Below are 54,279 nucleotides of genomic sequence, written 5' to 3'. Positions count from 1 at the left end.
ATCACGCGGCCGTCGAGGACGTCCGGGTTGGGGTCGTCCCAGGTGGCCAGTACGCCGGCGGACTGGCACCAGGACTCCACGAGCAGCGTCGCCGGGTAGGCGAAGTCCTCCTCGGGGGTGTCCGCGTCGAGCCGCTCGTACCAGGGTTCGTTGCAGGTGACGGCTTTGAGGGCGATGAGCCGCTCACCGGGGACGATGTCCACGACCCGGTCCACCAGCAGCATGGGGAAGCGGTGGGGCAGCCGGGCCCGGATGTCGCGCTGGCCGATCACGCTGCCGCCTCCTCTCCGGTGGTCGCGGGCGCGGCGTAGCGCAGGCGTACGCCGGCCGCGGGGCCCCGTCCGGTGGTGAGCTTGGCCCGCACCTGCCAGTCGCCGGCGGGGGTCAGCTTCCAGGCGAGGGCGATGTCGATCCGGTCGCCGGGGAAGACCGGCCCGGTGAACCGGGTGGACTCCACGGCCGCGAGGCGGGCGCCCTTGGCGCCGTCGGGCAGGGTGGCCTCGGCGCCCTGGCGGGCGCATTCGACCAGGCAGACCCCGGGGAAGATGGGAAAGCCCGGGTAGTGGCCGGGGAGCACGGTTTCGGTGTCCGCCACGGTGAACCGGGCCGCGGTGCTCAGCTCGCCCTCGGCGGGCAGCACCTCGACCGCGGCGAGGAGTGGGCCGGCGGCAGGCATCAGGCCGCCCGTGCCGTGTCGATGCGGGCGCGCAACACTTCGTACGCGCTCTGCAGGGTGACGATGTGCTTCAGATCGGACTCCGGCAGTTTGACGCCGTACTTCTTCTCCAGCACCACGACGACTTCCAGGGCCATCAGCGAGTCGACCTCCAGGTCGTCGACGAACGTGACGTCGTCGCCCACCTCGGTCACGTCGACGTCCAGTACCTGGGCGACGAGTTCGCGCAGTTCTTCCTTGTCCAGCACGGTGTTCTTGTCCTTTCGGGAGGGCGGGCGCGGCGCGCCTCAGCGCAGGCCGAGCAGGGCGCAGCCGACGGTGCCGGTGCGGTCCACGGAGGTGATCACGCCGATCCGGCCGGCCGCCTCGGCGGGCCGGTCCTCGGCGTACGACAGCAGGGCGGCGGCCTGGAAGGCGGCCGCGGCGGCGCCGGTGTCGCCGATCAGGCCGGTCGGCGTGAGGTCGGCGTGGTCGACGGCGCCGAACACCTCGCGCACCGCGTCGGCCTCGCCGAGGCCCTCGCGGCCGGGCGCGCCGGAGCGGGCGACGGCGGCCACCTGCGACGGCTCGACGCCGGCCCGGCGCAGGGCCGCGCGCAGGCAGGCGACGAGGGCGGGGCGGGGGTCGCCGTCGAGGACGACGCCCAGTTCCACGGCGAGGAGTTCGGCGAGGACGGGCTGGTCGGTGTCCTCGGGCGTGTGCGGTTCGACGAGCAGCATGGCGCAGCCCTCGCCGAGGGCGGGGGCTGCCGGCGCGGCGTCCGCGCCGGCCGGCTCGGCGCTGTGGTGCTCCAGCCAGGAGCGGGCCTGGCTGAACTCCTCGGCGGCGCCGCACAGCACGGTGCGGGCGCGTCCCGATCCCAGTAGCCGGCGCGAGTAGTTCAGGGCGTGCAGGCCCGCGGTGCGACCGCCGGCGATGGTGGCGTTGGGGCCCTTGAGGTGGAACCAGATGGCGCTCTGTCCGGCGGCGCAGTTCATGACCGTGTTGGGGAAGCGGGCCGGGTCGACGAAGAAGGGCTGGTCCCCGGTGAGGGAGTCCCGGGTGAAGTCCATCATCGACTGGGCGCTGCCGGTGGTGGTGCCCAGGGCGAAGGCGGCGCCCTCCCCGGTGCCGACGGCGCGGTTGCGCGCCGAGTCGTCCAGCAGGGCGCCGGCGGCGGTGACGGCGAGGCCGGTGACCCGGTCCATCGAGCGGGTGCCCTTCTTGCCGAGCACCTCGCGGACCGCGAAGCCGGGCACGACGTGGCCCACGCCGTCGGGGGTCGTGCCGTGCTCGGGCCCGAGCTCGGTGACGGTCGTGCGCCGCTCCCGCAGGCCCTCGGTGAAGGCGGCCCTGCCGATGCCGTACGGCGACACGGCCGACCAGGCGGTGATCACCGGGCGTCCGGTGCCGGTGGTGGGAGTGGTCATGACCGTCACGTGTTCCTTCCGTTCGGGGTGGTGCCGGTGGTGGTGCCGTTCATGCCGTGGTGGTGCCGTCCGTGCCGGCGGTGGTGCCGTTCGTGGCCGGTGGTCCCGGGCGGGCCGGTCTTGCCGGTGGTCCCGGGCGGGCCGTTCGTGTGTCCCGGGTGGGCCGGTCACAGGAAGACGACCATCCGGTACTCGTTCCAGCGGGCGGCGGTCTCGTCGGCGGCGACGAGCCGGACACCTTCGATCAGCGGCCGGGCGGCGGCGAGGGCCGCGATGTCGGGCTCCTCCACGAGGACGCCGACGCCCTGCTCCAGCAGGGTGCGGACGCCGGCGCGGGGGTCGGTGAGGGTGTCCACCGTCCGGCTTCCGATGCGCAGCGCCGGTACGGGGCCGGTGTCCAGGGCGTAGCTCGCGGCGGAACCGCGCAGCAGGATGTCGAGGCCGCCCAGTTGCCGGTGCAGTTCGGTGGCGAGGTAGAGCTCGTCGAAGAACTGTTTCTCCAGCGCGCCGCGGTAGCCGTGTTCGACGATGGCCAACACACGGGCGTCCATCAGATCCCCCCCAGGTGCAGGACCTTGTCGGCGGCAGCCGCGTTGGCGGCGTATCCGCCGGGCGGGCGGATCACCACCTGGGGCAGGTGGTGATCGGCTCCCCGGTCGTCGCTGCAGAAGCGGCAGCCGTACCAGTACAGCCGCCCCTCCCAGGTCGTGAGGAGGTCCTCCACCAGTGCCGCGGTGGAGGGGTACTCCCTGTTCCAGTCGGCGAGGTTGCGCGGCTTGTCGTCGCCGAGGGCGCGTTGGGTGAGCATGGTCGCGTACCCGCAGGTCCACACCTGTACGGTGGCGCCGCGCTCCAGGAGGGACTGGGTGAGCCGCAGGGCGGTGGTGACCTGGTCCGAGGTGTGAGGGGGACCCATGAGGGTGATGAGCACGTCGGTGTGCGGAATCTTCCTGGCCACTTCAGTGCCACACCACCCGGACGGCCGGATCGAGGATCCAGCCCGCCACCACGTCCATGCCCACGACGCGCAGTTCGGGGCGGAGCGACGCCTCCTCCAGGCCGCGCTGGGCCAGCGAGAAGCTGTCCGCGGCGAGCACTCCGCCCTCCTTCTGGAACCGGTCCAGGTCGCTGTCGCTGCCGGGGACGGCGAGCACGACCCCGTCCTGGACCAGGAAGAGGAGCGCCGTCTGCCCGGTGATCACCTGCGTGACCGCGTCGCGCCGGAAGCCGGCGTCCTGCGCGAAGCGACCCTGGCTCTCGACGAGCAGCAGCCGGGGGGCGCCGCTCTCCCAGTCCTCGCTCACGCCGCCGGCGTCCCGTTGACGGCGTCGAGGACGCGCTGGTCGAAGTTGACGAGGCTCCAGTCGCGACGGTTCTCGATGACGGCGTAGCCGTGGACGATGCGGCCGGTGGCGGTCTTCACGAGCTCGCCGTCGCGCAGGACGTAGAAGTCCATGCGCGAGGTGTAGGTGAAGTCCTTGAACACCTCCTCGACGGTGTACACCGTGTAGAGGTCCTCCTCCATCAGCGCCTCGTCGAGGATGCGGATGTCGGAGCGGGGCACGACCGGGATCCAGCGGCGGTCGTCGAGCAGCGTCTTGATGGAGATGCCGCGGTCCGCGACGAAGCGGTCCTTGCCCTCCTCCATGAGGCGCAGGTAGCCGGACATCTGGATGCGCTCGGTGAAGTGGCAGTACGGGTACGGGATGTTCCACTTCCAGGCGTACGCGTTGCGGCCGGCGGTGAGGGAGGCGAGGATCTCCTCCTCGGCCGGGGCGGCGACGGGCGCCTCGCGCTCCAGGTCGTCGCCGAGCGTGGCGACGGCGAAGCGGGCGAGCTGCTCGGGGACCTCGCCGGCCGCCTCGAGGTAGGTGTCGATCCGCAGGGAGACGCGGACCTTCGAAGTGACGGCCTTGTGGATCTCGCCGCCCCGCTCGAACTGGATGGTGACCTTGAAGCCGATGGTCCCGTCGTCGTCCTTGGTCCACGGCACGACCTGCGCCTCGGCGGTGTCGTCCATGTGGAAGGCGTGCAGGATGCGGCTGTCGATGGTGACCAGGTCCAGGCCCAGCCCGTGCTCCTCGTACAGCGCGCGGGCGGGCAGCCCGGACTGGCGGAAGTGGTCCAGTACGGCTTCCTCGACGAGGTAGTTGACGTGCTTGAAGCCGATCCAGGTGCAGATGTTGGACCCCTCGTAGCGGGGTCGCACCGTGGTGGTGGTGGCGGTGGTCAGCAGCGTCTTGACGGCGGTGTCCGTGACGAGGGTCATGCGCGGTGCTCCAGGGCGGTGAGGAGGGCGGGCCCGCTCGGCGGGGTCAGGCCCATGGTCGAGTTGACGAAGCTGCTGACGGCGGCGGCGAACTCGCCCGCCGCGTCGAGCATCGGGAAGTGCCCGCTGCCGGGCAGGACGCGGGAGACGGCGTCGGGCAGGGCCGCGGCCAGCGCCACGCCCTCCTGGGGCCGGGCCGCGAAGTCGTGCTCGCCGGCCAGTACCAGGGCGGGCGCGGTGATCCGCCCGGTCTGCAGGGCGGGGGTGCGCAGGTACAGCTCGAAGAAGCGCAGCCAGCCGTAGGGGCCGACGCGGTCGCGGACCCGTTCCCCCATCGCCCGGCGGACGTCGTCCGGGAGCCGGCCGCCGGAGTGGGCGCGGATGCCCTCCTCCATGATCAGGTGGAAGTCGTTGAGGTAGTAACTGATGGCGTTCCAGTCGAACTCCTCGGCCCGGGACCGGTAGAACGGCGACACGAGGACCAGGGCCCGGATGCCGTACTGGCGCAGCGAGTCGACGCCGCCCCGGTTCTTCTGGTCGAGCAGGTCGAGCAGGACGTTGGCGGCCATCGAGTGGGCGACGACCACTTCGGCGCCGCCCGGCACCGCCTCCAGGGCCTTGCCGAGCCAGCCCCGCAGGTTGGGCTGCTCGCCCCAGCCGGCGATGGTCTCGGTGCGCCACGGCAGCCGGGCCGTCCACACCTGGTACGACGGCGGCAGCTCGGGCAGGACCCGCTCCCAGACGCTGTCGTTGGCCGCGAGTCCGTGCAGCAGCAGGACGCGGGGCCCGCTGCCCGCGGTGCGCCGTTCGACGGTCACCGGGCGCAGGTCCACATGGGTGTTCATCACAACCTCCTCCTCGACCTTTCAGGCAGCTTCGGGAGCGAGCAGCAGCAGGTCCGCGCGCGCGTCGTCGACGGCGCTGCCGGTCACGGCCTGTACGGGGCCGCGCTCGCCGGCGTCGAACCAGCCGACGGCGGCGGCGACCTGGAGCAGCCCGGAGGCCCCGGAGGCCTTGCCCAGGTGGGCGGGGGCCTCCCAGCGGCGACCGCGCGCGTCCACCTCGCCGGCACCTCGGCTGTACGGGCCGATCACGGCGCGGACCCTCGCGGAGCGTGCGGCGGCGGCGGCCCGGGACTCCACGACCAGGGCGGCGCCGCCGTCAACGGCGTGTCCGCCGCCCAGCAGTCGGCGCACGACCTCGTTGTCGGGCTCGACGCCGAGGACGAGCACCCGATCGGCGCGTCCGGCGGTGATGATCGTGACGGCCCAGTGCACGGCGTCCAGGCCGGAGGTCTCGCCGTTGCAGACCATGAGGTTGGGGCCGCGCAGCCCGTAGCGGATGGCCGCCGAGGAGGCGATGACGTTGCTGGAGGCGTTGGGCAGGTCCATCGGCGAGGTGGCCGTGACGGTCTCCTCGCGGATGGTGTCCAGCGCCCGGGCGACGGTGTCGAGGTTGCCGAAGTTGGAGCTGGCCACCACGCCGACGCCGGCCGCGGCGACGAGCAGCCCGTCCTTCTCGTCGGCGCCGAGCAGACCGGCGTCGCGCAGCGCCGCGGCGGTCAGGGCGTAGCCGAGTTGGGTGGCCCGGTCCTTGTAGCGCAGGCCCTTCTTGCCGACGTGCGCTGCGGGTTCGACGGGGGCGCCGCCGCAGGCGGGTCCGTCGGCCAGGGCCCGTACGGTGTCGGCGCCGGGCACCAGGACGGCGGCGCCGGTGACCACCACGGCGGTGCCGGTAACGGCGGTGGCGGACTGTGCGGTCATCGGGGACCCTCCACAATGGCGACGGCGTTGATGCCGCCGAATCCGAAGGCGTTGAGCTGCGCGACCTTCAGGGGCAGGCCCTCGGCGGACTGCCCGGTGACGAAGCGGAACGGCGCGGCTTCCTCGACCGGCTCGTCCAGGCCCACGGTCGGCGGCACCCGCCCCTCGTTCAGGGCCGTGACGCCCACGATCAGGTTGATGAGTCCGGAGGCGCCGGAGGTGTGGCCGGTCATGGACTTCACGGCGGTCATCAGCGGCACCGAGGCGTCGGTGCCCAGGACGTCGGCGAGGGCGGTGGCCTCGGCCTCGTCGTTGAGCAGGGTGCCGGTGCCGTGGAGCATCACCAGGTCCACGTCGGACGGTTTGACGCCGGCGAGCCGGTGCGCGGCGCGCATGGCCTCGGCGATGCCCTCCGGGGAGGGCGCGGTGACGTGGTATGCGTCGCAGTTGACGGCGACGCCGCGCAGGTGGCCGTGGACCCGGCGGGCGCCCTCCTCGGTGCGGCGCAGCACGATGGCGGCGGCCCCGTCGCCCATGAGGACGCCGGTGCGGTCGCGGTCGAAGGGCCGCACCCGGTCCGGCGGCGTCGGGTGGACGCGTTCCAGGAGCCCGTACATCGACTCGGTCAGGACGTCGACGCCGGCGACGATGACGGTGTCGGGGGCGTCCTCGCCCTCCTGGGCGAGGAGGTCGCTGCCGAGGGCCAGGGCGTACAGGGAGGCGGAGCAGGCGTTGGAGAACGTGTGGGTGACGTCGGCGTTGAAACGTTCCTTCAGGCCGGTGCCGAAGTGCAGCCCGGAGTCGGCGAAGGCGGAGCCGTCACGCCACCACAGCTCCAGCGAGCGCAGTTCGCGCAGGCCGGTGCCGACCAGGATCGGGATCCCGGAGAGGTCCTCCCCCAGGCCCGCGTCGGCGGCGGCCTGGGCTATCGCCTCGTGCAGCAGCCGGCTCGCGCGGCCGGGTACGTCCTCGCCGACGGCTGGTCGGTCGTCGACCTCGTAGGCGTGTTGCGCCCGGAACCTGGTGCGGTCGAAGCCGCGCAGTTCGGCACGTCCGCTGATGCCCGCGCACAGGTTCTCGAAGAGTTCACCGACACCGGAACCGGTGGCGGCGACGGCGCCCATCCCGATGATGGGGCGGGTCGTCATGACGCCTCCTTGATCGCGTCGTACCGGCCGAGCAGGACCGCCGCGTTGTTGCCGCCGAAGGCCAGTCCGTTGTTCTGGACGATCCGCAGATCCGCCTCGACGGCGTGGTTCGGTACGCAGTCGACGTCGCACTCGGGGTCGGTGGTGACATGGTTGATGGTGGGTGGGATGAAGCGGTTCTGGATGGCCAGGGCGCAGCCGATCGCACCGAGGGCGCTGGCGGCGCCCATGCTGTGGCCGAGCATCGACTTCATGGAGACGGTCCGCGGCGGGGTGTCCCCGAAGACCTGGCGGATGGCTCCCGCCTCGGTGATGTCGTTGGCCCGGGTGCCGGTGCCGTGCGCCGAGATGAGGTCCACCTCGTGCGGTTCGACGCCGGCGTTCTCCAGGGCCAGCCGCATCAGTTCGGCGACGCTGTCCCGGTCGGGGGCGACCTGGTGGTGGGCATCGCAGTTGAGCCCGTAGCCGAGTACCTCGGCGTAGATGGTCGCCCCGCGTGCCAGGGCGGAGTCCAGGCGCTCCAGGACCAGGACGCCCGCGCCCTCGCCGGTGAGGATGCCCTTGCGGTCGACGTCGAAGGGCTGGCAGCGGTCGGGGGCGATGGTGCCGAGCCGGTAGAAACCGGTGAAGGTCTTGCGGCACATCGCGTCCGCCCCGCCGCAGAAGGCGAACTCCGCCTCACCGGAGCTGACGGCGTCGAAGCCGTAGCCGATGGCGTAGTTGCCCGCCGAGCAGGCGGTCGGGATGGTGAGGGCCTCGACGTCGCTGAGGCCGAGCTCCTGGGCGATCGCCACCGAGAGCCGGCCGGCCGGTACGCGCCGGGCCGCCGCGGGCTCGAAGTCGCCCGGCTTCGTGCCGAGTTCACGCTCGACGAGCTGGTCGAGGTCGTAGCTCTCGCCGTCGGTGGTGCCGATGGAGATCAGGCCCCGCCTGCCGCGCAGCTCCGTCAGGTCGAGACCCGAATCCTCCAGGGCCATTCGAGCGGCCGCGGTCGAGAACTGCGCGGCCCGGCCCAGCTGTTCCACGTCCAACGTGGTGATCCATTCGCGCGGGTCGAAATCCGTGATTTCGCACCCGTTGGCGTGGGCGAATCCTTCCGTGTCGAACACGGAAATGGGCCGGGCACCGCTACGGCCTTCGCGGAGCCCCTGGAGGAACTCCTTCGCGCCGAGTCCGATGCTGGACACCACTCCCAGTCCGGTGAGAACGACCCGGTGCCGCTCCGGCCGGATACGGCCGGCGCCGTGCTCTGCCGCTGTCATGGCAATCTCCCCATCCTTCCCGACGCCGCTTTCCCTACCAGCCGGCCGGCTCCGCGACGACCTCGTAGACGCCCTTGAGGTTCACCATGCGGGGCAGCTCACTCTGGTTGATCACGATGCCGAACTGCTTCTCCAGGGCGGCGAGGATCTCGATGGCGCGGAGCGAGTCGGCGTTGTGGTCCTCCTTGAAAAGGCTGACCTCGGTGACCTCGTCCTCCTCGATTTCGAGAATGTCGCAGACGGTTTCCTTGATGAGTTCGAGACGATCGTCGCGCGTTGCAGTCGTCACGCTTTTTCCCCTTGTCCGATTTACCGCCGCAAGCGCGGCGCGTTTACTCGCACTGGAATGGTGCGGGCGCGAGTTCTTTTCTCACAACGACGGCTGCAACAACCTGCCACCGTCGCCGCTGAATTCAGCCGGCGGAGCGGCCGGCCGCGGAATTCGCCCGGGTACCGCGCAGCAAGACGTCACTCAAGGAGACGGCCGCGTCCATCGCGGCACGTCGCAGTTCCCGGTCGGGGACCTCGGGCATCCGGCTCGACACACCCGTCAGGACCAGGGCCGCGGCCACGACGCCGGCCCCGGAACGCACCGGTACGGCGTAGGAGATCAGGCCGGCCGCGAGCGGGTCGGGGCCGTAGGCCCAGCCCCGACGCCGTACGGTCGCCAGTTGCGGGGCGGTGAAGCGGGCCCGCCGCAGCCCCTCGTACAGCACGTCGGGTTCCTCCCAGGCGTACAGCACCTGGGCCGCGGGGCCGGCGGTGGCCGGGCGGGCGGTGCCGATCGCGGCCAGGTCCACGCCCGCCACCCGGTCCACGGAGGAGCCGACGCAGATGTGCAACCCCTCGCGCCGGCGGTGGAGCCGGGCGTCGAGGCCGGTCTCCCCGCTCAGGCGTTCCAGGATCGGCCCGGCGGCCTGGGCGAGTCGGTCGTGGCGTGCTTCGACGGCGAGCAGGCCGAGGCGGGGTCCGAGGGCGAAGCGCCCGCGGGCGTCCCGGGTGAGCAGCCCGAGCCGTTCCATGGCGGTGGCGATCCGGTGCGTGGTGGGGCGGGACAGGCCGCTGTGCGCGACCAGGTCGACCAGGCTCGTCGGGCCGCTCTCCACGATCTCCAGCAGCAGGGACGCCTTGTCCAGCACCCCCACCCCGCAGTCCGGCAGGGGCCGCAGGTCGGTGCTCACCGCTGCGGGGCCAGCCGTGCGCGGATGTCACCGACGAGTTGCTCCCGGCCGTCCACCAGGTAGAAGTGGCCGCCGGGCAGGACCCTCAGGTCGAACCCGTGCGGTGCGATGTCGGACCAGGCGGCGACCTCGTGGGCTCCGACACCGCGGTCGCCGTCGCCGACGTACCCGACGACCGGGCAGGGCAGCGGGACGCCGGGCCGGGCGGCGTAACCGGCGACGGCGGTGAAGTCGGCCCTGATGGCGGGGAGTACCAGCTCGCGCAGGTCCTCGTCGTCGAGCAGCGCGGAGTCGGTGCCGCCGAGCTCCTTGACCTGTTCGATCAGCTCGGCGTCGGTGTCGAAGGCCGCCGTGCCCGGGGTGAGCAGGTGCGGTGCCTTGCGGCAGGACACCATCAACAGTTCGGGGGCGACGGAGAACCGTTCGCGCAGCCGCAGGGTGATCTCGTAGGCGAGGGTGGCGCCCATGCTGTGGCCGAAGAGGGCCAGCGGGGTGTCCAGGTACGGCTCCAGCTCGCCGGTGATGGCGCCGGCGAGGTCCTCCAGCGAGGTCCAGGGTTCCTCGCCGACGCGCTCCTGGCGGCCCGGGTAGCGGACGGCGAGCACTTCGACGTCGTCGCCGAAGGCGTGCCCCCAGTCGTGGAAGAAGCTTGCCGAGCCGCCGGCGTGCGGCAGGCAGACCAGGCGCAGGCGCGGTGGCTCGGCGGTCGTGAACCTGCGCAGCCAGGTGCTGTGGGTGCCCAGTGGCATGTGGGTGGTCTCCTCGTGCGTGTGGCGCGGTGGACGTGGGGTGGGCGCGGCTGCCGGCCGGGTACGGGGCCCGGCCTCAGTCCAGGGCCGCGGGGCTGTCCAGGGACACGGTCGCGGTGTCCGGGGCGATCCTGCGGATCAGGCCGGCGAGCGTCCGCCCGGGGCCGATCTCGATCAGGCGGCGACAGCCGAGCGGTCCGACGAGGGTGTGTACGGACGGCTCCCACAGCACCGGGGAGGTGAGCTGGCGGGTGGCCCGCTCGACCCAGTCGCCGCCGGTGTGGGCCCGGGCGTCGACGTTGGCGACCACCGGCAGGTGTGCCGGGGCGAAGGCGGTGTGTTGCAGGGCGGCCCGCAGGCGTTGCGCGGCGGGCTCCATGAGCGGGCTGTGGAAGGCGCCGCCGACGACGGGACGGATCATCTTGGCGCCGATCGAGGGCGCTTCGGCCCCGATCCTGTCGATGCCCTCGACGGAGCCGGCGACGACCGTCTGGCCGGGTGCGTTGACGTTGGCGACCCATACCTCGTGGCCGGCCGTACGCATCTGCTCGGCGAGGCCGGTGACGGCCTCCAGCGGGGCCGCGACCAGGACTCCCATGGTGCCGGGGCGTTGCTCGGCGGCCTCCCGCATGGCCCGGCCGCGGGCGGCGACCAGGGCGGCGGCCGCGCCCGGCGACAGCGCTCCGGCGGCGGTCAGGGCGGCGTACTCGCCGAGGCTGTGCCCGGCGCAGGCCACCACGTCCCGGCCGTCGAAGGCGCCGCGGCGCACGGCCTCCGCGTGGGCGACGAGGGTGAGCGTGAAGACGGTCAGCTGGGCCAGGTCGGTGCGCCGGAGTTGCTCGTCCGGGGTGTCGAGGAGCAGTCGGGGCAGGTCCTCTCCCGTGACGTCGGAGATCTCCTCGGTGATCTTCCAGGAAGGGGTGTCCCGCCAGACGGCGCCCATGGCCTCCTTCTGGGTTCCCTGTCCCGGGAACACGAGCCCTGTCGGCATCCGGTCCATTGATCCGCCTTCCACGCCGTACGCCGCGTCGTCCACCGGGGGCCGCGGGGATCCGTCGTCGTCGCTCTCGCGATCGACGGATCCCCGCGCGCCTGATGGCATGCAGGACGGGGGCTCTCCATACCACCGGGAAGGGGCCGAGGATCTACCAGGAGCCCGGTTCCCTGTCCCGGCGCCATACAACTGGCGGCCCGGGGCGGGCGGCAACGAAGGTTTCAGGAAGCTGCCGGCGAGCGGCCCGGATGCCCGCCGGGGACGGTGCCGATGGCAGCAGGGGGCCGCGTGCTGTCAGGCCCGCCCGGCGCCGGGAGCGTCCGGCGCGGTGGGCAGCAGGCCCAGTGCCGCGGCCCGGACGCCGGCTTGGAAGCGGGACTGGGCACCGAGCAGCGCCATGATCTCGGCGACGTGCCGGCGGTAGGTGCGCACCGAGACGGTGAGTTCGCGGGCGGCCACCTCGTCGGTGACCCCGGCGCGCAGCGCGCCGAGGATCTGCCGGGCCAGTACGGCCCGGTCGCGGTCTCCGAAGACGATCCGCTCGCCGGCGGGCACGGCGTTGCGCCAGATGCTCTCGAAGAGCGTGTCGAGGGTGTGCAGGACCTCCGGCGCACGGATCATCGAGGCCCGCACGCCGGCCGCCGACTCCGCCATCACCAACGCGCTGGTGCCGTCCACCAGCAGGGCCTGGAGCGGCGGTACCCGGGCCACCCGGATCGCCACCGGTCTTTCCAGCGCGAGCTGTTCGCGGACGAAGTCCTCGTCCACCATCGCCGGACTGGTCAGCACCCGGACGGCGACCCCCTCGGCGGTCGAGTAGATGAGGTTGCGCTCGGCCCGATCCTGACGGGCCTGTTCCTCCTGCGTGCCGGGCAGCCGGGCGTCGACGATGTCGATCGTCCGCACGGCTCCCCGGATGAGACTCGCCGCGGTGTCCAGGACGGGTGCGTAGCCCCCGTCCACCTCGGCGATCTGCTGCTCCCTGATGCTGCGGTCCCGGTGGATGGCCACCGTCGACTCGATCAGGGCCCGTACTTCCAGAAGCGCTCGCTCCAGTTCGTCCTCGGTCGCATGCGACACGTGGCACTCACCATCCCCGTTGGTGTGATGTGTTGCTGCGCGGCCCCGTAGGTCGATCGGCGCCACGCGATCCCCGTTTGAGCCGGCCGGCGGCTGCGTCACTCCGAAAGCAGCCCCAGTTCCACCGCGCGCACGCCCGCCTGGAATCGGGAGCCGGCGCCGAGCTCGCGCATGATGTCGGCGACGTGGCGCCGATAGGTGCGCAGGGAGACGTTGAGGTCGCGGGACGCCGCTTCGTCGGTGAGTCCGTCGCGCAGCTTCTCCAGGATCCGGCGGGTCAGGTCGCCGCGGAACTTCGGGCTCAGCGCGAGGTGGTCGTCCAGCCTGCGGCCGCGTGCCCAGGCTCCGGCGAAGAGCAGTTCCAGGGCTCGCACGGCCGCGGCGTCGTGGACCAGGGTCGCCTGCCCGTTGGCGCTGTCGGCGGCTGCCCGCACCAGTGCGGAGGAGCCGTCGACCACCACGATGTCGCGCAACTCCGCTTCGCACACCCGTACTTCCAGGCGGATGCCGGGCACCTTGGCCTGCAGGAGCGGCGAGCGGTCGGCGACGTCGGGTGCGCACAGCACGCGCACCACGAGTCCGGATTCCAGCGTGGCCAGGGCCTTCCGGGCGATGTGGTGGAACGCCTCACCGCCCGTGACCGCGATGCAGACCGAGTGCCGGGCACGGCGGACGAGTTCCTCGATGGCGTCGCCGAGCACCGCGACGTCGGTGTGCGGCGCGGCGGGAGCCGGCGCCGACCGGTTGCGGTGCAGCGAGACGGTGGACTCGATGAGCGCGCGTGCCTGTAACAGGGTGCGCTCCACGTGAGCGGCGTGGTCGGACGGTTCTGCTTCCGGAATCTCCTCCCGCATTTCTTCCCCATGGGTGGACTCGATCGCGGCACCTGTCATTGCATCCCCCTTGCTCGACCGGTGACTGGATGATTGTGGCTTCAACCCTCCGCAGAAATAGATGCATGCTCAACTATTTCATCAAGCAAATATCATAGCGAGTTTCAAGCACCATTCGAGGTCAGACAGTAGTTCGCCGAATCGCGGCTGGTCAACAATTCCAGAGGCGACCGCCCGGGCCGCGGATTACCTGGTCAGCCGGTACGGCGCGACCTTTCCGACCAAGGGGTCACCGAGGACGTTCGGGGCGCCCGTCGGGCGGACCGGCCGACGGGCACCCGGGCGGACGGATGTGCGGAGGGACGGCTCCAGCTCGATCACGCGTGCATAACGCCACCTGGTGAACAGTCACTTACCACTGAACGCAAGGCGACATGGGAGGAGGTGTCACACCACGCTTGCAATTCGCCGACTTGTACGAAGATTTTCAGCTGCGATGGCAGCAACCTGCACCCACTCCCCGGAACGCAAAACCGCCACTTCCGCTTGCATCACGGGGTGTTCCCCTCGGTTCACGATGCGTGGCGACGGTGTCCGCTTCTGGCCAACTCACCCCGACTCAAGCATCGCTGGGGCCGGACTCAAGCCTACGGTGACCTCTGTGACCACACGCCACACGGGGACGGAACAGATAACTTATGCGCCATTTTCGGAGACCTCCGACGCAGTCGTCCGGTGGTGGCCGGTACCGACCGGCACGTACCGCGCCGACGACCTCGCCCTCCTCGACGACGAGGAAGCGGACCGCGCCGCAGCGATGAGGTCGGCGGTGGCACGAGCCGAGTTCATCACCTGTCGGGCCGCGGTCAAGCGGGCGCTCTCCGAGGCGCTGGGCGTGCCGGCCGCCGGAGTCTCCCTCGGCCGCGGCGCCTGTCCCGGATGCGGCAGCGAGGACCACGGGCCGCCCGTGGTGCGGTTCCCCGCGACGGCCTGGCGGATCAGCGTCGCCCACACCGACGGCCTGGGGATGGCGGCCCTCTCGCCCCACCGGGTGGGTGTCGACGTGGAACGCGTCCGCCCGCTCGACGCCGACCGGTTCGACTCCGTCGTGCTCACCCCGATCGAACACCGGGCCGTGTACGCGAGGCCCGAGGGCGCCGCCCGTACCCTGGCCTTCCTCCGCTGCTGGACCCGTAAGGAGGCCGTGCTCAAGGCCGTCGGGATAGGCATCGCGACCGATCTGACCGCTCTGGACACCGGCGCCGGCGGCTTGGCGCCCGACACCGCACAGGACATCGGCACGGCGCGGGACTCCGTCCCGCCGCAACCCGCCGACACCGCACCGCACTTCGCCCCTGCGCAGCTCGTCGATACGGCGCCCCTCGGTTTCCCCGCCCTGTGGCGGACCGTCGGACTGGCCGTGCCCGACGGTTGGGTGGCCTCGCTCGCGCTGCCCGCGGGCGCCACCGGTGGGCCGTACTCCGTGCGCCGCCTCGGCGCCTGACCCGTCGCTGCCCCTCACGTCCTTCACCCCATTCGGCACGCACGCCTCGTCCCGGCGTGCGGCGAGGCCAGGAGACAGACGACCGTGTTTTCCGCGCAGCCCTCGACCACACCCCACCCGACCCCGACGCCCGCGGCCGTCCCGCCGCCGGTCACCCTCACCGACCTGCTGCTCGCCGCCGTCGAGCACCACCCGGACTCGGGTCTGCGCCACTGCCACGGCGCCGCCCACCTCGGGTACGAGGACCAGAGCCACCCCGAACTCCTGGACCGGGCCCGCCGGATCCTCACCGGGCTGCGGGCCCGGGGACTGCGCCCCCGGGACAGGATCGTCATCGCCCTGGATCGTGCGCAGGACTTCCTGCCCACCTTCTGGGCGGCGGTGCTCGGTGGCTTCCTGCCCTGCCCCCTGGCGGTTCCGGCCGGTGACCCCGCGGCCCTCACCGAGCGGCTGCGCCACGTGGGCGCCCTGCTCGGCGATCCGTTGACCGTCACCAACGCCGCCCTCGCCGACCGGCTGCCGCCGGCGGCTCGCCGGCAGGTGGTCCGGCTGGAGGAGTTCGAGGGGGCGGAACCCGCCGAGGAGCTGCACCGGGCCGCTCCCGGTGACACGGCCGTGCTGATGCTGACCTCCGGCTCGAGCAGGGCCCCCAAGGCGGTCATGCTCAGCCACGCCGCCCTGCTCTCCTCGATGGTCGCCAAGAACGGCCACCAGCGGCTCACCGCCGCCGACACCACGTTGAACTGGGTCTCGTTCGACCATGTGGCCGCCCTCCTGGAGTGCCACCTGCTGCCGCTGTCCACGGGCAGCCGCCAGGTCCACGCACCGGCCGCGGCGGTGCTCGACGACCCGCTGGAGTTCCTGCGGCTGATCGACCGGCACGGCGTGACGATGACGTTCTCGCCCAACTTCCTGCTGGGGCTCGTGGCCGCGGCGGCCGGTCGTCTCACCGCCACGGGCGAACGCCTCGACCTCGGCCGGCTGCGGCACGTCATCAGCGGCGGCGAGGCGGTGGTCGTCCCGACCGGCGAGGCGTTCCTGCGCGTCCTCGCACCGTACGGCCTGGCCCCCGACGCCCTCTGGCCGGCCTTCGGGATGACCGAGACCTGCGCGGGCAGCGTCTACTCCCGGGGCGAGTTCCCCGAGGCCGACCGCGGCGCCGAGTTCGCCGGGCTCGGCACCCCCGTCGCGGGGCTGCGCATGCGCGTCGTCGACGAGGCCGGACGGGTGCTGCCCGACGGGGAGGCCGGGGAGCTCCAGCTCCGCGGCCCGATGCTCACCACCGGCTACTTCAACGACCCGCGGGCCACCGTCGAGGCCTTCACCACCGACGGCTGGTTCCGCAGCGGCGACCTCGGCCGGATCGAGGACGGCCGGCTGGCCCTGGTCGGGCGGAGCAAGGACAGCGTCATCGTCAACGGGGTCAGCTACTTCAGCCACGCCATCGAGGCCGTGCTCGAACGGCTGGACGGTGTCACCCCCACCCAGGTCGCGGCCTTCCCCACGCGCCCGGCCGGCAGCGACACCGAGCAGCTGGTGATCGCCTTCACCCCCGACCTGCCGGCCGGTGACGAGGCCGGCCTGCACGGGGTGATGACTGCCGTGCGCAGCACGGTGGTCATGCACTGGGGTTTCCGGCCCGCGCTGGTGCTGCCACTGCCCGCCGAGGCCTTCCCGAAGACCAGCCTCGGCAAGATCCAGCGTTCGCACATGCGGCGAAGCCTGGAGTCCGGTGCGTACGAGGACCACGGACGGGCGGCGGCCGACCTGCGGCAGCGCATGCTGGGCGGCCACACCCCGCCGGAGGGGCCCGTGGAGCGGGTCATCGCGGAGATCTACGCCGAGCTGTTCGGTGTCGACCCGGCCGCGATCAGCGCCACGGCGAGCTTCTTCGACCTGGGCGGCACCTCGCTGGACATCCTGCGGCTGCGCGCCAAGGTGGCGCGGCGGCTGGGCGTCACCGGGATGGCGGTGGTCACCGTCCTGACCGCGCCCACGGTCCGCGCCCTGGCCGCCCACGTCGCCGGCCGCATCCGGACCGGCGCCGGGTCGGTCCCCGGCCCGCACCCGTACGACCCGGTCGTGCCGTTGCAGACCTCCGGCGCCAAGACCCCGCTGTTCTGCGTCCATCCGGGTGTCGGCGAGGTGCTGGTCTTCGTCGGGCTGGCCACCTACTTCGCGGGCGACCGCCCCTTCTACGCCCTGCGCGCCCGCGGCTTCAACGACGGCGAGAAGCCCTTCGCGTCCTACCCGCAGATGGTCGACACCTACGTGGACGCCATCCGGGCCCGGCAGCCGCACGGACCGTACGCCCTCGCCGGCTACTCGTACGGCGCCTCGGTGGCCTTCGAGATCGCCAAGGTCCTGGAGTCCGAGGGGGAACGGGTGGACTTCGTCGGCAGCTTCAACCTTCCGCCGCACATCAAGTACCGGATGGAGGAACTGGACTTCACCGAGACCGCCACGCATCTGGCGGCCTTCCTGGACCTCATCGACACGGAGCAGGCGGCCCTGCTCCCGGCCACCTTGCGCGCACTGCCCAAGGAGACCCAGGTGGCCCGCCTGGTCGCGCTCGCCCCCGCCGCGCGCCTCGCCGAACTCGACCTGGACGAGGACAGGTTCGCGGCCTGGGCGGAGGTCGCCGACGCGCTGACCGATCTGGGGCGCGGCTACGAGCCGACCGGGACCGTGCGCGCGATGAGCGTCTTCCACGCGGAACCGCTACAGGGCACCCGCGAGGACTGGCTGGAGCACCAGCTGCGCCGCTGGGACGAACACACCACCGGGCCCAACCGGTACCTGGAGGTGCCGGGCGAGCACCACACCCTGATGGGCGCGCGCCATGTGGCGGCCTTCCAGGCGGTCCTGCGCCGGGAGCTGGACCGCTGCATGGCCGGAGCCGACGCCGCGCGGGCCGCCGGCCTGCGCGTACGTACGACCGTCGCCGGAGGGGACGAGAAGTGATGAAGGGCAAGAAGATCCTGATCACCGGCGGCACCGGGCAGGTGGCGCGGCCGGTCGCCCGGGCGCTGGCCGCGGACAACGAGGTGTGGTGCGTCGGCAGGTTCGGCGCCCCGGGCGCCGAGCGCGAGCTGGCCGACGCGGGGGTCACCACCTGGCGCTGGGACATGGCCGACACCTCGGACAGTGCGTTCAAGGGTCTGCCCGAGGACTTCACCCATGTGCTGCACTCGGCCGTGGACCGCGGCGAGGACGGTGATTTCAACCGCTCCACCGAGGTCAACACGGTGGCGACCGGCCGCCTGATGACCCACTGCCGCACCGCTGAATCGTTCCTGTACGTCTCCACGGGCGCCCTGTACGCCCGCCGGACGCTGGACCACGCCTACGCCGAGGACGACCCGGTGAGCGCGTCCGCCGACTGGCTGCCCGCCTACCCGGTGGGCAAGCTCGCCACCGAGGGCGTGGTCCGCGCGTTCGCCCGGGTGCTGGGCGTGCCCACCACCATCGCCCGCCTCAACATCGCGTACGGGCCCGGCGGCAGCTACGGCGGCGTCCCGATGCTGTACTTCCGCCAGATGCTGGCCGGGACGGCGATCCCGGTCCCCCTGGCGGGCCAGAACTGGTGCTCGCTCCTGTACACGGACGACCTCGTCGCCCAGGTCCCGCACCTGTGGCGGGCCGCCTCGGTCCCCTCGACGCTGGTCAACTGGGGCGGCGACGAGGCGGTCGGCGTCACCGACCTGCTCCGGCACATCGAGGCGCTGACGGGTGTCGAGGCGCGGCTCGCGCCCAGCGAGGTCACCCGGGAGACGTACCGGTTCGACCCCACGCTGCGCCTGCGGCTCACCGGCCCCTGCCGGGTCGACTGGCGGGACGGCATCGAGCGCACCCTGCGCGCCCTGCACCCGCGGCAGTTCCAGCACTGACCCTCTCGCTCCAACCAACGGGGATACCAAGACATGACGACGATGACCTGTGCGCCCGACCCAACCGACGCGGCCGAGCCGGCCGACGCCCCCGACCCGACCGAGGCGAACCTCGCCCTGGTCCGGCGCGCCTACCGCGCCTTCCACGAGCGCGACGTGGCGGCCCTGCTGGAGACGCTGGACCCGCAGGTGGAGTGGGTGCATCCGCACGGGATGGCCGAGTACGGCCTCGGCGGCACCAAGCACGGCCACGCGGGAGTCCGCGAGTTCCTCTCGCGCGTGCCGGCCGTCCTGGGCGGGATGCGCCTGCAACCGGAGGAGTTCGTGGCCTCCGGAAACCGGATCGTGGTCTTCGGCGTCCGCCAGGTCACCTCGGTCCGCGGCACGACGCGGACCCTGCCCTTCATCCACTCCTGGACCCTGCGGGCCGGGACCGCGGTACGGATGGAGGACGTCTTCGACACCGTCGTCTTCCAGTGCCTGATCGAGAGCTGAGCCGGACCGCCGGTACGTGGTCGACCCGGACCGCCGGTGACCCGGGGTACGCTCCGCCGCCGCCGTCCGGGGACGGCGCGCCCGTGCGGACCTTCCGGCCCGCCGCGCCTGCGGTGGGCCGGAAGGGGGTCCCGGTGCGCGTGATCAGGCGTTGACGCAGGTGTTGCCGAAGGCCGGGTTCAGCAGGCCGATGACGCTGACCGAGTTGCCGCAGGCGTTGATCGGGATGTGGATGGGGACCTGGATCAGGTTCCCGGACAGCACGCCGGGCGAGCCGATGGCCGCGCCCTGCGCGCCGGCGTCCGCGGAGGCCATGGAGGCTCCGCCGAACACGACGGCTCCGGCGGCGAGGACGAGACCGGCGTTCTTCAGAACACGCGACATGAGGGTTCTCCTTCACGAATGCGGACCGGCCCGCCCCCCGGGGAGCGTGCCGCGCCGACCCGTCCGGGCCGGCAGCTGCGATTCGTGGTCCTCACGGGTCCGGCTTGGTATCCGCCGGGTTCTTCCCCCGCACGGGTGAAGCATTCGTCCCGCTCGGCTGAGATCCCGCAGGGCCACCGAGGAATTGCGGGTGCTTCAATGTTCGAACGGTGACCGGCGCTCGCGGGTTTTCCGGCGGCGGGAGGGAATTTCCTTGAGCAGGATATTGGACGTGTACGAGACCGTGGTCGGGCCGAGTTATCGGCTGTTCGGTCTGGTCGATACGGCCGTCGATCCGTGCGCACCGGATGCGAGCGATTCGCGGTGGCTCCTCTCGTCACCCGGCGTGGTGTACATGCAGGTACCACCCCAGGTCGTCACCGCTGCCGTCCGGCTGGAGAGCTGGTCCACCCTTCCTCCGCAGCGCGGCGGACAATGGTTCGGTCGGGAAGAGGTGGAGGTCGAGCTTCCCGGGGGTGACCTCGGAATGGCGACGATCGACGGCGGCCGGACGGACATTCCCCTGATCCTGCCCTCGCCCGGTCTGTACCGAATGCGGTGGCAGTGGAGGTTCAACGGCGCGAGGGGCCCTTTCGTCTCCCCGCTGTCCTGGCGCACCTTGGACGTCCCGCCGGAGTCGGAAGCAGAATGCGAGGGCAACGACCAGTACTGCCTCGTACAGATCTGGCGGATCGCCACCGCTCGCGCAGCCGGCTGAGCTGAGCTGAGCTGAGCGGTCGAACGCCGCGACCGCCCGGATCCGTACGTCCTGGCGAACCCCTCACTCGATCGCGAGTTCTTCCACGTCCGGGCCGCCGTCCCGCGATGATCACAGGGGCGGCGCGTGACCGGCGTCGCCCGGGCGCGGGGCGAAATGGGGGACGCGATGACGCGGGACGCGGGGCCGGAAGGCAGGGCGGTGCTGCTGGCGGCCGGCTTGGCCGATCTGGCGGTGACGACGGTGGCTTCGGCGTTGGGCACCGTGCTGGACACGGTCGGGGGCCTGCTGCGACGCTCGGACGCCGCGGAGTTGGCGGCGGAGGCCGAGCACGACCTGCTGGCGCGCGGACGCCTGGTCCTGGACCGGTACGCGGCCGTACCCCCGGCCCACCTTGAGCTCCTCGCCCGACACGTGATGGCCCGCGAGAACCATGGCGGGTGAGGGGTGGGCGCAGGCCGCCTTCAAGGCCAGGGTCGACGAGGTGCTGCACCGGGTCGTCGCCGAGGAGGCCGACCGGTTCGCGGCGATCGACGCGAGCCTGGCAGGGGTGGCCGAGCAGTTGGAGGCTTCCGTCGCGCACGGCAAACGGCTGCGGGCGGCCTTCTGCTACTGGGGCTGGCGGGCGGTGGGGCAGCCGGACGGTGACGCCCCGGTGCGGGCGGCGGCCTCGATGGAGCTGGTGCACGCCGCCGCGGTCGTCCACGACGACCTCATCGACGACAGCCCGCTGCGGCACGGGCGGCCCACCGCGCACGTCGCCCTGCGCCGTGCGCTGAGCGGCCGACGGAACGCCCCGGCCGAGGCGGACACCGCGGATACCGCGGATACCGCGGATACCGCGGATACCGCGGATACCGCGAAGGCCCTGGCCGACGTGGACGCCGTCGACTCCGCCGGCGCCGCGCGGTCACTGGCGATGCTGGTCGGGGACCTGCTGATGGCGTTGGCCGGTCAGCTGTTCGCCACCTGCGGGCTGCCCTCCGCGTACGTGGCCCGGGCCCGTCCGCTGTGGTCCGTGATGGCGCGGGAACTGATCGCGGGCGAGTGCCTGGAGATCCTGCGCACCGGAGCCGGTCCGGACACCGCCACGGCGCTGAAGGTGATCCGCTACAAGACCGCCAAGTACACCGTCGAGCATCCCCTGCTCATCGGCGGGGCCCTGGCCGGCGCCGGGGCGCGGCTGCGCGAGGGCTACTCCGCGTACGGGCTGCCGCTGGGCGAGGCGTTCCAGCTGCGGGACGACCTGCTCGGCTTGTTCGGCGACCCGGAGCACACCGGCAAGGCCAACGCCGACGACCTGCGCGGTCACCGGCCGACGACCCTGCTGGCCGAGACCTGGCGCCTGGCCGGCGACGCGGACCGGAAGCTGCTGCGCGGCCTGCTGGGTCGACCCGACCTGAACGGGGAGGGCCTGGACGCGGTCCGCGCGACGATGCGCCGGCTCAAGGCTCCCGACCGGGTCGAGGACATGATCGCCGCGCGGGTCGAGGAGGCCCTCGCGGCCCTCCACGACCTGGCCGTACCCGAGCAGGCCACCACCGCCCTGACCGCCCTGGCGCATTCGGCGTCGGCCCGGCTGTCCTGACCCGAGGAGCCCTGCCATGACCTACACCGAGGCGTCGATGGACGCGCTGCGGCGGACCGGTGACGAACTCGCCGACGCGACCGTGGCCACGCTCTTCGAACGCGGGGAGGTCGGCACGTTCAACACCCTGATGCGCTACGTCTCCACCGCCGGCGCTCCGCTGCCGGACGGTCTGCCCGACGTCGCCCGGGAGTACCTCGAAACCACGAGCTTCCCGCCGTCCTGGGTGGACTGGGGCGAGATGGAGAAGGCCCGGCTGTTCTTCATCGACAACAACGTGCACATCTCCACGGCCCTCTCCTTCGCCTCCATGCCCGCCTGCTACCTCGTTCCGCACGTGGCGAAGCTGCTCTCCGCCACCCACGGACTGAAGTACCCCTCGAAGCGGATGGCGGAGACGGGCCAGTTCACCGTCCTGTTGATGCAGCCCGACGCCTTCGAGGCCGGTGGCCGCTTCCTGCCCGCCGTCCAGAAGGTCCGCCTCCTGCACGCGGCCATCCGCCACCACCTCGAACGTGAGGACAAGTGGGACGTCGCGACGCTCGGGACGCCGATCTGTCAGGAGGACATGATCGGCGGGCAGATGTTCTTCTCGCTGCTCGTGTTGGACAGCCTGCACCGTCTGAACATCCACATGTCCACGGAGGGCGCGGAGGCCTACTTCTACGCCTGGCGGGTGGTCGGGGCCATGCTCGGCGTCGACCAGCGGGCGGTCCCCACGTCCCTCGACGAGGCACGCCGCTTCCTCGACCTGTACATGATCCGGCACATGGGCCCGTCCGAGGAGGGCGCGCAGCTGACCCGGCAACTCATCGACCTGTACGAGGAGATCGTGCCCGGGACCTTCTTCGACCCGATCGTCTCCGCGCTCATCCGCCACCTCGTGGGCGACACCAGCGCCGACTGGCTCCAGGTGCCGCGCACCCCGTGGGACACGGTCGTCAAGGCCGCGCCGCACCTGCTCGGCATCCTGGAGACCATCGAGGACCGCTCCCCGCTCGGCGCCTGGGCCCTGGACCGCCTCGGCCACCTCACGACGGTCTTCGAGCTGTCGTCGCTCACCCGTGGGCGCGTCATGCACTACGCCATCCCCGAACAGCTCAAGAAGGACTACGGGGTCCCCAGCGGCGTGCCCCGGTCCCACCGGTGGAGTCCCCCGGTCACCTCGGTCCCGTGACGAGTCCGCGGCCGGGCGGCGCCGGCGGCGCACCGCCCGGCCGGGTCCCGGTCAGGCGCGGCAGCGCAGCATGGTCAGCGGCATGTTGCCGTCGAGGTCCTTCCAGAACTCCTCGCCGTGCTCGCGCACGCCGGCGGCGGAGATCTCCAAGGGGACCCAGGTGATCTCGCCGAAGCCGGCCGCTTCCAGGCACTTCTCGTAGACCTCGCGGCTGGGCGGGTTCGCGACGAACGAGATCGGCGGGTCGAGGAGCGCGGTGAGCCGTATGCGCGGCCCGATCTCGGTCTCCTCGCCGAGGGATTCGCACAGGAAGCCGTACTTGGCCAGGGACGGGCCGTCGAACCGGTAGTCCGGGTTCTGCCCGAAGACGAAGAACTCGGCTCCCTCGGCGACGCTGCTGTGGATGGTGCGACACATCCGCTCGATGGTCGCGACGTCCTCGGCGTAGTTGAACAGCTGGACCGCCACGGCGATGTCGAAGGGCTGCTCGAAGGTGCGCAGTTCGGCGACGTCGCCCACCTCGTACCGCACGCCCAGCGGTTTGCGCTCCTCCAGGGCCCGGGCCGCTTCGATCATCGCGGCGGAGATGTCCACGCCGAGCACGTCGGACGCGCCGCGCCGCTTGAACTCCCGGCTGTAGAAGCCGGTTCCCGAGGCCAGGTCGAGGATGGACCTGCCGTTCACGTCGCCGACGAGGGCGAGGAAGCCGGGCACCTCTCCCCACCGTGCGAGGGGGAGGGTCTTGAAGCCTTCGAACGCCTCACCGATCTCGTCGTACAGCTGACCGCTCATGGTGCAGTTCCCCCTGTTGTATCCGGTGTATCCGGTGCATCCGGCTTCGCCCCTTCATGTCGGGTCGAAGCCCCTGGCCGGAAGTCTGCTCCTCATCGGCCCGGGCCTCGTACTGGCGGATCCTATGAATCCGGCGGGGGTGCTTGGTGTGCACATCGCATGAGCGGTACGGAGGTTGACGCGGTGTCGGATGCACCGATGGCCGCCGGACGGCCGGAGGCCAACCGTCCGGTCCGGGCCGGTCGGTTGGCCTCCTCGTACGTCCCGTCCTAACGGGGTTCGTGGGCCGCCACGCGGCAGGCGCCGTTCGCGGCCCCACCCGGCACCCCGGCTTCGGTCAGTCCGTTGACGCAACCTTGGAGGTCGCTGCTGACACCCCGTTGGCACGCCGCCGTGACGGCGTCGGTGACGGCGACACCCGACTGGGTCGCCATGCGGGTGCAGGCGGGAATGTCCGCCGGAGCGGTGGGGGCGGCGAGGGCCGGGCCGCCGAGCATGAGGGTGAGGCCGGTCAGGACACCGGCGGCGATGCGGGTCGACGTGCGCATGGGACGCACCTGCCTTCCGAGCCGACTGCCGTCTCCTTCCACCGTACGACCGCCCGCACCCCCTCACGAGCGGGGGGCTCAGGCCGGCAGGGAGGCGAGCCATTCGGTCAGGAGGCGGTTGGTCTCGGTGGGGCGCTCCTGCTGGATCCAGTGGCCGCAGCCGTCGAGGATCCGGGAGGTGACCAGGCCGGGCAGGGTGGTGGGGAACGCCTTGATCGCGTCGGCCAGCCACGTGGTGGGGGCGTCCCGGTCGCCGCCGATGAACAGGGACGGCTGGGTGATGGGGGCGCCGTCGAAGTCGGCGAGGTCCTCCCAGTCCCGGTCCACGTTCCGGTAGCGGTTGAGACCGCCGCTCAGGCCGCTCCGCTCGTACTCCGCGCCGTAGAAGTCCAGGTCGTCCTCGTCGAGCCAACCGGGCAGCCGACCGGTGGGGAAGCGGTCGCGCAGCTTCCCGCCCGGGCTGACGAAGTACGGGGCGGGGGCGTCGGGCCCGGGCATGGTGTCGGCGGACAGGGCGGCGTAGAAGCCGGCGAGCCAACCGCGCACGTCGGGCTCGATCTCGGCTTCGGCCCGGCCGGGCTGCTGGAAGTAGGAGATGTAGAACTCCTCGTCCCCGCCCACCGCCGCGAACGCCTCGCTGGGCCGGGGCCCGCCGCGCGGGGCGTAGGGGACGCTGAGCATCCCCACCGCGCGGAAGACGTCCGGCCTGACCAGGGCGGAGTTGGCGGCGATGCTCGACCCCCAGTCGTGGCCGATGATCACCGCGGACCGTTCGCCGAGGGCCTCCACGACGGCGACGTTGTCCTCGACCAGTTCCAGCATCCGGTACGCGGCGAGGTCGCCGGGCTTGGAGGAACGGCCGTAGCCGCGTACGTCGATCGCGGCCACCCGGTACCCCGCCGCGGCCAGGACGGGCAGTTGGTGGCGCCAGGAGTACCAGGATTCCGGAAAGCCGTGCACGAGCAGCACCAGCGGCCCCTCGCCCTGCTCCACCAGGTGGATCCGGCCCGCGGGCGAGGGAACCAACCGGTGCGTGACGTCCAGGACCTGCTGCGACATGAATCCTCCAAGATGCTCGACCTGCCGTATGCCAGGATCGGTACTTGATCATGCGCGACGCGGCACGCACGTGGCGAGCTTTGTTGCCGGTTCGGCACCTCGGCCCCTCGGAGATGTCGGTCCCCCGCCCGTCGTCGGTGCGCTCGGGGCGGCCCGGTGGGCTTCAGCCGGGCAGGACCCAGCTCGGTGTCCAGGTGTCCGGGGCGGCGGTGGGGCGGGTCGGGGTGGTGGCGAGGTGGGCTCGGAGGGCGGTCAGGGCCGGGTGGGGGTTGTCCCTGTGCCACAGGAGCGAGTGCGGGTAGACGGGCGTCGGGTCGGTCACCGGGATCCGGCGCAGGCCGTGGCCGGCGGGCCAGACGAGGCGGGTCTGCTCGCCCATGAAGGTGGCCAGGGCCGGGGTGTCGGCAACGGTGTCGAGGAGGGCGTCGGAGCCGAAATTGGGGCCGGTCGCCTCGATGGTGAGGCCGAACTCGGCGACGAGGTCCTCGTAGTAGGCGGCCCATTCGGTACCGGGGACGATGCCGGGCATCCAGATCCGGTGCCCCACGAGCCGCGCCATGGTCACCGACCGGGCCGCGGCGAGCGCGTGCCCGGGGCCGGTGAGGAGTTGGAGCGGCTCGTCGAGCACCCGGACGGACTCGATGTCCTCGGGCAGCGGCCGGCCGGGCGCGGCGACCGCGCGGAACGACGCGTCGATCGCGCCGGAGCGCAGGGCGGCCACGGCCGTCCCGATGTCGAACAGCATCACCACGTCGAGGTCGATCCCGGGGTGCGCCCGGTGGAAACCGCGCATCAGTCCCGACGCCGCGACGCGCGAGGCGATGACGTCGACGCGCAGCGGGCGGTGTCCGGTACGCACGGACGCGACGGCGCGGTCGGCCACGCGCAGCAGCTCGCGGGCGTGGGGCAGGAAGGCTTGGCCGTCGATGGTGAGCTCGGCGCCGCGCGGGGTGCGGGTGAACAGCCGTACGCCGAGTTTTCGCTCCAGGACGGCGATGCGCTTGGAGACGGCCTGTTGGGTGACCGCCAGCTCGGCGGCGGCCTCCTGGAACCGCCCCGCGTCGGCGGCGGCCACGAACGTGCGGACGGTGTCGAGGTCCATGCCGACACCCTAAGGTCACAACCGCTGGTTGTGGCTGAGGGTCCGCTGATTGTTCGATCCCTGGTCGTGCGGCTCGCTCTGATGGTTCCGATCGCGGATCGGTTGTGGGTGCGGAGGTCGCGCTGCTCGCCTCCGCGGGAGCAGCGGTGGGCGCGGCCGTGGGCGGTTCCGCTCGGCCCGCGGGTCGAGTTCCGCCCCAAGCGGCCTGTGCTGATCGGGCTGGACCTGGTGCGGTGCGCGGCGCCGGGCGCGCGGGCGACGGCTCAGGCGTAGGACCCGGCTCAGGTGGAGGACGCCGGCTCAGGTGTAGGACGCCGTGTCGCGTACGTCGCCGAAGCGGGGGAAGGTCCGTTCCACGGCGAGGTCGTGCTCGTCCGCCGCGAAGCCGGACATCGCGTCGGCGACGAACTCGACCTCGTAGCCGTGGTCGCTCGCGGCGCGCGCGGTCGACTCGACCCCCATCGTGGTCACCAGCCCGGCGAGCACCACCGTGTCCACGCCTCGTTCGCGCAGCCGGTCGTGCAGGTCGGTGCCGTGGAACGCGCCGACGGTGCGCTTGACGACCAGGGCGTCACCGGGTCGGACCAGATCGTCGGCGAAGCCGCTGCCCGGCGGCTGCTCGCTCACGTTCGGCCTCTCCACCCGAACCAGCACCACCGGCCGACCGCTCGCCCTGAACGCCTTCGCCAACCGGCGGCAGCGTGCCAACACCTCGTCACCGGAGTGCGGGGCGAGGGGCATCGCGATGATGCGCGGCATCAGATCGATGAGGAGCAGCGCGGAGGTCGTGGGGACGGAGGTCGCGGGAAGGGAGGCGGTCACGGGGCCGATGGTAGATCGGGCGGTACGCCCCGTGCCCACGGAATCGGTCGATCCGGCGTACGACAGGACGAGCGGGTGACCGTACAACGGGGAGGCGCAGAAGAACGATCCGCGGCGGATCCCGCCCGCGCGCTCGTCGCGGCGGACACCGGCGGTTGGACGCCGGACGGGGTGCGGGCCCTGGCGGCCGAGCTCGGTTTGGGTCCGGGGCGGCACGCCGGAACGGCGACCACGTCACGTACTACGGCCTGGGCCTCCGGACCGGCTGACCGCCCCTCGACCGGTCGCGGCGCTCGCGGACTCAGCCGGTCGCGGCGCTCGCGGACTCGCGGGCCCGCGCCACCGCGCGGTCGAAGGCGCGGGAGGTCGTCCAGAACCTCGCCGGCGTGAGCTGCTCGACGGCGTGGGCGAGCCAGGCCGCGTCACCGAGCAGGTGGGCCTCGCCGGCCTCGACGGTATCCCTCATCAGGACGTCCAGGAGGTGCAGCTCGGCCAGTTCGTACCGGCGGGGGTGCCGGTCGAAGTACACCGTCCGGTCCTCGTACGGATGGCGCACCGTCATGTTCAGATGGCCGACGCCGCGTCCCCTGAGGCCGGGCAGGGCGCCCAGCATGCCCGGCACCGTGATGTGCCCGCCGTGCGACGGCGTACCGCGCCCGATGGTCACGCTGATCCCGATCATGATCCGGGACCAGGTGATCGTTTCGCCCTCCGAGCCGGATTCGTACGGGCACAACCCGTCCGGACGGAACTCCACCCAGGTGCCGCCCGCCCGCCCGGCGTCCCCCACCACCCAACGCCCATCGGCCTGTTCGAGCGGTCCCAGTGCCAAGCGCGTGTCGTCCACGCCCCCATGAGAACACGGGTGCGAGTGACGGTCGGGGGGTGGCCGTCGGCGGCCGGCCCGGGTCGGGGCGAGGTCGGGTCGGATGGACCGGCCCCGGCTGGGCAGCAGCGTGGCATGGCCGTCCTTCGAAAGCTCGCCCGTCCGCTGCTCGCCGCCCCCTTCATCGCCGGTGGACTGCGCACCCTGCGCCGTCCCGAGACCGTCGCGGAGGTCGCCCAACCCGTCGCCCGGGAGATCGGGAAGCGCGTCCCGGCACTCGGCGGGGACGCGGTGCGGTTCGTACGCGTCACCAGCGCGGTCCAGACGGCAGCGGGTCTGCTGTTCGCGACGGGGCGCGCCCCGCGCCTGGCCGCGCTGACGCTCGCCGCCTCGGTGGTGCCCACCTCGCTCGCCACGCACGCCTTCTGGAAGGAGGAGGATCCGCAGGAGCGGGCACGCCGGCGGGCCCATTTCCTGACCGACCTCGCGACTCTCGGTGGGCTCCTGATCGCCGCCGCGGACACCCACGGCAAGCCCTCGCTCGCCTACCGGTCCCTGCACGCGCTCGACCACCGGCACCCGGTGAAGGCGGTACGCCGTCCCGCCGAGGCGGCCGCGGCGAGTACGGTCAACCGTGCCAGGGCGGTCGTGGCCTCCCTGCCCGGCTCCCGCTGAGCCGGGGGACGGGCCTTCGAGCCGGGCCTTCGCCCCGGGCCGGGCCCCCTTTCGGGCCGCCCGGCCGCACGCACCGCACCACATCCGGGTTCCGACCCGCCGCCGGTCAGGACCCGGCCGGACCGACGAGGAGCACTCCATGGCCGACGCCCGTCGCACCACCCGCCACCCGTCCGTCGCCTCGCTGCTCCGGCCCGCCCCGCTCGGACCGGGTCGTCTGGCGGAGACCCTGACCGCCGCCGCCCGCAACGCCCGGCGCCGCCGCGCCGCGGGGACGGCGGCCGTCTGCGCGACGGCGGGCGAGCACCGCACGTGCCCGGGCCGGGACGGTGCGTCCGCCCCGGATGTCGTCGGCGGGTCGCGCTGCCAGGAATCCCCCGCGTCCGGGGATCGCCGAGAGCGGGCCCACGAGGCGGTCGAGTCCCGCACCACCGGCCCCGACGACCTGGCCTCGCTCCTCGCCATGCTGGACCTGCGGCGCCCGGCGGACGGCGAGTAGGGGGTCCTCCCGGGTCCGCTCCCCCTTGATCCCGATCCCCCGGGCCGCTCCGCGTTCCCCCGGTCACCGGGACCGCCACCCGAGTCGACGGTCCCGGGGTGCCGGATCGGCCGCCGGCGCGCAGAGTGGGGCCTTGAGGACGTACGGCCGCGCCGGAGCGGTGCACCGGCACGGCGTCGGTCCGTGCCGTCGGACGAGTGAGGATGCCCCGTGGCCCAGCCCGCCCAGCCCGCCCCCGCCCCCTCTCCCTCCCCCACGACCGGTCCCGGGACCGACACGGAGCCGCTGCCGGCGGACCACGTCATCGTCCTGTTCGGTGCGACGGGTGACCTGGCCCGGCGCAAGCTGCTGCCGGGGCTGTTCCACCTCGCCCGGGCGGGGCTGATGCCGGGCCGCTACCGCATCGTGGGCACCGCGCCGGCGGCCGAGTCCCTCACCGACGAGGAGTTCCGGGAGCACGCGCGGCAGGCCGTGGCGGAATTCGGCCGTGCGCAGCCCGAGGGCCCGGCCTGGGAGGCGTTCGCGGCCGGCCTGTCCTTCGGCGCGGCCGACACCGGAGCCGCGCAGCCGCTGGTGGCGGCGGTGCGCACGGCGGAGGAGGCCGTCGGGGGCAGCCCGCACCGGCTCTTCCACCTCGCCGTGCCGCCCGTCGCGTTCGCCTCCGTCATCGACCTGCTCGGCGCCACGGGCCTCGCCCGGGACGGCCGCGTCATCGTCGAGAAGCCCTTCGGGACGGACCTGGCGTCCGCCCGCGCGCTCAACGCCACCATCCACGCCGTCTTCGACGAGTCCCGCGTCTTTCGCATCGACCACTTCCTCGGCAAGGAGGCCGTCGACAACATCCTGGCGCTGCGGTTCGCCAACGGTCTCTTCGAGCCGCTGTGGAACCGCGAGCACATCAGTCACGTGCAGATCGACGTGCCCGAGCACATCGACATCCAGGGCCGCGCGCACTTCTTCGAGGGCACCGGGACCTTCCGCGACATGGTCGTCACGCACCTGTTCCAGCTGCTGGGGTTCGTCGCCATGGAGCCGCCGGTCACCCTGGAGGCGGACGCGCTCCGGGACGAACAGGTCAAGGTCTTCCACAGCATGCGGGCGGTGGACCCGGCGCACGTGGTACGCGGCCAGTACGCCGGCTACCGCGCCGAGCCCGGTGTCGATCCCGAGTCGGACACCGAGACGTTCGTGGCGCTGCGGGTGGAGATCGACAACTGGCGGTGGGCGGGGGTCCCGTTCCACCTGCGGTCGGGCAAGGCCCTCGCGGAGGGCCGGCACGTGGTGACGATCGGGCTGCGCGAGCCGGTGCTGCGGATGTTCCCGCTGGACGCGCGCGAGGCGGCGGACGGCCGGGGCAACGAGATCGTCATCGACTTCGCCGATCCCGGTTCCATCACCGCCCGGTTCCTGGTCAAGGAGCCGGGGCCGTCGATGCGGCTGGCGGAGGCCGACATGGTCTTCGCGTACCGCACCTCCTTCGCCGCCGAGAACTCCCTGGAGGGGTACGAGCACCTCCTCCTGGAGGCGATGCGCGGCAACCAGGCCCTCTTCACCCGGTCCGACGGCGTCGAACGGCTCTGGGAGGTGGCGACTCCGCTGCTCGACGCCCCGCCGCCGGTGGAGCCGTACGCGCCGGGGAGCTGGGGACCCGACAGCATCGACGCCCTCGTGGAGCCGTACCGCTGGTACCTGCCGGACCGGCGGGACCACGAGCCCTAGGGGGTGCGGCGCGGGATGTGGCGGGTGGGCCGGTTCCTTCGCCGGGGTGTGGGTAGTCGGTGGCCATGGTCTCGCTGACGCATGCCGCCCCCGCCCCGCGCGCCGTCCGACAGTTGTGTCGCATCCGCGCCGCGTACGCCTCCGGATTCGCCCTGTGGGCGGGTGCTGCCGCCTGGGAGGGGTGGCACCGTCCCGGGAGCCGTCAGATGTGGGTGCTGGTGCTGCTCGTCGCGCTGTTCACCGGGCTGCTGTGCTTGACCGTCGCCTCGCTGTACCGCCTGCGCAGGGGCGCTCGTAGCGCTCCGGCCCCGGCGGCGGGACGGTCCGGCGCGCGGTCCGGTGGCCGTGGACCTGCCGGCGCCTGACGGCACCTGACGGCGCGCCCAGGGCGCCGGAACGTGTGGGATGCCCGAGGCTGGGCAATCGAGGGCCATACCCATACGTACCGGACATGAAGGACACCCGTTGGCTGCGAGCGGAACACCTCCCCTGCCCCGGACCGACACCGGGAGCGGTACCGGACCCGACACCGGATCCGGCGCCGCACCCGATCCGGGCGCCCGACCGTCCGGCGCCCCGGAGACCGGCGGCCCGCGGTCCCGCGTCACGCTGCGGGTCAACGGCGCGGAGCACGTCCTCGACCTGGACCACCGGGTCACCCTCCTCGACGCCCTGCGCGAGTCGCTGGAGCTGACCGGCAGCAAGAAGGGCTGCGACCACGGCCAGTGCGGCGCCTGCACCGTCCTCGTGGACGGCCGGCGCGCCAACAGCTGCCTGCTGCTGGCCGTGGCCCAGGACGGGGCCGAGGTCACCACCGTCGAGGGGCTCGCCGACGCCGACGGAACGTTGCACCCCCTCCAGGAGGCGTTCCTCGAACACGACGCCTACCAGTGCGGCTACTGCACCCCGGGCCAGCTGTGCTCCGCCGTCGGCGCCCTTGCGGAAGCCGCCGCCGGACAGCCCTCGCACGTCACGGACACGGCGGAGCCGCCGGGGCCCGTCACGCTGACCGGCGAGGAGATCCGCGAGCGGCTCAGCGGGAACCTCTGCCGCTGCGGTGCCTACAACGGGATCGTGGAAGCGGTCGCCGCCGTCGCCGAAACCGGCGCCGCCGCCCCCACCGTCACCACGTCGGGCGTGATCGCGTGAAGCCCTTCGCCTACGTACGGGCCACCAGCCTCCAGGAGGCGGTGGACGCGCACGCCGGTCATCCCGACGCCCGCTACCTCGGCGGCGGCACCAACCTCGTCGACCTGATGAAGCACGGGGTCGAAACGCCGACCACGCTCATCGACATCACCCGGCTGCCCCTGCACGGGATCGAGGAGCTGCCCGAGGGGGGCCTGCGCGTCGGAGCCGGCGTGCGCAACAGCGACCTGGCCGCGCATCCCCTCGTACGGTCCCGGTACCCGGCGCTGTCCCAGGCCCTGCTCGCGGGTGCCTCCGGGCAGCTGCGCAACGTGGCCACCACCGGCGGGAACCTGCTCCAGCGCACCCGCTGCCCGTACTTCCAGGACGTGTCCAAGCCGTGCAACAAGCGCGAGCCCGGTACCGGCTGCGGCGCCCGCGACGGCGTGCACCGCGACCTCGCCGTGCTGGGCCACTCCGAGCACTGCGTCGCCACGCACCCGTCCGACATGGCCGTGGCCCTGGCCGCACTGGACGCGGGGATCGAGCTGTACGGGGGCGGGGACGGTCCCCGGAGCGTCGCCGCGACCGCGTTCCACCGACTGCCCGGTGACCAACCCGAGCGGGACACCGTGATCCGCCCCGGGGAGATCGTCACCGCCGTGGTGCTGCCCCCGGCCGGCCCCGGCGCCGTCTCCCTGTACCGCAAGGCCCGCGACCGGGCCTCGTACGCCTTCGCCCTCGCCTCGGTAGCCGCCGTGCTGGAGCTCGCCGACGACGGACGCGTACGCCGGCTCGGCCTCGCGTTCGGCGGGCTCGCCCACCGGCCCTGGCGCGCCGGCCGCGCCGAGGAGCTGCTGGTGGGCGCCCGGCCGACCGAGGAAGCCGTACGCAAGGCCGTGGACGCCGAGTTGGCGCAGGCCCGGCCGCTGCGCGACAACGCGTTCAAGGTCGACCTGGCGCGCGGCCTCGCCCAGGACGCGCTCGCACGGCTGGTGCGCGCCGCCGGCGGGCCGCCGGCAGCGCGGACGGAACGGCCCACCGTGTAGCACCACCGCGCCCCCACCCCGGCCGACGCAGCCGTCGGCACCGATCAGAGAGGGAGCCGTCATGCGCTCCACCAACGCCCTCGGCAGCCCCGCGCCCCGGCGGGAGGGGCGCGAGAAGGTCACCGGAGCCGCCCGTTACGCCGCCGAGCACATGCCGCCCGGCTGCGCCTACGCCTGGCCGGTCCCCGCGACGGTCGCCCGCGGGCGGGTCACCGCCGTCGACGACACGGCCGCCACCGGGCTGCCCGGCGTCATCGGCGTGTTGACGCCGTTCAACGCACCGCGCCTGGGCCCCTCCGACGACCCCACGCTGCAACTGCTCCAGGACCCCCGGGTCCCTCATCGCGGCTGGTACGTGGCCCTCGCCGTCGCGGACACCCTGGAGGGCGCGCGGGCCGCCGCGTCGCAGGTGCGGGTCGACTACGCGAGCGAGCCGCACGACGCCGTCCTCAGCGTCGACCACCCCGACGCCTACACCCCGCAGGAGGCCAACGGCGGCCATCCCGCCCACCGGGAGCAGGGCGACCCCGACGCGGCGCTGTCCGCCGCCGACGTACGGGTCGACTGCGCCTACGAGGTGGCGCCGCTGCACAACCACCCCATGGAACCGCACGCCGCCACCGCCGTCTGGGACGCCGCCGGCCACCACCTGACCGTGCACGACTCCAGCCAGGGGGCGGGCCCGGTCCGCGCGGCGCTGGCCTCGCTGTTCGAGCTCGCCGAGGACGACGTCACCGTCGTCTCCGAGCACGTGGGCGGCGGGTTCGGCTCCAAGGGGACCCCGCGCCCGCACGTGGTGCTGGCCGCGATGGCCGCGCGCCACTACGACCGGCCCGTGAAACTGTCCCTCCCCCGCGCCCACCTGCCCGCGACGGTGGGGCACCGCGCGCCCACCCTGCACCGGATCGGGCTGGGCGCCCGCGCCGACGGGACCCTCACCGCCCTCACCCACGAGATCACCACGCACACCTCCCGCGTCCGGGAGTTCGTCGAGCAGGCCGCCGTGCCTGCGCGCGTCATGTACGCCGTACCGGACGTCCGGACCACGCACCGCGCCGTCGCCCTGGACGTGCCGACGCCGTCGTGGATGCGCGCGCCCGGGGAGGCCCCCGGCATGTACGCGCTGGAATCGGCGATGGACGAACTGGCCGACGCCCTCGGCATGGACCCGATCGAGTTGCGCGTGCGCAACGAGCCGACGACCGAGCCCGACAGCGGCCGGCCCTTCAGCAGCCGGCACCTGGTGGAGTGCCTGCGCGAGGGTGCCGAACGGTTCGGCTGGGCGGGTCGGCGCACCCCGCTGCGCGAGGGCCCGTACCTGATCGGAACCGGGGTGGCCGCCGCCACCTACCCCGTACTGATCGCCCCGTCCACCGCCCGCGCGCACGCCCGCCCGGACGGGAGCCACCTCGTCGAGATCAACGCGACCGACATCGGGACCGGGGCCCGTACCGTCCTGGCCCAGGTGGCCGCCGACGCCCTGCGGGTCCCGCTGGACAGCGTCTCCGTCGCCATCGGGCACACCGGCCTGCCCGCCGCGTCACTGGCCGGCGGGTCCTCCGGTACGGGGTCCTGGGGCTGGGCCGTCCACGACGCCTGCGCCGCCCTCGGCGCGCGCCTGGAGCGCCATGACGGGCCGCTGCCGGCCGAGGGGTTGTCGGCGTCGGCCGACACCACGCAGTCGGCGAAGCAGAAGTCCCCGTACGCCCGGCACGCCTTCGGCGCGCACTTCGCCGAGGTCCGGGTGGACACGGTGACCGGGGAGGTACGCGTCCGGCGCCTGCTCGGCGTCTTCGCCGCCGGCCACATCCTCAACCCGCGGACCGCGCGCTCGCAGTTCAAGGGGGCGATGATCATGGGCATCGGCATGGCGCTCACGGAACACAGCACCGTGGACGCGGAGTTCGGCGACTTCACGGAGAGCGACCTGGCCGCCTACCACGTGCCCGCGCACGCCGACGTGCCGGACCTCGAAGCGCACTGGATCGACGAGCACGACAAGCACCTCAACCCGATGGGCAGCAAGGGGATCGGCGAGATCGGCATCGTCGGGACGGCCGCCGCCCTCGGCAACGCCGTCGCCCACGCGACGGGCCGCCGCCTGCGCGAACTGCCCCTGACGCCGGACCGCGTACTGACCGCACTGCACGGGAGCGCGGGCACGGGCCGGGGCCGCTGAGGCGGGGCCCCGCGGGGTGGGCGCCGCAGGGTGGGCGGTGTGGGGTGGGCGGTGTGGGGTGCGGTCGTGCGGTGGGCCGGCGCGCCGGGCGGCCCACCGCACGGTCACGTCAGCCCTGGTCCAGGGGCAGGGCCAGGTCGGTGACCTGCTGCTGCTTCGGGAACGCGCCCATGTCGCGGGCGGCGCCGGTCAGCACGTCGACCCCGTACAGGCGGAAGGCACCGCCGGTGTTGAGCGCCGCGAAGCCCTGGTTGGTGCCGTGCTTGGGCGAGAAGTAGATGTCGAAGCCGGCGTCCGGTCCGGCGGCGACGCCGAGGTTCCCGGTCGGGGCGAGGGTGCCTGCGTTGGCGGGCGACTGGAGGGAGACCCGGTCGGCCGTGGTGTCGATGTCGAAGAGGGTGGTCGCGGTCGCCGTGTTGAGGTCGTTGTTGGTGTACGCGGCGCCGGTGACGCCCATCGCGGTGGACGGCGGGGTGGTCGGGTTGGTGAGCGTGCCGTCGACGGTGGTGCCGAGCGGGGCGGCGGCGTCGTCGAGGTTGTGGCGCAGGTTCTGGCCGGTGTTGCTGATGACGCGGAGCCGGTTGGCCGCCGGGTTGAAGTCCACGCCGAACTGCCGGCCGGAGAGCGCGACGGTCAGCTGGGACACCTTCGTGGCCCTGGCGTTGACGGTGTTGAGGGTGTAGATGCCCCCCCGGTCCCCGACGCCGTAGAGCTTCTCGTTCTGCACCCGGAAGTCGATCCCGACGATCTTGGTGTCCCCGGACAGGCCGGTCACCCTGCCGATCGACATGCTCTTGCCGGGCCGGTCGACGGTGAACTCGACCAGGCGCTGGTTCGCGGTCAGGCCCACGGCGGTCAGCGCCTTGCGGCCCGTCCGGTCCATGTGGTCCATGGCGTTGCCGCCGCCGTCCGCGGACGCCAGTACGGGCGCGGACAGGGCCGCGGCCACGGCGATGGACAGGGCGGTGATGGTCTTGCGCGTACGCATGGTGCTCCCCGAGGAGTGTGGTTCGTGCGGCCGGCCCGCGGAAATCGCGGGCTCGCCCCGGATTTCGAGGTCCGGGCCGCCCCGGATGGGTCGCCACCGCGAACACCATCCCAATGGCCGTACGCGTGCGCGCCCGCCCGGGCTCCCGATCGCACGCACCGGGCTCGCGGTTCCGGTGCGTCACGGAACGGTCACAGCCCCCACGAACCGGCGCATCCCCGGCGATCATGGCGCGATGCGCACACATCACGTCACCCTGCTCGCGGGCGCCGGTCTTCTCGCGCTCACCGCCTGCAACCCCCAGGCCGCGGACGGCAAGCCCGTCACGCCCGCCGCCTCCGCCGCGACCGCCTCCTCGCCGGCCGGAACCCCACCGTCGAAGGCCACCGGCGGCGGCGCCAGGACCGCCACGCTCCCCCCTTTCGTCGGCAAGGGCCTGCAAGCCGCCCAGGACGAGGCCCAGGCCGCCGGGTTCGTCCTCCTGAAGTCCCACGACAGCCTCGGCCAGGAGCGGCTCCAGGCCCTCGACCGCAACTGGAAGGTCTGCAGCCAGACCCCGGCGCCCGGTCCGAACGTCGACACGTCGACCACCATCGACTTCGGTGCGGTCAAGCTCGAGGAGAGCTGCCCGACCGCCGACGCCCCCGCCCCGAAGCCGGCCGGCGACACCATGGCGGACTTCGTCGGCAAGGGGATGAAGGCCGCCCGCGGCGCGCTCCCGACGAACGCGTCGATCACCGTCAAGGACGCCTCGTCGCAGAGCCGCATGGTGCTCCAGGAGTCGAACTGGAAGGTGTGCACCCAGAGCCCGGCCGCGGGCTCCGCGCTGAACGGTCGGCCGGTCGCGTTCACCGTCGTCAAGACCGACGAGTCCTGCCCCTGAGGTGACCGCTCCCCGTCCGGCGAACCGCTCTCAACGCCGTCGGGCTCCGACCCGGTCGCCCCTGCCCGGCCGCGGGATCGCGCCGGTGGCCGGGCGGCGCGGAGGGTGGGAGCGGAGCCGCCGCGCCAGCAGTACGCCGGCCGGCGTCAGGGCTCCGGCCGCCGAGCCCGTGAGGCCGGCGGTCAGGCCCGGTGGCGTGTAGGCGCACGCGATGCGGTCCGCGCCGTCGCCCAACGGGACGCCCAGGAGGCCCTGGTGGGAGATCGGGGGGCGGGCCGGGCCGTCGTCGACGGAACAGGTCCAGCCCGGCGGGACCGTGGTGGCGACGACGGCGGTACCGGTGGAGCCCTTCGGGAGGTCGGCGGCGATCGAGTGGCCGTCCACCCGGACCGCCGTGGCACCGGTGTCGCGCAGCCGCTGCACGGCGGCGTCGAGGGCCCGGGTGTCCAGGCAGCCGATCGCGTCGGCCGGGAGCACCTGGCCCGTCCCGCCGGTGCGGACGTCGAGGGTGAGCAGGCCGTCGGCCGACACCCGCCCCACCTCTTCGAGCGGGGTCAGTCTCACGGGGGGATCCCCGTAGAACCCCCGGGACTCACCGCCCCGGACCGCCACGTCGGCGCGCAGGGCGGGCGCGTGCAGGAAGGCTCGGTCACCGGGCGCGCACCGCGCGGTGAACGTGTTGGCCCCGCTCTGCGGGCCCTGCCCCTGGTCCTCGCCCTGAGCCCGGGCTTCCGTCGCGCCGGTGAGCGGCAGGCCCGCCTCCGTGCGTGCGGCCGCGCCCGGGTTGGTGGGGGTGAGCTCCGGCACCGTGTACACGCGCGCCCCCAGAGCCGCCTGCCGTCGGGCCCACACCGAGTCGGTGGGGGCGCCGTACGTACGGTCGTTGCCGGGCGCCCGTACGGTGACCAGTGGGGGCGCGGGCATGGTGCGGGGGCGCAGGGTGTCCGCGTCGAGGGTGGCGCCGACGCCGAACAGGGCGTGCAGCACCGGATCGCGGGCCGGCCACAGGTGCCGGCCGCCCATCGCTTGGCCGAGGCCGAGGCCGGCGAGGGCGGTCGCGGTCTCCCGGGTCACGTAGCTGCTGTAGTACGAGCCGCCCTGACCGCCGAGCAGCATCGCGTCGTTGTTGGTGACGAACAGCCCGGGGCCGGCCTCGGCACGGAACTCGGGCCAGCGGCTCAGGCCGGTCAGCGTCCCGTGGGCTTCGAGGCCCGCGCTGGTCAGCGTCTGGGGTCGGGCCGGTCCGCGCAGCGAGGGGTCCTCCAGCGCGGTGACGGCGTACACGGAGCACGCCGTCGTGGCGACGACGCAGGCGGCGAGCAGGGACATGACGACGGCCCGTGCCCGGCGCCGCAGGCCGCGCGCGTACAGCAGGAGCAGTCCGGTGAACGCGACGCCTCCGGCGAGGGTCCCCCGCAGGGCGGTTTCACCGACCGGCTGGGTGTCGTGGGTCAGGGCGACGAGCAGGGCGAGGAGGGCGGCGCCGCCGAGCAGGGCGCGGGGGCGCGGCATGCGCGCGAGGCACACCCACGCGGCCATCACGAGGAAGCCGCTGAGGACGAAGGCCTCGCGGAACGGGGCCCCGTGCGGCAGCGTGAAGCCCTGCCACAGCTTGGCGGTGGGGGTGACGACGAAGGACACGGCGGTCAGCGTGATGACGAGGGCCCAGCCGACGCGCTCGCGGACCGGGACCCGGGACTGGAACGGCAGGGCGAGCACGAGCAGGAGGACGAGGACGCCGACGAACACGTTCGGCGCGGTGGGGCTGGCGAGGCTGCCCGGCAGGAACATCGCGAGGTAGGTGAGCGGCTCGGTCTCCACGTCGACGACGTACCGGTCGGTGGGTTGGGCCTGCGCGTTGGCGAGGGCGCACACCAGGATGACGGGCGCGGCGAGGAGGAGGCCGGTGGCCGTCATGCCGGCGGCCCGCGCGAGGACCCGTATCCGGGTGCGGCGGTCGACGTCGGCGGTCGCCAGTCGCAGGGCCAGGACGATCGCGGCGGCCAGGGTGGCCATCGCGGCGGTGTAGAAGTTGGCGCACCAGCAGAACGCGATCAGGAAGGTGCCGAGCACCCAGCGACGGCCGGTCAGGCACCAGTCGGTGACGAGTGCGAGCAGCGGCAGCGCGACCAGGCCCCACATCCACATGGGGACGATGGCTCCTTCGGCGACGTTCCAGCCGCAGACGGCGTAGCCGACGGAGAGTTGGGCGCGCAGCCAGGGGGAGCCGGGGCGGAGCCGGCCGAGGAAGACGGTCATCAGGGCCGCTGCGAGCCCGGTGCTGAGCAGGCTGACCAGGAAGACGGCGAACTCGACCTCGTCGCGGGGGAAGAGGCCGGTCAGCCAGGAGAAAGGATTCATCAGATAGGTGGCGAAGTCGGCGAGGAAGCCGACCCCGTAGCCGCTCTGCCAGTTGAACAGCAGGTCGCCCCGGGCCGTGCCGTGCTGGAGGTCCCACAGGTAGGTGTGGAAGGGGACGTACTGGTGGCGCAGGTCGTTGTCCGCGCGCGGAACGACGCCGAAGGGGAACGTGCCGTGGAGGGCGAGCCCGGCGCAGTACGCGACCATGGCCATCAGCGCCGCGACCGGGGGCGCCGCCCGCGCGGCGCGCCGGGAGCGCGGGGTCGGCGGCGCGGGTGTGCGGCGGTCGGCCGCGACGTCCGTCGGGACAGGGGCGAGCGAGGCGTGGCTCATGTCGGGAAGACCCTCGTGTGCTCAGGCGTTCGGCCTGTTCGAGGGCCGCGGGAAGGCACGACCTTATGTGAACGGGAGGGCAATTGCGCCCGTCTTTCCACATCCTGGTCCGGACCGGAGCCCGCCCCGCAGGGCGCCCCCGCCCGCTCCGCGATCGGACAACGGCCGGACCCCATGGGTCCGTTTCTGCCCGGACTCCCGACCGACCGGCGGCCGGCCCCGTACGGCGCCCCCCGCTGCGCGGCGCCGGTGAGGATCACGGTCTCGCGGGAGTGCGGCGGAAGGGACGGGCGGCGAACGCCGGTCAGCGGGGGCGGCGGATGCGGATCGGGCCGTGGGTCCTCGTCGGGTCGACGGGACGGCCGCCCTGGGTGATCTCGACCTCGCCGGCCGTGACCAGGCGCCGGGCGGCGCGGCGGGCCGGTTCCATGAGCGCGCGCCAGCCGTCGTCGTCGCCCTCGTACACCGCCCGCGCGGCGTCGGAGGGGCAGATGCTGGAGGTCGGGCTCCGGCGCTCCAGCAACTCCAGGATGGCTCGTTCCAGGCGCCGGTCCGTCCGCCGTTCGCTGTCCGTCACTCCACCAGTGTGCGGCCGGGGGGCCGTGTCACGGGGATGTCGGCGGTGTCCAGCCCGGGTCGCGCCCGCTCAGTCCGACGGCCCGGTCCAGCAGCGGGGCCTCGTCCGGTACGGGCACGACGGGGCCGAAGATGCCGCCGCCGCGGTCGTCCTCCTCGGCGGCCGCCAGCAAGAACGCGTGCGAGGCGCGCAGCGCGGCCTGATCGGGCTCGTACTCCTGGCCGGTGGCCCGGGCCAGGTCCCAGCCGTGCACGACGAGTTCGTCCGCGGCCACCGCCGCCGCGATGTCGCCCGGCAGGTCCACACCGCCCGCACGGGTCATGCCGCTCCAGGCCGCCGGATCCCGCCAGGCCTCGGCGAGCTCGTCGAGGACCCGGGGCAGCTCCTCGCGCCAGTCGGCGGACAGGGAGGGGACGCCCGACCCGGGGTCGGTGTCCGTCGTCGGGCCGAAATCCTTGCGGGCGGCGTCGCGGAAGGCGACGCAGAGCCCGGCGAGGTGACCCAGCAGGTCACCGAGCGCGTACGCGGGACAGGGCGTCGGGTCGCCGAGCCGCGCGTCGGGCACGCCCGCCGCGAGCCGCGCCACGATCCGGGCCTGCGGTCCGAGGTCGAGAGTCTTCGTACCGGTCATCTGCTGCTCCTCCCACACGATGGGTCCGAAGGGTAGACCGGCGGCGGATCCCGTACTCATCGCAACACGCGCCGCGATTTCACCGGCGACGCGCCGGCGCGCGGTCCCGGCCGGTGCCTGCGGTCCCGGAGCCGAGGTCCGAGAGTGCTTCCGGCATCGACCTGGACGCGCGGCGAACCGGCCACGATCGTCATCGCCCGGACGCGCCCACGAAGCCCGGACGCGCCCACGAGGCCCGGACGCCCCCGACCGGGGCCGGGCCTGTCAGGCGACCGTCCCGCCCGCGTTGCGGATCAGCTGCTGAAGCACCTTCAACGTGGTGACGTAGTCCGCGTCGTCGATGCCCTCGTGGAGGGCGGCACGCATCGCGGGGGCGTTGCGGGCGAGGTCGAGGCGGGCCTGTTCCCCCTCCTCGGTGAGCCACAGCCGCTCCTCGGCGTCCCGGGACAACCAACCGCGTTCAAGGAGCACCTCGGCCTCCGCCGCCAGATCGTCCTCGGGGCGGATGTAGGAGACCATCGCCCCGCGCAGTTCGGGCAGGGTCATGCCCTCACCGTCGGGCGAGATGTCGTTGACCGACAGATTGCGCAGCAGCCAGAACTGGGGCTGGGTGTAGCCCTTTTCCGCCTGCCGGGCCCGGGTGTACGCGATGAGCGCCTCATAGGCGACACCGGTCCAGTACGCGGCGGGCTGTCCGGCGAGTTCGGCGTCGGAAACCTGCTGGGGCGTCAGCTGGGTCGTCATGGGATGCCTTCCTGGATTTCCGGTGCGGATCCTGCGCTGCGTGCAGGTCCATGCGGCGACCGTACGAACTCAAGTGCGGTTGAGGTCAAGCGGTTGATCGGCCTGGTCCGTGAGGACCTCGGGCGCGGCGAACCCCGGGCCGCCGGCCGGCGGCCCGACGCCCCCGGCACCGCCCCCGCCGCAGGCGCCACCGTCGTCAGGACAGGAAGCGTTCGGCGGCTTCGCGGGCCCGGGCGTTCGCGGTCGCGGCTTCGGACAGCGAGCGGGCCAGGGCGTCGATCCACTCGTCCAGGCCCACCGGGCGCCGGGAGAGCACGATGCCCCGTACCTCGTGACAGACCTCGCCGGTCGCCCGGCCGTCCCGGTCCATCCGCAGCAGGAGGCGCCGCTCGCCGAGCGCGACGTCCAGTTCGGTGACGGCACCCTCGCGTCCGGCCATCCGCTCCGCCAGGGAACGCCTGCGTTTGACGCGCACCGCGCCGGGCGGCAGCGAGTCCGCCAGGTTCGTTGCCAGCACGGCGACGTAGAGCCTCAGGTCCGCGCTGTCCCGGCGCAGCGCAGCGGCCAGCATGTCCACGTCCGGCGGCTCAGCCATCGAGGCTCAGCACCATGCCCGGCCGGTCGATCGTGTGGTCGTCGCGCAGCGGGCGGACCGCCGTCCCCACCGCGAAGAACTCGGTGGTGTGGGGCCCCCAGGAGTGCGAGTGCTGCCGCAGTTGGACCGCCACGATCCCCTCGGCGTCCAGGGACTCCGCCTCCGCCCGCATCCGGCCCATCGCCAGTTCGCGTGCTCCGTAGAGCGCCTGGGTGAACGGCTCGATCTCGACGTTGCGGCCCGTGTTGCTCAGCACCTGCGCGAAACGCTGGTGCGCGACGTGGTAGACGCACGAGCCCATGACCATGTCCAGCGGCGCGTAGCCGGCGCGGACCAGCGTCCAGAAGTCCTGGCCCGACAGGTCCGAGGTGAAGGGCCTGCCCTTGTTGTTCAGCCACGTCCCGGCCGGTCCGGGGTCCGCGCCGGCCGCCTTGACCGCCGTGCCGACGGCGATGAACTCGGCCACGTCCGATCCGAACTCCTTGAACTCGATGTCCAGCCGCACCGCCACGATCCCGTCCGCGCCCAGGGCGCTCGCCTCCGCCTCCATGCGGCTCATCGCGAGTTCACGGGCGTGGTACATGGCCTGTGACAGTTTGGTCAGCTCCTGGTTCTTCGACCACCGGCCGAGCTGGATGCCGACGTGGTAGACGGAGGAGCCGAGGACCAGACCGAGCGGGCGGAAGCCGGCCTCGCGCACCAGCAGGAACTCGTTCACCGAGAGGTTCGAGGTGAACGGCGCCGCCCCCTCCCCCGACCGGGGGTGCGCGAGTCGCCGCATCGCGTCCTCGGGCACGCCGTCGGCGGCCGGCCGCGCGGCTGCGCCCGCCGGTCCCTGTCCCGTTCGCTCGGTCATATCAGCGCTCGCGCTCCAGTCTCATGATGGTCAGTGGTGTGGGCCCGGCGGACCGTTCGGAGCGGCCGAAGCGGGCGATGGAGGTGCCGACGAAGACCGCCTCCGCGATGAAGTCGCGCGTGTACCCGTACGCGGGGCACTCGCTCTCGCTCACCGTCAGCTCCACGTCGTCCACCACCAACCCGTCGCCGCCGTGCTTCGCCGCGTCGAGCGTCAGTTGTCCGCGGGCCTGGCGGCGGACGTGGCCGAGCAGGTGGGTGTAGCCGTCGACCTCCTGGGTCTCGGCGGTCCACGCGGTGCGGCGGGAGGTGCGCCAGTCGTCGTGTCGGATTTCGAGAGCCACGCCGAAGGCGAGTCCGGTGGGAACCCATCCGGAGTGCAGCAGTTTCGCGAAGTCCTGGCCCGTCAGGTGCGACGTGAACGGCCGGTGCGGCCGGATCCTCGAGCGGGCCCGGACCGCGGTGCCCCGCACGGTGTACTCCACGAACTCCTCCGCGAACCGGTTGGCGCACAGCTCCACCCCGACGATCCCGTCGCCGCCGAGCGCGCCGCATTCGGCCACCGCCCGCGAGAGCGCGCGTCTGCGCGCCGCCTGCATGGCCCTCGCCGTCTGTGACAGCGACGGCACCCAACGGGAGAACGGCACCCGCTTGCCGTCCACGACCGTCCACGCTCCCGGGCAGCCGCCGACACCCTCGTACCCGACGCTGCAAACGATCGTGCCGAGCACTTGGCCGACCGGTTCGAACCCGACGCCCTTGACGGCCGCGTACTCCTCGGAGGTCAGGGCCGAGTCCCAGATGCCGCCGGCCCGGGGGGTGGGCGTCCCACCGGGAACGGCGCCCGGCGGACCGGTTGCTCGTCGGTCTGTCATCGTCCTTGCCAGCGGTCCTACGGCTCGCCGCGCGGATCGCGTCGCCGTTCGACAGCGTATGCCATCGAACAGGCTGACGAGTGGTCGATCGACGGGTTCAACGGAGCTCCCCGTCAAGGCTCTTGGGTACGCGTGGCCGGGCGCGGTCGCACGGGCGGATGGTGATCCCCTCACGGGGTAGGCGCGGCGGTGAGCGGATCGGAGCGGGCCGGCAGGGCCGGAACGGGCCGGGGAGCACCTGAGCGGTCGCGTCCGGCACGGTGAAGTTCCGGTGGGTCGCCGTGGCGGTACGGCGACCGGATGTCGCTCCGCTGGTTGGATGCGAGCGTCCGCACTCACTCCCCCGAGGGAAGGAACTGGCCATGAACAACGACAGTCAGCCGAGCAAGCGGACGCGGGAGATGCGCGAGAAGGCCGAGGAGCTCGAACAGGCGGCCCAGCACGCCGGCGACCCGGCGGAGAAGCAGCGGCTGACGGAGAAGGCCCAGCACATCCGCCAGTTGAGCGAAGAGGTGAACGGCAAGGGCAGCGGGACCATGGACCCCATGTAGGGCGCCCGCCCGCCGACCCGCTGCCCACGCCCCGCACCCCCGCAACCCCCGGCCCCGGCCCGGCCCCTGCCCCTGCCCCGACGTGACACGTACGGGTGAATCGATTCGCCACGCCTGCGGAAGGCCCCCCTCCCGGTTGATCGTTTCCCGGAGCGCGGCGGGTCGGCCGTCCGTGACCGGTGAGCGGAGGGGTTCGACGGTGGGGGTTGACGTGGTGCGCGCGTCCGCGCGCGCGGGACGGGTCGTGCTGTGGGAGGAATCGCCGCGGGACGGGGCGCAGGCCAAGACGCTGATGACGCCGGACTTCCGGGTACGTCTGGCCCGCACCCAGGGCCGCGTCTTCGGCGCGGACGGGCCTCGGCACGTGGTGTTCGCCGCCGGGTTCCCCGCGGTGTGTCCGCAGGAGTTCGAAGCGGTCCGACGGGTGGCGGTCGAGGCCGAGGGCGCGGTGAGCGTGTCCGCGGTCTGTCGGGGCACCGCCCACGACGTGCGTCAGGCCCTGGACTCGGTCCGGGGCACCGCCCACGCCCGGATCATGGTGGTCGTGCCGGCATCGGAGGCGATGGCGGGGGTGATGACCCACGGCACCGCCGAACAGGCCCTCGCCGGTGGCGCCGCGCTGGTCGCGCGGGCCTTGGACACCGACGACACCGTGGCCGTCGACGTGTGCCTGGCCGACGCGTCCCGCGCCGACCCCCTGCTGGTCGGCGAGCACGCGGCGCGGCTGACGGAGGCCGGCGCGGGGGTGGTGGTGCTGGCGGACACGGTCGGCGACCAGTTGCCCGAGGACGCCGCGACCATGTTCACCACCGTGCGCCGCCGCGCCGGTGACGACGTCGTGTTGGCCTCGCACCTCCACAACGACCTCGGCCTCGCCCTGGCCAACACCCTCCAGGCGCTGCGCGCGGGCATCCGCGTGCACGCCTCGTCCTGGTTGGGCATCGCCGAGCGCAGCGGCATGGTCGCCACCGAACAGTTGCTGTTCCTGCTCGCCTACCGGCCCGAACGCACCCGGGAGCTGCTCGGCGACGCCCGCGACGCGTGGTGGACGGCCCCGGACCTGACGCTGCTGCCGGACATCGCCCGCATGGTGTCCGCGGAGACCGGCGCACCGCTCGGCGTGACGACACCGATCGTGGGGGACGGGGTCGGCACCATCTCCACGGGCACCCCGTTCGTCCATCCCCGCCTGTTCGAGCCGTACGATCCGCGGGAACTTCTGGGCATCGAGCCGCGGGTGATCCTGACGCATCTGGCCAGCGGCCGGGTGATCCGCGCCGTCGCCGCACGTCTGGGACACCACCTCGACGCCGAGCAGACGCGTGCGGCGGCGACCTGGGTGAAGTCACGGGCCTACGAGCGGGGGCAGGCCGTGGTCGACGACGCCGATTTCGCCGACTACCTCTGCGCCCCGGCCGTGCCGGCGGCCCGTGGGGCCGGTGCCGCGCGATGACCGGGGTCCCGGCCGACGGCGTCGACGCAGCGCGTGCGCACCTGGCGCGGGGGCGGGCCGTCGTGCTGCCCAACCCCGCTCCCCTGACCTACGTCGTCGCCGCCACCACACCGGACGCGGTCAACCGGGCCAAGGGCCGCCCCGTCGGGCAGCCCGTCGCCCTGTGGGTCCACCACCCGGCGACCGCCGAGCTCGTGCTCCGGGCACTGGACCTCTCCGCGGCGGCGGCCGGCACGGCCCGTCGGCTGCTGTCGGACGAGCGCGTGACGCTGCTGGCGCCGCTGGGCCGCGACCACGCGCCGCCCGGCCGGCTCGCCCCGGCCACTCACGACGGCTGGACGCTGCTCTTCGGGGCCCGTTGGGAGCCGCTGCGGCCCGTTCTGGACGCGCACCCCGTCCTGTACGTCAGCAGCGCCAACCGGACGGGCCACCCCCCGGCGGCCACCGCGGCCCGGGCCCGGGCCGCTTTCCCCGGCGACGTCGCGGTCCTCGACGCGGCCGCGCTCCCCGGCACCGCCCCCGACGCCGCGGACGCCGCACCCCGCGCGGCGACGACCACGATCCGGCTGCACCCCGACGGGCACATGGAGCCGCACCGCTCGGGCGCGCAGGACCGTCCGTACGCCGGCATCGCCGCCTACGTGGACCACCTGCGGGCCGCGTACGCGCCCGGGCGGTAGCCCCCGGCGGGGCGCCGGGCGGCGGGGTCAACGCCGGACGGCGCCCCCGCCGGAGGGAGCCGGAGCACGGCGGGCCGCTCCGCCGGACGCCGTCGTACGCGGCCTCGGGGCCAGCGCCGCGCGCAGCGCCGGGGTGAGGGCGTGGCGGGCCTCGGACGGGGTGAGGGAGCCGGGGGTGGGCAGGGGGTTGATCCAGCGGGTGTAGATGAGGCCGCCGAGGATCGTCACGACGGCCGTGGCGCGGGCGGTCGCGTCCGGGCCGCCGAGAAATTCAACGAGGCGGGCCAGCAGCTCCCGTTCCAGGTATTCGCGGATCGCTTCGGCGGCCTCTTCACCCTGCCCGGTGAGTTGCCGGAAGTCGGCGTCCTCCCACAGGTCCGTCACCGCGTCGATCAGCCGGCCGGGGAGGGTGGCCGGGTCGCCGCCGAGGACGTCGTCCACGGTCAACGCGGTGGCGCACTGGAACTGCATCACGTCGGCGAAGAGGCCCTTCTTCGAGCCGAAGTGGTAGGCGATCAGGGCCGGGTCGACGCCGGCGGCCGTGGCGACCGCGCGCAGCGTGGTGCGCCGGTAGCCGTGCTCCAGGAACAGCGAACGGGCCACCGGGACGATCGACTCGCGGGTCGGCGGATTGCCCCGGGGACGGCCCCGGGTGCGGCTGGGAGCGGGCGCGGGGGGTGTGGCTGCGGCGGGGGCGGCGTTATTCATCGGCATTGAGCCTGCGTTTCGTGATCGGCACAGTCAAGGGCGTTCCGACCGCTGCCACCACCACACGAAGGACGACCGACACCATGCGCATCGCAGTCTTCGGCGCCAACGGACCCACCGGCCGCCGCCTCACCGGTCAAGCACTCGCCGCCGGCCACGAAGTGGTCGCCGTGACCCGCCGCCCGGGCTCCCTGCCCGCCCGCCCCGGCCTGTCCGTGGCCGTCGCCGAAGCCACCGACCCGGCGGCCGTCGACGCCGCGATCGGCGGGACGGACGCCGTCCTGTCCGCGCTCGGCGCGCGTTTCAGCGCGGAGGCCGTCACCACGTACTCGGCGAGCGCCGACGCCATCACGGGGGCCATGGCCCGCCACGGCATCGGACGGCTGCTCGTCGTCAGCTCCAGCATCGCCGACCCGCACTGGCGGCCCACCGGCGCGCACTTCTTCAACCACGTGCTCGACCCGCTGGTGAACCGGCGGCTCGGGCGCACGCTCCACGCGGACATGCGGCGCATGGAGGACGTGATCCGGGGGACGGACCTCGACTGGACCCTCGTCAGGCCGTCGGGGCTCTTCGAGCACCCCGTCGTCACGGACTACCGGACGGCCGAGACGAGCGCGGACGGCGTCTTCACCGCCCGCGCCGACCTCGCCGCCGCCATGCTGCGGGAGCTGGGTGAGGGGCGGTACGTCCGCAAGGCGATGGGTGTCATCACCACGGCGGTGAAGCCGAACATCGCCAAGCTGATGTGGAACGAGGGCGTGAAGAAGAAGTGAGCCGCGCGAGCATCGAACTCCCCCTCGTGGCAAGGGCGTTCCTGGGTCTGCCCCGTGCGGCCACCCTGACCACCCTGCGCCCGGACGGCACCGCGCACGTCACCCCCGTCCGCTTCACCTTCGACGCGGCCGCCGGCCTGGTCCGGGTCACCACCCGGGCGGGGGCCCGCAAGGCCCGGAACGTGGCGGCGGGCGTCGTGGCGGGCGGTCCGGCGGCCCGGGCGGCGCTCTGCCAGGCGGACGGCTTCCGCTGGGTCACCCTCGAAGGGCGGGCGAGCGTCACCGACGACCCCGCACGGCTGGCCGAGGCGGTGCGCCGGTACACCGCCCGCTACCGCGCGGCGCCGCCCGACCCGCCGGACCTGGTCGTCGTCGAGATCGCCGTCGACCGCGTCCTGAACCTCGATCCCCGACCGCCCGCGCGGAGGGTGAGGTGACACCGCGTGCCCACCGTTCCCGTCCTCCGTTCCCCTCCCCGGTTCCACCGTCCTTCCCCGGGCCGGTGACCGGAGCGGACCCCGTGCGCCGGCCGTCAGCCCGCGCTGACGGCCGTGACGTGCGCGGTGCCGTCGGGCAGGGTGGTGACGCGGCACTGCCCCGCGGGAAAGGGGTCGCGCCCGTTGGGGCCGGGGACCTGCGCGAACGGGGTCCAGGAGCCGTCCGGTCGGCGGATGGTGTGCCGGACGTGGCCGTCGAGACCGACCGCCACCACCTGCGCGGAGCCGTCGGGCGTGCCGGTGATGCCGATGGCACTGGCCCCCATGGTCGCGGTGGTGACGCCGCGCGGCTGCCGGAACCCGGTCCAGGAGCCGTCGGGGCGCCGCACCTGGTGGTGGACCATGCCGTCGAGGCCGATCGCGAGGACCTGGGCGGAGCCGTCGGGCATGCCGGTGATCGCCAGGGCCGGCCCGGAGAACGTGGGGGCTCCGCCGGGCCCGGCGAGGCGCCCCCAAGCCGTCCACGTACCGTCACGTCCGCGGATGCGGTGGTACATGGCACCGTCCGTGCCGTAGGAGAGCAGGTGGGCGGACCCGTCGGGCATGGCCGCGATCGACACCCGCGTCGCGCCCCAGCGGCTGCCGGGGGTCGCGCCCGGGACGGGCCGGAAGCCGGTCGTACCGCCGTCGGCGCGGCGCTGCTGGTGGTGGGCCGTGCCGTCCATGGCCGTCACCACGATCTGGCAGGTGCCGTCGGAGAAGGCCGCGATGTCCGCGTCCCGGACGGCGAACCCGGTGGCGCCGTCCGGTCCGGCCACGCGCTGCCACGGCCGGAGGGTGGCCGTACCCCGTACGGTCGTCAGCCACAGGCCGTTGTCGGGCGCGAGGCCCAGCACCACGACGGAGCCGTCCGCCATCCCGGCCGCGGCGCTCTGCACCGCCGCGAACGAGGCCGCCCCGGCGGTACCGGGCAGCGGGCGCATGCCGCTCCACGACCCGTCGGGGCGGCGCTCGGTGTGGAAGAGCGCGCGGCGCTCGACGTCGTACGGGGGCAGTCGCGCGGAATGGAACCACACCGGGTTGGTGAGGGCGACCAGTTGGTCCAGGGTGGTGGAGGCGGGCTTGGGCCGGCGCACCTCGGCCCGGGCGAACAGGGACGCCTTGCCCCAGCCGCGCCAGTGCAGCCGGCCGCTGCCGGTGGCGTCGATGCGGGTGGCGGCCATGATGCCCCACTCGGTGTACAGCGTGGCGATGCTGTCGGGGGCGCCCGTCACGTCCAGGGTGACGTCGACGGTGTCGAACAACGACAGCGGCAGTTCCTCGCCGGGTCCCGCGACGGCCGCGCCGGAACGGGCCGTGAAGTCCAGGGTCACGGCGGCGGATTCGACGGCGTACGACCGGCCCGACCGCAGGGCGTCCAGCACGGCCGGGGTCGACAGCGCGGCGGCGTGGACCACGTTGTGGGGGCGACCGACGGCGTCGGCCGGGCTGTGGGCGTCGCTGTTGCCGACGGCGGCGACCCGTTTGCCGAGGCAGAGCATGACGTGCCAGGCGGCGATGTTGGCCGCGTCGTCCAGGGTCCAGGGTCCGTTCCACACCTCGAGCGCGTCCACGCGGTCGAGGCCGAACTCCCAGAAGGAGCCCGGTGCCGGGGTGAGCGGGTGGGCGGCGATGGTGATCCCGCCCAGGCTGTGCACGCGACGGGCGTGGCCGTCGAACGCCCCCTCGTCGCCGGGGCCGTAGCGCCAGTCCACCCATTCGCCCTGGGGCAGGCCGACGGCGAGCCAGTGGCCGTGCCGCGTGGTGACCTCCTCGGCGTTGATGACCAGCAGGTCGGTCGGGACGTTGCCGCGCCACGTCACGCCGGTGGAGTGGGTGTTGTGGTCGGAGGTGGCGAGGAAGTCCAACCCCTCCTGGCGGGCGGCCGCGACGATCTCGTCCACCGTGCGCTGCCCGTCGGAGTGCACGCTGTGCAGGTGCAGGTCGCCGCGGTACCAGCCGGGCCCCCGCCCGGCGACGGCGGCCGGGAGGATGTCGTACGGGGTGCCGGGCAGCGGGTCACCGTGGTGCAGGGTGACGTCGACCTGCCACGCCATGCCGCCGGCGGCGCCGACCATCGGCCCCAGGATGACGGACCAGCCGCCGGGCTCGACGGGTCCGGGGGCGTAGCCGGGTGTGGCGTCCGCCGGGGAGAGGGTGAACCCGGACCGGGCGCCGCCCGACCAGCCGCGGAAGCCGGACGGGCCGAAGACGCCGAGGTCGAGGATGCCGGCGGCGGCGTCGTGCGTGGTGTCCACGGAGATCCGCCGCACCCCGGCGGGGACGTCGAAGGCGACGTACGCCCACTGGTCGGTGCCGTACGGGGCGCGGCCCTCGTACCTGGTCGTCACGGTGTCGGTGCCCTGCCCTCGCGTCGTGGCGCGGGCGATCGGGGCGGGGGCGAGCGCGGAGACTCCGCCGGCGGCGAGCAGGGCTCCCCATCGGAGCAGGGACCGGCGCGCGACCCCCGTGGTGGGGGGCGGGCCCGGCACGGCGTTCGGGAGGTGCTGGCTGCTCGACACGGTCGCGCTCTCCGTTCACGTGGGGGCGGGGGCGTGGGCCCTCGCGCGGAGGGGTCTACCGGTGTGAGCGCTGGGCCTCGACGATGCGGCGTACGGAGCCGTCGACGTCCGTCCGGGCCTGGACGCGTTCGGCGAACCCGGGGAACTGGCCGGCGATGGCGCTGAGCAGCCGCAGTTCCAGCGGTGCCACGTTGACCTCGCAGCGGTCGCGGCGGATCGCCCGTACGACGCCGTCGGTGACCTGGCGGGGCGTCACCGTCCGCATGCCGCTCGGCGGGGTGGCGCCCGTGGCCGCGAACATGCCCGCGTCGCGGACGAAGCCGGGCTGGACGAGGGACACGCCCACGCCCGTGCCCCGGAGTTCCTGACGCAGGGCGAGGGCGAAGCCGCGCAGCCCGAACTTCGTGGCGTTGTAGAGGGAGGTCGACTTCGTCGCCGCCTTGCCGGAGATGGAGCCGACCAGCACGATGTGGCCCCGGCCGCGGGCCACCATGTGCTCGGCGAGGAGCCTGGTCAGCAGGAGGGGCGCGCGCAGGTTGACGTCGAGGGCCCGGTCCAGCTGTTCCTCGGTGTAGTCCAGGAGGTCGCCGCTGGCGGGCAGCGCGGCGTTCGCGACGAGGATGTCCGTTTCGGCGCAGGTCCCGGCGAGCCGGACGACGTCGGACCGGACGGCCAGGTCGGCGACCACCGTACGGGCGCCGCAGGCGTCCGCGGTCGCCTTGAGGGCTTCCTCCCGGCGCCCGGTGACCGTGAGGCGGGCCCCGTGCGCGGCCAGCCGCACCGCCAGGTCGGAGCCGAGGCCTCCGGTGGCCCCGGTGAGCAGAACGTTCGATCCGGATATGTCCACGCTGACTCCCGTACGGCCGTCCACGACTGTTCGTTCGAACGAACAGTAGGGATCGTCCCGCCGGCTGTCCACACCGCGTGGGGCCCAACTCCCGCCACCCGCAGGGGTGGTCGCGCCGGCCGATGGGGCAGGATGTCGACATGCACCATGCTTCCGAGACCCGCCAGAGCATCATCGACGCCGTGCTGCGGATCATCGGGCAGGACGGCATCGCCGCCGTCACCAACCGGCGGATCGCCAAGGAGGCCGGTGTCTCCCTCGGTTCGGTCACCTACCACTTCGCCACGCAGCACGAGCTGTTGCGCGAGAGCCTGCTGCACTTCGTGGCCGAGGAGACCCGGCACTTCACGGCGCTCGCCGACGAGTGCTCCGACGAGCGTTTCGACATCGGGCAGGCGGCGGAGGTGGTGGCGCGGGTGGCGGGCGGCAACGTCTTCGACAGCCGCCACATCGCGCCCTTCGAGCTGTACGTCCAGGCGGGCCGCGACGAACGGTTGCGCGCCGCCGCGGCCGACTGCTTCGCCGCCTACGACCTGCTGGCCACCCGGATCCTGACCCACCTCGGCGTGCCGGACCCCGAACGTCTGGCGGGCGTGGCCGTCGCCCTGGTCTTCGGTCAGCAGTTGCGCCGCCTGGCCACCGGGGCTCCGGCGGAGGACCTCGTCGACACCCTGCTGGTCCTCACGAGGATCACCGCGCCGCAGGCCCCGTAGAACGGTGGGCCCGCGCACGACGGGACGACCTCGATGGCGGGCCGGGGCTCACTGCTCGGCAGCGGGGCCGGGCGTCGGGTGATGGCCCGGGCCGGTGGACAGGCCGGTCAGGGGGGTGGGGGACAGCGTGGCGGGTTCCTCGCCCTGTTCGAGGAGCGTGTCGGCGGCGCCGACGATCAGGGGGTCGGGCTTGCCCAGGGCTTCGGGGTCCTTGTTGTCGTAGTCGACGCGCCACAGCAGGCTGCGCATCGCCTCCAGCCGTCCGCGCCGCTTGTCGTTGCTCTTGACGACCGCCCACGGGGCGGCCTCGGTGTCGGTGGCACGGAACATCGCGACCTTGGCCCGCGTGTAGGCGTCCCACAGTTCGAGGGAGGCGAGGTCGGTGGGCGACAGTTTCCACTGGCGGACGGGGTCCACCTGCCGGATCGCGAACCGGGTGCGCTGTTCGGCCCGGGAGACCGAGAACCAGAACTTGACCAGCAGGATCCCGTCGTCCACCAGCATCGTCTCGAAGGCCGGGCACTGCCGCAGGAAGAGCTCGTAGTCGCGGTCCGTGCAGAACCCCATCACCTTCTCGACGCCGGCGCGGTTGTACCAGGACCGGTCGAAGAAGACGATCTCCCCCGGGCCCGGCAGGTGCGCGACGTAGCGTTGGAAGTACCACTGTCCGGCTTCCCGCTCGGTCGGCTTGTCCAGGGCGACGATGCGGGCGCCGCGGGGGTTGAGCCGTTCGGTGAAGCGTTGGATGGTGCCGCCCTTGCCCGCGGCGTCCCGCCCCTCGCAGAGCACCAACACCCGGGCACCCGTCTCGCGCACCCAGCGTTGCATCTTCAGCAGTTCTATCTGCAGGATCCGCTTGTCCCGCTCGTACTCGCCGCGCCGCACCTTCTGTTGGTAGGGGTAGTTCTCCTGCCACGTCCGGAGGGGAGCCCCTCCGGCGTCCAGCAGGACGGGTTGCTCGGGCCTGCTCGCGTCGACGCTCAACCCTGAGAGCAGGTCCTCGCCCGGTGCCACCGCTTCGTCTTCCACTTCGAGCGCCTACCCGACGATCCCGGGACCAAGCGCGGAGGGCGGGGGGGGGCCCCGGGGGGGGGGGCCCCCCCCCCCCCGGCCCCCCCGGGGGCCCCCCCCCGCCCCCCCCCCCCCCCCCGCCC

General features: G+C 73.3%; 59 protein-coding genes and 1 pseudogene (1 of these 60 only partly in view). 23 read left to right on the top strand and 37 right to left on the bottom strand.

The genetic code is table 11. The annotated features are described in order from the left end of the window. From ACFY0I_RS36590 to ACFY0I_RS36505, 18 genes are all read right to left on the bottom strand, one after another. A protein-coding gene (locus tag ACFY0I_RS36590) for a beta-hydroxyacyl-ACP dehydratase (protein WP_362880985.1) crosses the window boundary here: on the bottom strand, positions 1-272 show its 5' portion. Its footprint begins 208 nt before the window's first position; the window shows 272 of its 480 coding nt (coding positions 1-272); it begins with the start codon at positions 270-272; the stop codon falls past the left edge of the window. Next, a complete protein-coding gene (locus tag ACFY0I_RS36585; RefSeq protein ID WP_388903920.1) occupies positions 269-676 on the bottom strand; it encodes a 3-hydroxyacyl-ACP dehydratase FabZ family protein in 408 nt (135 codons plus the stop codon). Before ACFY0I_RS36585 ends, ACFY0I_RS36590 begins: the two co-directional genes overlap by 4 nt. After that, positions 676-924: an acyl carrier protein gene (locus ACFY0I_RS36580; protein ID WP_388903918.1), complete on the bottom strand. Its 249-nt coding sequence runs from the start codon at positions 922-924 to the stop codon at positions 676-678. Before ACFY0I_RS36580 ends, ACFY0I_RS36585 begins: the two co-directional genes overlap by 1 nt. Positions 925-963: 39 nt before the next feature. Beyond that, complete coding sequence (locus tag ACFY0I_RS36575) at positions 964-2,085, bottom strand: beta-ketoacyl synthase N-terminal-like domain-containing protein (RefSeq protein ID WP_388903916.1); 1,122 nt, start codon at positions 2,083-2,085, stop codon at positions 964-966. A 167-nt stretch (positions 2,086-2,252) separates the two neighbouring features. Then, entirely contained in the window at positions 2,253-2,636 is a 384-nt protein-coding gene (locus ACFY0I_RS36570; protein WP_362880978.1) for a hypothetical protein, read from the bottom strand. Next, entirely contained in the window at positions 2,636-3,043 is a 408-nt protein-coding gene (locus ACFY0I_RS36565; RefSeq protein WP_362880977.1) for a hypothetical protein, read from the bottom strand. Before ACFY0I_RS36565 ends, ACFY0I_RS36570 begins: the two co-directional genes overlap by 1 nt. 1 nt (position 3,044) lies before the next feature. Beyond that, complete coding sequence (locus ACFY0I_RS36560) at positions 3,045-3,389, bottom strand: hypothetical protein (RefSeq protein ID WP_388903915.1); 345 nt, start codon at positions 3,387-3,389, stop codon at positions 3,045-3,047. Further along, positions 3,386-4,354, bottom strand: coding sequence for a hypothetical protein (locus tag ACFY0I_RS36555; protein ID WP_388903913.1), 969 nt, complete (start codon positions 4,352-4,354; stop codon positions 3,386-3,388). The genes ACFY0I_RS36560 and ACFY0I_RS36555 overlap by 4 nt, the downstream gene beginning before the upstream one ends. Continuing rightward, positions 4,351-5,199, bottom strand: a complete 849-nt coding sequence (locus tag ACFY0I_RS36550; RefSeq protein ID WP_388903912.1) for an alpha/beta fold hydrolase — start codon at positions 5,197-5,199, stop codon at positions 4,351-4,353. Before ACFY0I_RS36550 ends, ACFY0I_RS36555 begins: the two co-directional genes overlap by 4 nt. 21 nt (positions 5,200-5,220) lie before the next feature. Beyond that, positions 5,221-6,117 (bottom strand): beta-ketoacyl synthase N-terminal-like domain-containing protein, encoded by an 897-nt coding sequence (locus ACFY0I_RS36545; protein ID WP_388903911.1) that lies wholly within the window; start codon positions 6,115-6,117, stop codon positions 5,221-5,223. Continuing rightward, complete coding sequence (locus ACFY0I_RS36540) at positions 6,114-7,265, bottom strand: beta-ketoacyl-[acyl-carrier-protein] synthase family protein (RefSeq protein WP_388903910.1); 1,152 nt, start codon at positions 7,263-7,265, stop codon at positions 6,114-6,116. Before ACFY0I_RS36540 ends, ACFY0I_RS36545 begins: the two co-directional genes overlap by 4 nt. Beyond that, a complete protein-coding gene (locus ACFY0I_RS36535; RefSeq protein ID WP_388903909.1) occupies positions 7,262-8,527 on the bottom strand; it encodes a beta-ketoacyl-[acyl-carrier-protein] synthase family protein in 1,266 nt (421 codons plus the stop codon). Before ACFY0I_RS36535 ends, ACFY0I_RS36540 begins: the two co-directional genes overlap by 4 nt. 34 nt (positions 8,528-8,561) lie before the next feature. Continuing rightward, positions 8,562-8,816 (bottom strand): acyl carrier protein, encoded by a 255-nt coding sequence (locus ACFY0I_RS36530; RefSeq protein ID WP_356882249.1) that lies wholly within the window; start codon positions 8,814-8,816, stop codon positions 8,562-8,564. Positions 8,817-8,940: 124 nt separating this feature from the next. After that, entirely contained in the window at positions 8,941-9,708 is a 768-nt protein-coding gene (locus ACFY0I_RS36525; RefSeq protein WP_388903908.1) for an IclR family transcriptional regulator, read from the bottom strand. Next, positions 9,705-10,457 carry a thioesterase II family protein gene (locus ACFY0I_RS36520; protein ID WP_388903907.1) on the bottom strand — a complete coding sequence of 251 codons (753 nt, stop codon included), beginning with the start codon at positions 10,455-10,457 and terminating at the stop codon, positions 9,705-9,707. Before ACFY0I_RS36520 ends, ACFY0I_RS36525 begins: the two co-directional genes overlap by 4 nt. Before the next feature lie 76 nt (positions 10,458-10,533). Further along, entirely contained in the window at positions 10,534-11,448 is a 915-nt protein-coding gene (locus ACFY0I_RS36515; RefSeq protein WP_388903906.1) for an ACP S-malonyltransferase, read from the bottom strand. A 297-nt stretch (positions 11,449-11,745) separates the two neighbouring features. Next, positions 11,746-12,531 carry a LuxR family transcriptional regulator gene (locus ACFY0I_RS36510; RefSeq protein ID WP_388903904.1) on the bottom strand — a complete coding sequence of 262 codons (786 nt, stop codon included), beginning with the start codon at positions 12,529-12,531 and terminating at the stop codon, positions 11,746-11,748. 98 nt (positions 12,532-12,629) lie between these two features. Continuing rightward, positions 12,630-13,424: a DNA-binding response regulator gene (locus ACFY0I_RS36505; RefSeq protein WP_388903902.1), complete on the bottom strand. Its 795-nt coding sequence runs from the start codon at positions 13,422-13,424 to the stop codon at positions 12,630-12,632. A gap of 601 nt (positions 13,425-14,025) precedes the next feature. Here ACFY0I_RS36505 and ACFY0I_RS36500 point away from each other — a divergent pair. From ACFY0I_RS36500 to ACFY0I_RS36485, 4 genes are all read left to right on the top strand, one after another. Continuing rightward, a complete protein-coding gene (locus ACFY0I_RS36500; protein ID WP_388903901.1) occupies positions 14,026-14,868 on the top strand; it encodes a 4'-phosphopantetheinyl transferase family protein in 843 nt (280 codons plus the stop codon). An 84-nt stretch (positions 14,869-14,952) separates the two neighbouring features. Next, the gene (locus tag ACFY0I_RS36495) at positions 14,953-17,832 is read left to right on the top strand and encodes an AMP-binding protein (protein ID WP_388903899.1); all 2,880 of its coding nucleotides are present in this window, start codon (positions 14,953-14,955) and stop codon (positions 17,830-17,832) included. Beyond that, positions 17,832-18,758 carry an NAD-dependent epimerase/dehydratase family protein gene (locus ACFY0I_RS36490; RefSeq protein ID WP_388903898.1) on the top strand — a complete coding sequence of 309 codons (927 nt, stop codon included), beginning with the start codon at positions 17,832-17,834 and terminating at the stop codon, positions 18,756-18,758. Before ACFY0I_RS36495 ends, ACFY0I_RS36490 begins: the two co-directional genes overlap by 1 nt. A gap of 33 nt (positions 18,759-18,791) precedes the next feature. Next, complete coding sequence (locus ACFY0I_RS36485) at positions 18,792-19,253, top strand: nuclear transport factor 2 family protein (protein ID WP_388903897.1); 462 nt, start codon at positions 18,792-18,794, stop codon at positions 19,251-19,253. 144 nt (positions 19,254-19,397) lie between these two features. Here ACFY0I_RS36485 and ACFY0I_RS36480 read toward each other — a convergent pair whose 3' ends face one another. Next, on the bottom strand, positions 19,398-19,637 hold the full coding sequence (locus ACFY0I_RS36480) for a chaplin (protein ID WP_388903896.1): 240 nt from the start codon (positions 19,635-19,637) through the stop codon (positions 19,398-19,400). Positions 19,638-19,890: 253 nt separating this feature from the next. On the opposite strand from ACFY0I_RS36480, the gene ACFY0I_RS36475 reads away from it, so the two are divergent. The 4 genes from ACFY0I_RS36475 to ACFY0I_RS36460 all read left to right on the top strand — a co-directional run bounded on the left by ACFY0I_RS36475 (position 19,891) and on the right by ACFY0I_RS36460 (position 23,159). Further along, complete coding sequence (locus tag ACFY0I_RS36475) at positions 19,891-20,394, top strand: hypothetical protein (RefSeq protein WP_388903894.1); 504 nt, start codon at positions 19,891-19,893, stop codon at positions 20,392-20,394. A gap of 168 nt (positions 20,395-20,562) precedes the next feature. Next, on the top strand, positions 20,563-20,838 hold the full coding sequence (locus tag ACFY0I_RS36470) for a polyprenyl synthetase (RefSeq protein WP_388903934.1): 276 nt from the start codon (positions 20,563-20,565) through the stop codon (positions 20,836-20,838). Next, entirely contained in the window at positions 20,828-21,982 is a 1,155-nt protein-coding gene (locus ACFY0I_RS36465; RefSeq protein ID WP_388903892.1) for a polyprenyl synthetase family protein, read from the top strand. The genes ACFY0I_RS36470 and ACFY0I_RS36465 overlap by 11 nt, the downstream gene beginning before the upstream one ends. Before the next feature lie 16 nt (positions 21,983-21,998). Then, complete coding sequence (locus ACFY0I_RS36460) at positions 21,999-23,159, top strand: oxygenase MpaB family protein (RefSeq protein ID WP_388903891.1); 1,161 nt, start codon at positions 21,999-22,001, stop codon at positions 23,157-23,159. 51 nt (positions 23,160-23,210) lie between these two features. On the opposite strand, the gene ACFY0I_RS36455 is transcribed toward ACFY0I_RS36460, so the two are convergent. The 4 genes from ACFY0I_RS36455 to ACFY0I_RS36440 all read right to left on the bottom strand — a co-directional run bounded on the left by ACFY0I_RS36455 (position 23,211) and on the right by ACFY0I_RS36440 (position 26,660). Continuing rightward, positions 23,211-23,951, bottom strand: a complete 741-nt coding sequence (locus ACFY0I_RS36455) for a class I SAM-dependent DNA methyltransferase (protein WP_388903890.1) — start codon at positions 23,949-23,951, stop codon at positions 23,211-23,213. A gap of 269 nt (positions 23,952-24,220) precedes the next feature. Then, the gene (locus ACFY0I_RS36450; RefSeq protein WP_388903888.1) at positions 24,221-24,499 is read right to left on the bottom strand and encodes a hypothetical protein; all 279 of its coding nucleotides are present in this window, start codon (positions 24,497-24,499) and stop codon (positions 24,221-24,223) included. 78 nt (positions 24,500-24,577) lie between these two features. Continuing rightward, positions 24,578-25,558, bottom strand: coding sequence for an alpha/beta fold hydrolase (locus ACFY0I_RS36445; RefSeq protein WP_388903887.1), 981 nt, complete (start codon positions 25,556-25,558; stop codon positions 24,578-24,580). A 163-nt stretch (positions 25,559-25,721) separates the two neighbouring features. Further along, positions 25,722-26,660 (bottom strand): LysR family transcriptional regulator, encoded by a 939-nt coding sequence (locus ACFY0I_RS36440; RefSeq protein ID WP_388903886.1) that lies wholly within the window; start codon positions 26,658-26,660, stop codon positions 25,722-25,724. Positions 26,661-26,770: 110 nt separating this feature from the next. Here ACFY0I_RS36440 and ACFY0I_RS36435 point away from each other — a divergent pair. Further along, positions 26,771-26,903: pseudogene (locus ACFY0I_RS36435) on the top strand (MFS transporter); the annotation flags it as partial. A gap of 57 nt (positions 26,904-26,960) precedes the next feature. On the opposite strand, the gene ACFY0I_RS36430 reads toward ACFY0I_RS36435, so the two are convergent. Both ACFY0I_RS36430 and ACFY0I_RS36425 read right to left on the bottom strand, forming a co-directional pair. After that, positions 26,961-27,482 (bottom strand): isochorismatase family protein, encoded by a 522-nt coding sequence (locus ACFY0I_RS36430; protein WP_388903885.1) that lies wholly within the window; start codon positions 27,480-27,482, stop codon positions 26,961-26,963. Between the two features lie 301 nt (positions 27,483-27,783). Beyond that, positions 27,784-28,329 (bottom strand): hypothetical protein, encoded by a 546-nt coding sequence (locus ACFY0I_RS36425; RefSeq protein ID WP_388903883.1) that lies wholly within the window; start codon positions 28,327-28,329, stop codon positions 27,784-27,786. 114 nt (positions 28,330-28,443) lie between these two features. Here ACFY0I_RS36425 and ACFY0I_RS36420 point away from each other — a divergent pair, with 114 nt between their 5' ends. From ACFY0I_RS36420 to ACFY0I_RS36390, 7 genes are all read left to right on the top strand, one after another. Then, positions 28,444-28,983, top strand: coding sequence for a DoxX family protein (locus ACFY0I_RS36420; RefSeq protein ID WP_388903882.1), 540 nt, complete (start codon positions 28,444-28,446; stop codon positions 28,981-28,983). Positions 28,984-29,122: 139 nt separating this feature from the next. Then, entirely contained in the window at positions 29,123-29,482 is a 360-nt protein-coding gene (locus tag ACFY0I_RS36415; protein WP_388903881.1) for a hypothetical protein, read from the top strand. A 210-nt stretch (positions 29,483-29,692) separates the two neighbouring features. Continuing rightward, positions 29,693-31,201, top strand: coding sequence for a glucose-6-phosphate dehydrogenase (gene zwf / locus ACFY0I_RS36410; RefSeq protein WP_388903879.1), 1,509 nt, complete (start codon positions 29,693-29,695; stop codon positions 31,199-31,201). 65 nt (positions 31,202-31,266) lie between these two features. Further along, positions 31,267-31,566, top strand: a complete 300-nt coding sequence (locus tag ACFY0I_RS36405) for a hypothetical protein (protein ID WP_388903878.1) — start codon at positions 31,267-31,269, stop codon at positions 31,564-31,566. Positions 31,567-31,810: 244 nt separating this feature from the next. Beyond that, the gene (locus tag ACFY0I_RS36400; protein WP_388903932.1) at positions 31,811-32,350 is read left to right on the top strand and encodes a 2Fe-2S iron-sulfur cluster-binding protein; all 540 of its coding nucleotides are present in this window, start codon (positions 31,811-31,813) and stop codon (positions 32,348-32,350) included. Further along, positions 32,347-33,378 (top strand): FAD binding domain-containing protein, encoded by a 1,032-nt coding sequence (locus tag ACFY0I_RS36395; protein WP_388903877.1) that lies wholly within the window; start codon positions 32,347-32,349, stop codon positions 33,376-33,378. Before ACFY0I_RS36400 ends, ACFY0I_RS36395 begins: the two co-directional genes overlap by 4 nt. Positions 33,379-33,439: 61 nt before the next feature. Next, on the top strand, positions 33,440-35,557 hold the full coding sequence (locus ACFY0I_RS36390; protein ID WP_388903876.1) for a xanthine dehydrogenase family protein molybdopterin-binding subunit: 2,118 nt from the start codon (positions 33,440-33,442) through the stop codon (positions 35,555-35,557). A 109-nt stretch (positions 35,558-35,666) separates the two neighbouring features. Here the strand turns inward: ACFY0I_RS36390 and ACFY0I_RS36385 are convergent, their stop codons facing one another. Then, the gene (locus tag ACFY0I_RS36385) at positions 35,667-36,545 is read right to left on the bottom strand and encodes a DUF4394 domain-containing protein (RefSeq protein ID WP_388903874.1); all 879 of its coding nucleotides are present in this window, start codon (positions 36,543-36,545) and stop codon (positions 35,667-35,669) included. 235 nt (positions 36,546-36,780) lie between these two features. Between ACFY0I_RS36385 and ACFY0I_RS36380 the strand changes: the two genes are divergently transcribed. Continuing rightward, positions 36,781-37,428: a hypothetical protein gene (locus ACFY0I_RS36380; RefSeq protein ID WP_388903873.1), complete on the top strand. Its 648-nt coding sequence runs from the start codon at positions 36,781-36,783 to the stop codon at positions 37,426-37,428. A 30-nt stretch (positions 37,429-37,458) separates the two neighbouring features. Here the strand turns inward: ACFY0I_RS36380 and ACFY0I_RS36375 are convergent, their stop codons facing one another. The 7 genes from ACFY0I_RS36375 to ACFY0I_RS36345 form a co-directional block, all read right to left on the bottom strand. Then, positions 37,459-40,122, bottom strand: coding sequence for a YfhO family protein (locus ACFY0I_RS36375; protein ID WP_388903871.1), 2,664 nt, complete (start codon positions 40,120-40,122; stop codon positions 37,459-37,461). Positions 40,123-40,426: 304 nt separating this feature from the next. Next, on the bottom strand, positions 40,427-40,699 hold the full coding sequence (locus ACFY0I_RS36370; RefSeq protein WP_388903869.1) for a DUF3253 domain-containing protein: 273 nt from the start codon (positions 40,697-40,699) through the stop codon (positions 40,427-40,429). 28 nt (positions 40,700-40,727) lie between these two features. Next, positions 40,728-41,330, bottom strand: coding sequence for a TIGR03086 family metal-binding protein (locus ACFY0I_RS36365; protein ID WP_388903868.1), 603 nt, complete (start codon positions 41,328-41,330; stop codon positions 40,728-40,730). Positions 41,331-41,594: 264 nt separating this feature from the next. Next, the gene (locus ACFY0I_RS36360; RefSeq protein ID WP_388903931.1) at positions 41,595-42,062 is read right to left on the bottom strand and encodes a MarR family transcriptional regulator; all 468 of its coding nucleotides are present in this window, start codon (positions 42,060-42,062) and stop codon (positions 41,595-41,597) included. A 208-nt stretch (positions 42,063-42,270) separates the two neighbouring features. Then, a complete protein-coding gene (locus tag ACFY0I_RS36355) occupies positions 42,271-42,669 on the bottom strand; it encodes a hypothetical protein (RefSeq protein WP_388903867.1) in 399 nt (132 codons plus the stop codon). Then, entirely contained in the window at positions 42,662-43,525 is an 864-nt protein-coding gene (locus ACFY0I_RS36350; protein WP_388903866.1) for a heavy metal-binding domain-containing protein, read from the bottom strand. Before ACFY0I_RS36350 ends, ACFY0I_RS36355 begins: the two co-directional genes overlap by 8 nt. Before the next feature lies 1 nt (position 43,526). Further along, entirely contained in the window at positions 43,527-44,399 is an 873-nt protein-coding gene (locus tag ACFY0I_RS36345; RefSeq protein ID WP_388903865.1) for a heavy metal-binding domain-containing protein, read from the bottom strand. A 362-nt stretch (positions 44,400-44,761) separates the two neighbouring features. Here ACFY0I_RS36345 and ACFY0I_RS36340 point away from each other — a divergent pair, with 362 nt between their 5' ends. The 3 genes from ACFY0I_RS36340 to ACFY0I_RS36330 all read left to right on the top strand — a co-directional run bounded on the left by ACFY0I_RS36340 (position 44,762) and on the right by ACFY0I_RS36330 (position 47,083). Continuing rightward, a complete protein-coding gene (locus tag ACFY0I_RS36340; RefSeq protein ID WP_388903864.1) occupies positions 44,762-44,950 on the top strand; it encodes a DUF6381 family protein in 189 nt (62 codons plus the stop codon). A gap of 199 nt (positions 44,951-45,149) precedes the next feature. Beyond that, complete coding sequence (locus ACFY0I_RS36335; RefSeq protein ID WP_388903862.1) at positions 45,150-46,403, top strand: 2-isopropylmalate synthase; 1,254 nt, start codon at positions 45,150-45,152, stop codon at positions 46,401-46,403. After that, positions 46,400-47,083 (top strand): hypothetical protein, encoded by a 684-nt coding sequence (locus tag ACFY0I_RS36330; RefSeq protein ID WP_388903861.1) that lies wholly within the window; start codon positions 46,400-46,402, stop codon positions 47,081-47,083. Before ACFY0I_RS36335 ends, ACFY0I_RS36330 begins: the two co-directional genes overlap by 4 nt. Before the next feature lie 27 nt (positions 47,084-47,110). Here ACFY0I_RS36330 and ACFY0I_RS36325 read toward each other — a convergent pair whose 3' ends face one another. Beyond that, positions 47,111-47,791 (bottom strand): TetR/AcrR family transcriptional regulator, encoded by a 681-nt coding sequence (locus ACFY0I_RS36325; RefSeq protein ID WP_388903859.1) that lies wholly within the window; start codon positions 47,789-47,791, stop codon positions 47,111-47,113. Positions 47,792-47,874: 83 nt separating this feature from the next. Between ACFY0I_RS36325 and ACFY0I_RS36320 the strand changes: the two genes are divergently transcribed. Together ACFY0I_RS36320 and ACFY0I_RS36315 are read left to right on the top strand one after the other, a co-directional pair. After that, positions 47,875-48,567: an NAD(P)-dependent oxidoreductase gene (locus tag ACFY0I_RS36320; protein WP_388903858.1), complete on the top strand. Its 693-nt coding sequence runs from the start codon at positions 47,875-47,877 to the stop codon at positions 48,565-48,567. Beyond that, positions 48,564-49,004, top strand: a complete 441-nt coding sequence (locus ACFY0I_RS36315; protein ID WP_388903857.1) for a pyridoxamine 5'-phosphate oxidase family protein — start codon at positions 48,564-48,566, stop codon at positions 49,002-49,004. Before ACFY0I_RS36320 ends, ACFY0I_RS36315 begins: the two co-directional genes overlap by 4 nt. A gap of 95 nt (positions 49,005-49,099) precedes the next feature. On the opposite strand, the gene ACFY0I_RS36310 is transcribed toward ACFY0I_RS36315, so the two are convergent. Both ACFY0I_RS36310 and ACFY0I_RS36305 read right to left on the bottom strand, forming a co-directional pair. Continuing rightward, positions 49,100-51,565 (bottom strand): CehA/McbA family metallohydrolase, encoded by a 2,466-nt coding sequence (locus ACFY0I_RS36310; RefSeq protein ID WP_388903856.1) that lies wholly within the window; start codon positions 51,563-51,565, stop codon positions 49,100-49,102. Positions 51,566-51,620: 55 nt separating this feature from the next. Further along, entirely contained in the window at positions 51,621-52,412 is a 792-nt protein-coding gene (locus ACFY0I_RS36305; protein WP_388903855.1) for an SDR family NAD(P)-dependent oxidoreductase, read from the bottom strand. A 140-nt stretch (positions 52,413-52,552) separates the two neighbouring features. Between ACFY0I_RS36305 and ACFY0I_RS36300 the strand changes: the two genes are divergently transcribed. Beyond that, positions 52,553-53,125, top strand: coding sequence for a TetR/AcrR family transcriptional regulator (locus ACFY0I_RS36300; protein ID WP_388903854.1), 573 nt, complete (start codon positions 52,553-52,555; stop codon positions 53,123-53,125). A gap of 48 nt (positions 53,126-53,173) precedes the next feature. Here ACFY0I_RS36300 and ppk2 read toward each other — a convergent pair whose 3' ends face one another. After that, positions 53,174-54,154 (bottom strand): polyphosphate kinase 2, encoded by a 981-nt coding sequence (gene ppk2, locus ACFY0I_RS36295; RefSeq protein ID WP_388903853.1) that lies wholly within the window; start codon positions 54,152-54,154, stop codon positions 53,174-53,176. Positions 54,155-54,279 lie beyond the last annotated feature (125 nt).

The sequence above is a fragment of the Streptomyces sp. NPDC001568 genome (assembly GCF_042893755.1).
GTDB lineage: Bacteria > Actinomycetota > Actinomycetes > Streptomycetales > Streptomycetaceae > Streptomyces.
Note: the sequence above shows the minus strand (reverse complement) of the source record. Positions and strands in the feature narration are given on the sequence as shown.

What these genes read in the sequence shown, in the direction of transcription:
- ACFY0I_RS36585 (WP_388903920.1), bottom strand. Translation starts at nt 676, where the DNA reads ATGCCTGCCGCCGGCCCACTCCTCGCCGCGGTCGAGGTGCTGCCCGCC.
- ACFY0I_RS36575 (WP_388903916.1), bottom strand. Translation starts at nt 2,085, where the DNA reads ATGACCACTCCCACCACCGGCACCGGACGCCCGGTGATCACCGCCTGG.
- ACFY0I_RS36570 (WP_362880978.1), bottom strand. Translation starts at nt 2,636, where the DNA reads ATGGACGCCCGTGTGTTGGCCATCGTCGAACACGGCTACCGCGGCGCG.
- ACFY0I_RS36555 (WP_388903913.1), bottom strand. Translation starts at nt 4,354, where the DNA reads ATGACCCTCGTCACGGACACCGCCGTCAAGACGCTGCTGACCACCGCC.
- ACFY0I_RS36550 (WP_388903912.1), bottom strand. Translation starts at nt 5,199, where the DNA reads ATGAACACCCATGTGGACCTGCGCCCGGTGACCGTCGAACGGCGCACC.
- ACFY0I_RS36545 (WP_388903911.1), bottom strand. Translation starts at nt 6,117, where the DNA reads ATGACCGCACAGTCCGCCACCGCCGTTACCGGCACCGCCGTGGTGGTC.
- ACFY0I_RS36540 (WP_388903910.1), bottom strand. Translation starts at nt 7,265, where the DNA reads ATGACGACCCGCCCCATCATCGGGATGGGCGCCGTCGCCGCCACCGGT.
- ACFY0I_RS36535 (WP_388903909.1), bottom strand. Translation starts at nt 8,527, where the DNA reads ATGACAGCGGCAGAGCACGGCGCCGGCCGTATCCGGCCGGAGCGGCAC.
- ACFY0I_RS36520 (WP_388903907.1), bottom strand. Translation starts at nt 10,457, where the DNA reads ATGCCACTGGGCACCCACAGCACCTGGCTGCGCAGGTTCACGACCGCC.
- ACFY0I_RS36515 (WP_388903906.1), bottom strand. Translation starts at nt 11,448, where the DNA reads ATGCCGACAGGGCTCGTGTTCCCGGGACAGGGAACCCAGAAGGAGGCC.
- ACFY0I_RS36505 (WP_388903902.1), bottom strand. Translation starts at nt 13,424, where the DNA reads ATGACAGGTGCCGCGATCGAGTCCACCCATGGGGAAGAAATGCGGGAG.
- ACFY0I_RS36490 (WP_388903898.1), top strand. Translation starts at nt 17,832, where the DNA reads ATGAAGGGCAAGAAGATCCTGATCACCGGCGGCACCGGGCAGGTGGCG.
- ACFY0I_RS36485 (WP_388903897.1), top strand. Translation starts at nt 18,792, where the DNA reads ATGACGACGATGACCTGTGCGCCCGACCCAACCGACGCGGCCGAGCCG.
- ACFY0I_RS36480 (WP_388903896.1), bottom strand. Translation starts at nt 19,637, where the DNA reads ATGTCGCGTGTTCTGAAGAACGCCGGTCTCGTCCTCGCCGCCGGAGCC.
- ACFY0I_RS36470 (WP_388903934.1), top strand. Translation starts at nt 20,563, where the DNA reads ATGACGCGGGACGCGGGGCCGGAAGGCAGGGCGGTGCTGCTGGCGGCC.
- ACFY0I_RS36465 (WP_388903892.1), top strand. Translation starts at nt 20,828, where the DNA reads ATGGCGGGTGAGGGGTGGGCGCAGGCCGCCTTCAAGGCCAGGGTCGAC.
- ACFY0I_RS36460 (WP_388903891.1), top strand. Translation starts at nt 21,999, where the DNA reads ATGACCTACACCGAGGCGTCGATGGACGCGCTGCGGCGGACCGGTGAC.
- ACFY0I_RS36455 (WP_388903890.1), bottom strand. Translation starts at nt 23,951, where the DNA reads ATGAGCGGTCAGCTGTACGACGAGATCGGTGAGGCGTTCGAAGGCTTC.
- ACFY0I_RS36450 (WP_388903888.1), bottom strand. Translation starts at nt 24,499, where the DNA reads ATGCGCACGTCGACCCGCATCGCCGCCGGTGTCCTGACCGGCCTCACC.
- ACFY0I_RS36445 (WP_388903887.1), bottom strand. Translation starts at nt 25,558, where the DNA reads ATGTCGCAGCAGGTCCTGGACGTCACGCACCGGTTGGTTCCCTCGCCC.
- ACFY0I_RS36440 (WP_388903886.1), bottom strand. Translation starts at nt 26,660, where the DNA reads ATGGACCTCGACACCGTCCGCACGTTCGTGGCCGCCGCCGACGCGGGG.
- ACFY0I_RS36420 (WP_388903882.1), top strand. Translation starts at nt 28,444, where the DNA reads ATGGCCGTCCTTCGAAAGCTCGCCCGTCCGCTGCTCGCCGCCCCCTTC.
- ACFY0I_RS36415 (WP_388903881.1), top strand. Translation starts at nt 29,123, where the DNA reads ATGGCCGACGCCCGTCGCACCACCCGCCACCCGTCCGTCGCCTCGCTG.
- ACFY0I_RS36405 (WP_388903878.1), top strand. Translation starts at nt 31,267, where the DNA reads ATGGTCTCGCTGACGCATGCCGCCCCCGCCCCGCGCGCCGTCCGACAG.
- ACFY0I_RS36390 (WP_388903876.1), top strand. Translation starts at nt 33,440, where the DNA reads ATGCGCTCCACCAACGCCCTCGGCAGCCCCGCGCCCCGGCGGGAGGGG.
- ACFY0I_RS36385 (WP_388903874.1), bottom strand. Translation starts at nt 36,545, where the DNA reads ATGCGTACGCGCAAGACCATCACCGCCCTGTCCATCGCCGTGGCCGCG.
- ACFY0I_RS36380 (WP_388903873.1), top strand. Translation starts at nt 36,781, where the DNA reads ATGCGCACACATCACGTCACCCTGCTCGCGGGCGCCGGTCTTCTCGCG.
- ACFY0I_RS36375 (WP_388903871.1), bottom strand. Translation starts at nt 40,122, where the DNA reads ATGAGCCACGCCTCGCTCGCCCCTGTCCCGACGGACGTCGCGGCCGAC.
- ACFY0I_RS36365 (WP_388903868.1), bottom strand. Translation starts at nt 41,330, where the DNA reads ATGACCGGTACGAAGACTCTCGACCTCGGACCGCAGGCCCGGATCGTG.
- ACFY0I_RS36355 (WP_388903867.1), bottom strand. Translation starts at nt 42,669, where the DNA reads ATGGCTGAGCCGCCGGACGTGGACATGCTGGCCGCTGCGCTGCGCCGG.
- ACFY0I_RS36350 (WP_388903866.1), bottom strand. Translation starts at nt 43,525, where the DNA reads ATGACCGAGCGAACGGGACAGGGACCGGCGGGCGCAGCCGCGCGGCCG.
- ACFY0I_RS36345 (WP_388903865.1), bottom strand. Translation starts at nt 44,399, where the DNA reads ATGACAGACCGACGAGCAACCGGTCCGCCGGGCGCCGTTCCCGGTGGG.
- ACFY0I_RS36340 (WP_388903864.1), top strand. Translation starts at nt 44,762, where the DNA reads ATGAACAACGACAGTCAGCCGAGCAAGCGGACGCGGGAGATGCGCGAG.
- ACFY0I_RS36330 (WP_388903861.1), top strand. Translation starts at nt 46,400, where the DNA reads ATGACCGGGGTCCCGGCCGACGGCGTCGACGCAGCGCGTGCGCACCTG.
- ACFY0I_RS36325 (WP_388903859.1), bottom strand. Translation starts at nt 47,791, where the DNA reads ATGAATAACGCCGCCCCCGCCGCAGCCACACCCCCCGCGCCCGCTCCC.
- ACFY0I_RS36320 (WP_388903858.1), top strand. Translation starts at nt 47,875, where the DNA reads ATGCGCATCGCAGTCTTCGGCGCCAACGGACCCACCGGCCGCCGCCTC.
- ACFY0I_RS36300 (WP_388903854.1), top strand. Translation starts at nt 52,553, where the DNA reads ATGCACCATGCTTCCGAGACCCGCCAGAGCATCATCGACGCCGTGCTG.